The 57671-nt window shown below is 43.7% G+C and carries 63 protein-coding genes (1 of these 63 running past the window's edge); 41 read left to right on the forward strand and 22 right to left on the reverse strand.

From position 1 onward, the window contains the following. Positions 1-301 (forward strand): transposase (locus BO48_RS10265; protein ID WP_496367374.1); only part of this gene is annotated, 301 nt, incomplete at its 5' end. A gap of 133 nt (positions 302-434) precedes the next feature. On the opposite strand, the gene BO48_RS10270 is transcribed toward BO48_RS10265, so the two are convergent. Further along, the gene (locus BO48_RS10270) at positions 435-1343 is read right to left on the reverse strand and encodes an acetamidase/formamidase family protein (protein WP_496367375.1); all 909 of its coding nucleotides are present in this window, start codon (positions 1341-1343) and stop codon (positions 435-437) included. Between the two features lie 164 nt (positions 1344-1507). On the opposite strand from BO48_RS10270, the gene BO48_RS10275 reads away from it, so the two are divergent. The 4 genes from BO48_RS10275 to BO48_RS10290 all read left to right on the forward strand — a co-directional run bounded on the left by BO48_RS10275 (position 1508) and on the right by BO48_RS10290 (position 4188). Next, positions 1508-2227, forward strand: coding sequence for a DUF5694 domain-containing protein (locus tag BO48_RS10275; protein WP_496367376.1), 720 nt, complete (start codon positions 1508-1510; stop codon positions 2225-2227). An 83-nt stretch (positions 2228-2310) separates the two neighbouring features. Further along, a complete protein-coding gene (locus BO48_RS10280) occupies positions 2311-2775 on the forward strand; it encodes a small multi-drug export protein (protein ID WP_496367377.1) in 465 nt (154 codons plus the stop codon). Positions 2776-2847: 72 nt separating this feature from the next. Beyond that, complete coding sequence (locus BO48_RS10285; protein WP_496367378.1) at positions 2848-3708, forward strand: hypothetical protein; 861 nt, start codon at positions 2848-2850, stop codon at positions 3706-3708. Between the two features lie 15 nt (positions 3709-3723). Next, on the forward strand, positions 3724-4188 hold the full coding sequence (locus BO48_RS10290) for a small multi-drug export protein (protein WP_496367379.1): 465 nt from the start codon (positions 3724-3726) through the stop codon (positions 4186-4188). Positions 4189-4216: 28 nt separating this feature from the next. Here BO48_RS10290 and BO48_RS10295 read toward each other — a convergent pair whose 3' ends face one another. The 6 genes from BO48_RS10295 to BO48_RS10320 all read right to left on the reverse strand — a co-directional run bounded on the left by BO48_RS10295 (position 4217) and on the right by BO48_RS10320 (position 10864). Next, on the reverse strand, positions 4217-5902 hold the full coding sequence (locus tag BO48_RS10295; protein ID WP_496367380.1) for an ABC transporter substrate-binding protein: 1686 nt from the start codon (positions 5900-5902) through the stop codon (positions 4217-4219). Positions 5903-6029: 127 nt separating this feature from the next. Then, positions 6030-6686, reverse strand: a complete 657-nt coding sequence (rpiA, locus tag BO48_RS10300; RefSeq protein ID WP_496367381.1) for a ribose 5-phosphate isomerase A — start codon at positions 6684-6686, stop codon at positions 6030-6032. A gap of 32 nt (positions 6687-6718) precedes the next feature. After that, positions 6719-7423 carry a gamma-glutamyl-gamma-aminobutyrate hydrolase family protein gene (locus BO48_RS10305; RefSeq protein WP_496367382.1) on the reverse strand — a complete coding sequence of 235 codons (705 nt, stop codon included), beginning with the start codon at positions 7421-7423 and terminating at the stop codon, positions 6719-6721. A gap of 78 nt (positions 7424-7501) precedes the next feature. Then, positions 7502-8221 carry a gamma-glutamyl-gamma-aminobutyrate hydrolase family protein gene (locus BO48_RS10310; RefSeq protein WP_496367383.1) on the reverse strand — a complete coding sequence of 240 codons (720 nt, stop codon included), beginning with the start codon at positions 8219-8221 and terminating at the stop codon, positions 7502-7504. A 71-nt stretch (positions 8222-8292) separates the two neighbouring features. Beyond that, positions 8293-9144 (reverse strand): prephenate dehydratase, encoded by an 852-nt coding sequence (locus BO48_RS10315; RefSeq protein ID WP_496367384.1) that lies wholly within the window; start codon positions 9142-9144, stop codon positions 8293-8295. A gap of 40 nt (positions 9145-9184) precedes the next feature. Beyond that, positions 9185-10864 (reverse strand): ABC transporter ATP-binding protein, encoded by a 1680-nt coding sequence (locus tag BO48_RS10320; protein ID WP_496367385.1) that lies wholly within the window; start codon positions 10862-10864, stop codon positions 9185-9187. A gap of 224 nt (positions 10865-11088) precedes the next feature. Here BO48_RS10320 and BO48_RS10325 point away from each other — a divergent pair, with 224 nt between their 5' ends. Then, on the forward strand, positions 11089-11778 hold the full coding sequence (locus tag BO48_RS10325; protein WP_496367386.1) for a FadR/GntR family transcriptional regulator: 690 nt from the start codon (positions 11089-11091) through the stop codon (positions 11776-11778). A gap of 142 nt (positions 11779-11920) precedes the next feature. After that, positions 11921-13672: an L-lactate permease gene (locus BO48_RS10330; RefSeq protein ID WP_496367387.1), complete on the forward strand. Its 1752-nt coding sequence runs from the start codon at positions 11921-11923 to the stop codon at positions 13670-13672. 42 nt (positions 13673-13714) lie between these two features. Here the strand turns inward: BO48_RS10330 and surE are convergent, their stop codons facing one another. Continuing rightward, on the reverse strand, positions 13715-14497 hold the full coding sequence (surE, locus tag BO48_RS10335) for a 5'/3'-nucleotidase SurE (RefSeq protein WP_496367388.1): 783 nt from the start codon (positions 14495-14497) through the stop codon (positions 13715-13717). Positions 14498-14747: 250 nt separating this feature from the next. On the opposite strand from surE, the gene BO48_RS10340 reads away from it, so the two are divergent. Then, the gene (locus BO48_RS10340) at positions 14748-15809 is read left to right on the forward strand and encodes a D-alanine--D-alanine ligase family protein (RefSeq protein ID WP_496367389.1); all 1062 of its coding nucleotides are present in this window, start codon (positions 14748-14750) and stop codon (positions 15807-15809) included. Between the two features lie 131 nt (positions 15810-15940). Beyond that, positions 15941-16141, forward strand: coding sequence for a hypothetical protein (locus BO48_RS10345; protein WP_496367390.1), 201 nt, complete (start codon positions 15941-15943; stop codon positions 16139-16141). A gap of 79 nt (positions 16142-16220) precedes the next feature. Here the strand turns inward: BO48_RS10345 and BO48_RS10350 are convergent, their stop codons facing one another. Further along, the gene (locus tag BO48_RS10350) at positions 16221-17267 is read right to left on the reverse strand and encodes an LLM class flavin-dependent oxidoreductase (protein WP_496367391.1); all 1047 of its coding nucleotides are present in this window, start codon (positions 17265-17267) and stop codon (positions 16221-16223) included. A gap of 104 nt (positions 17268-17371) precedes the next feature. Here BO48_RS10350 and pepT point away from each other — a divergent pair, with 104 nt between their 5' ends. Next, the gene (gene pepT, locus BO48_RS10355) at positions 17372-18595 is read left to right on the forward strand and encodes a peptidase T (RefSeq protein ID WP_496367392.1); all 1224 of its coding nucleotides are present in this window, start codon (positions 17372-17374) and stop codon (positions 18593-18595) included. A 24-nt stretch (positions 18596-18619) separates the two neighbouring features. On the opposite strand, the gene BO48_RS10360 is transcribed toward pepT, so the two are convergent. Together BO48_RS10360 and BO48_RS10365 are read right to left on the reverse strand one after the other, a co-directional pair. After that, a complete protein-coding gene (locus BO48_RS10360) occupies positions 18620-20098 on the reverse strand; it encodes an MDR family MFS transporter (protein WP_496367393.1) in 1479 nt (492 codons plus the stop codon). Positions 20099-20171: 73 nt separating this feature from the next. After that, positions 20172-20342 carry a hypothetical protein gene (locus BO48_RS10365; protein WP_496367394.1) on the reverse strand — a complete coding sequence of 57 codons (171 nt, stop codon included), beginning with the start codon at positions 20340-20342 and terminating at the stop codon, positions 20172-20174. 83 nt (positions 20343-20425) lie between these two features. Between BO48_RS10365 and BO48_RS10370 the strand changes: the two genes are divergently transcribed. From BO48_RS10370 to BO48_RS10380, 3 genes are all read left to right on the forward strand, one after another. Beyond that, positions 20426-20890: a DinB family protein gene (locus BO48_RS10370; RefSeq protein WP_496367395.1), complete on the forward strand. Its 465-nt coding sequence runs from the start codon at positions 20426-20428 to the stop codon at positions 20888-20890. Positions 20891-20964: 74 nt separating this feature from the next. Beyond that, positions 20965-21753 (forward strand): class I SAM-dependent methyltransferase, encoded by a 789-nt coding sequence (locus BO48_RS10375; RefSeq protein WP_496367396.1) that lies wholly within the window; start codon positions 20965-20967, stop codon positions 21751-21753. 389 nt (positions 21754-22142) lie between these two features. Then, the gene (locus tag BO48_RS10380) at positions 22143-22283 is read left to right on the forward strand and encodes a hypothetical protein (RefSeq protein WP_496367397.1); all 141 of its coding nucleotides are present in this window, start codon (positions 22143-22145) and stop codon (positions 22281-22283) included. Positions 22284-22329: 46 nt separating this feature from the next. On the opposite strand, the gene BO48_RS10385 is transcribed toward BO48_RS10380, so the two are convergent. Continuing rightward, positions 22330-22725: a VOC family protein gene (locus BO48_RS10385; protein WP_496367398.1), complete on the reverse strand. Its 396-nt coding sequence runs from the start codon at positions 22723-22725 to the stop codon at positions 22330-22332. A 136-nt stretch (positions 22726-22861) separates the two neighbouring features. Here BO48_RS10385 and BO48_RS10390 point away from each other — a divergent pair, with 136 nt between their 5' ends. The 4 genes from BO48_RS10390 to BO48_RS10405 all read left to right on the forward strand — a co-directional run bounded on the left by BO48_RS10390 (position 22862) and on the right by BO48_RS10405 (position 26958). Next, positions 22862-23272, forward strand: coding sequence for a hypothetical protein (locus BO48_RS10390; RefSeq protein WP_496367399.1), 411 nt, complete (start codon positions 22862-22864; stop codon positions 23270-23272). Positions 23273-23327: 55 nt separating this feature from the next. After that, positions 23328-24827: a pyruvate kinase gene (locus BO48_RS10395; protein WP_496367400.1), complete on the forward strand. Its 1500-nt coding sequence runs from the start codon at positions 23328-23330 to the stop codon at positions 24825-24827. Between the two features lie 259 nt (positions 24828-25086). Continuing rightward, a complete protein-coding gene (locus tag BO48_RS10400) occupies positions 25087-25968 on the forward strand; it encodes a diacylglycerol/lipid kinase family protein (RefSeq protein WP_496367401.1) in 882 nt (293 codons plus the stop codon). Between the two features lie 93 nt (positions 25969-26061). Further along, complete coding sequence (locus BO48_RS10405; RefSeq protein WP_496367402.1) at positions 26062-26958, forward strand: YitT family protein; 897 nt, start codon at positions 26062-26064, stop codon at positions 26956-26958. A 42-nt stretch (positions 26959-27000) separates the two neighbouring features. Here BO48_RS10405 and BO48_RS10410 read toward each other — a convergent pair whose 3' ends face one another. Beyond that, positions 27001-27705: a YczE/YyaS/YitT family protein gene (locus tag BO48_RS10410; RefSeq protein WP_496367403.1), complete on the reverse strand. Its 705-nt coding sequence runs from the start codon at positions 27703-27705 to the stop codon at positions 27001-27003. Between the two features lie 134 nt (positions 27706-27839). Here BO48_RS10410 and BO48_RS10415 point away from each other — a divergent pair, with 134 nt between their 5' ends. Further along, a complete protein-coding gene (locus tag BO48_RS10415) occupies positions 27840-28712 on the forward strand; it encodes a LysR family transcriptional regulator (protein ID WP_496367404.1) in 873 nt (290 codons plus the stop codon). Between the two features lie 182 nt (positions 28713-28894). On the opposite strand, the gene BO48_RS10420 is transcribed toward BO48_RS10415, so the two are convergent. Then, positions 28895-29317, reverse strand: a complete 423-nt coding sequence (locus BO48_RS10420; protein ID WP_496367405.1) for a GNAT family N-acetyltransferase — start codon at positions 29315-29317, stop codon at positions 28895-28897. Positions 29318-29467: 150 nt separating this feature from the next. Between BO48_RS10420 and BO48_RS10425 the strand changes: the two genes are divergently transcribed. From BO48_RS10425 to nagB, 7 genes are all read left to right on the forward strand, one after another. After that, a complete protein-coding gene (locus tag BO48_RS10425; RefSeq protein ID WP_496367406.1) occupies positions 29468-30682 on the forward strand; it encodes a hypothetical protein in 1215 nt (404 codons plus the stop codon). Between the two features lies 1 nt (position 30683). Further along, the gene (locus BO48_RS10430) at positions 30684-31859 is read left to right on the forward strand and encodes a hypothetical protein (protein WP_496367407.1); all 1176 of its coding nucleotides are present in this window, start codon (positions 30684-30686) and stop codon (positions 31857-31859) included. Then, the gene (locus tag BO48_RS10435) at positions 31859-32767 is read left to right on the forward strand and encodes an ABC transporter ATP-binding protein (RefSeq protein ID WP_496367408.1); all 909 of its coding nucleotides are present in this window, start codon (positions 31859-31861) and stop codon (positions 32765-32767) included. Before BO48_RS10430 ends, BO48_RS10435 begins: the two co-directional genes overlap by 1 nt. Then, positions 32754-33497: a hypothetical protein gene (locus BO48_RS10440; protein ID WP_496367409.1), complete on the forward strand. Its 744-nt coding sequence runs from the start codon at positions 32754-32756 to the stop codon at positions 33495-33497. The genes BO48_RS10435 and BO48_RS10440 overlap by 14 nt, the downstream gene beginning before the upstream one ends. A gap of 7 nt (positions 33498-33504) precedes the next feature. Beyond that, a complete protein-coding gene (locus BO48_RS10445; RefSeq protein ID WP_496367410.1) occupies positions 33505-33942 on the forward strand; it encodes an SRPBCC family protein in 438 nt (145 codons plus the stop codon). Between the two features lie 122 nt (positions 33943-34064). Next, complete coding sequence (locus BO48_RS10450; RefSeq protein ID WP_496367411.1) at positions 34065-35642, forward strand: glutathione ABC transporter substrate-binding protein; 1578 nt, start codon at positions 34065-34067, stop codon at positions 35640-35642. 90 nt (positions 35643-35732) lie between these two features. Further along, entirely contained in the window at positions 35733-36455 is a 723-nt protein-coding gene (gene nagB, locus BO48_RS10455; protein WP_496367412.1) for a glucosamine-6-phosphate deaminase, read from the forward strand. A gap of 265 nt (positions 36456-36720) precedes the next feature. Here the strand turns inward: nagB and BO48_RS10460 are convergent, their stop codons facing one another. After that, positions 36721-37932 (reverse strand): ABC transporter permease, encoded by a 1212-nt coding sequence (locus BO48_RS10460; protein WP_496367413.1) that lies wholly within the window; start codon positions 37930-37932, stop codon positions 36721-36723. After that, positions 37925-38824, reverse strand: a complete 900-nt coding sequence (locus BO48_RS10465) for an ABC transporter ATP-binding protein (RefSeq protein WP_496367414.1) — start codon at positions 38822-38824, stop codon at positions 37925-37927. The genes BO48_RS10460 and BO48_RS10465 overlap by 8 nt, the downstream gene beginning before the upstream one ends. A 91-nt stretch (positions 38825-38915) precedes the next feature. Here BO48_RS10465 and BO48_RS10470 point away from each other — a divergent pair, with 91 nt between their 5' ends. The 6 genes from BO48_RS10470 to BO48_RS10495 all read left to right on the forward strand — a co-directional run bounded on the left by BO48_RS10470 (position 38916) and on the right by BO48_RS10495 (position 44440). Further along, on the forward strand, positions 38916-40667 hold the full coding sequence (locus tag BO48_RS10470; protein WP_496367415.1) for an ABC transporter ATP-binding protein: 1752 nt from the start codon (positions 38916-38918) through the stop codon (positions 40665-40667). A 5-nt stretch (positions 40668-40672) separates the two neighbouring features. Beyond that, entirely contained in the window at positions 40673-41236 is a 564-nt protein-coding gene (locus BO48_RS10475; RefSeq protein WP_496367416.1) for a VanZ family protein, read from the forward strand. A gap of 21 nt (positions 41237-41257) precedes the next feature. Continuing rightward, entirely contained in the window at positions 41258-41647 is a 390-nt protein-coding gene (locus BO48_RS10480; protein WP_496367417.1) for a hypothetical protein, read from the forward strand. A gap of 67 nt (positions 41648-41714) precedes the next feature. Further along, entirely contained in the window at positions 41715-42635 is a 921-nt protein-coding gene (locus BO48_RS10485) for an ABC transporter substrate-binding protein (protein WP_496367418.1), read from the forward strand. A 66-nt stretch (positions 42636-42701) separates the two neighbouring features. Next, positions 42702-43568: a M23 family metallopeptidase gene (locus BO48_RS10490; RefSeq protein ID WP_496367419.1), complete on the forward strand. Its 867-nt coding sequence runs from the start codon at positions 42702-42704 to the stop codon at positions 43566-43568. Beyond that, positions 43565-44440, forward strand: a complete 876-nt coding sequence (locus tag BO48_RS10495) for a DNA-3-methyladenine glycosylase family protein (protein ID WP_496367420.1) — start codon at positions 43565-43567, stop codon at positions 44438-44440. The genes BO48_RS10490 and BO48_RS10495 overlap by 4 nt, the downstream gene beginning before the upstream one ends. Before the next feature lie 229 nt (positions 44441-44669). Here the strand turns inward: BO48_RS10495 and BO48_RS10500 are convergent, their stop codons facing one another. The 3 genes from BO48_RS10500 to BO48_RS10510 form a co-directional block, all read right to left on the reverse strand. After that, on the reverse strand, positions 44670-45089 hold the full coding sequence (locus BO48_RS10500) for a hypothetical protein (RefSeq protein WP_496367421.1): 420 nt from the start codon (positions 45087-45089) through the stop codon (positions 44670-44672). A gap of 158 nt (positions 45090-45247) precedes the next feature. Continuing rightward, a complete protein-coding gene (locus BO48_RS10505) occupies positions 45248-45583 on the reverse strand; it encodes a hypothetical protein (protein ID WP_496367422.1) in 336 nt (111 codons plus the stop codon). Positions 45584-45673: 90 nt separating this feature from the next. Continuing rightward, positions 45674-45853 (reverse strand): PspC domain-containing protein, encoded by a 180-nt coding sequence (locus BO48_RS10510; RefSeq protein ID WP_496367423.1) that lies wholly within the window; start codon positions 45851-45853, stop codon positions 45674-45676. Positions 45854-46162: 309 nt separating this feature from the next. Between BO48_RS10510 and BO48_RS10515 the strand changes: the two genes are divergently transcribed. Beyond that, on the forward strand, positions 46163-47563 hold the full coding sequence (locus BO48_RS10515) for a PQQ-dependent sugar dehydrogenase (protein WP_496367424.1): 1401 nt from the start codon (positions 46163-46165) through the stop codon (positions 47561-47563). Positions 47564-47823: 260 nt separating this feature from the next. On the opposite strand, the gene BO48_RS10520 is transcribed toward BO48_RS10515, so the two are convergent. Then, positions 47824-48039, reverse strand: a complete 216-nt coding sequence (locus BO48_RS10520) for a hypothetical protein (protein ID WP_496367425.1) — start codon at positions 48037-48039, stop codon at positions 47824-47826. A 107-nt stretch (positions 48040-48146) separates the two neighbouring features. On the opposite strand from BO48_RS10520, the gene BO48_RS10525 reads away from it, so the two are divergent. Next, on the forward strand, positions 48147-48452 hold the full coding sequence (locus BO48_RS10525; RefSeq protein WP_496367426.1) for a thiamine-binding protein: 306 nt from the start codon (positions 48147-48149) through the stop codon (positions 48450-48452). Between the two features lie 30 nt (positions 48453-48482). Then, a complete protein-coding gene (locus tag BO48_RS10530; protein ID WP_496367427.1) occupies positions 48483-48800 on the forward strand; it encodes a TIGR04104 family putative zinc finger protein in 318 nt (105 codons plus the stop codon). Positions 48801-48815: 15 nt separating this feature from the next. Here the strand turns inward: BO48_RS10530 and nagA are convergent, their stop codons facing one another. Then, positions 48816-49964: an N-acetylglucosamine-6-phosphate deacetylase gene (gene nagA, locus BO48_RS10535; protein ID WP_496367428.1), complete on the reverse strand. Its 1149-nt coding sequence runs from the start codon at positions 49962-49964 to the stop codon at positions 48816-48818. A gap of 147 nt (positions 49965-50111) precedes the next feature. Here nagA and nagE point away from each other — a divergent pair, with 147 nt between their 5' ends. The 6 genes from nagE (at position 50112) to BO48_RS10565 (ending at position 56954) form a co-directional block, all read left to right on the forward strand. Continuing rightward, a complete protein-coding gene (nagE, locus tag BO48_RS10540) occupies positions 50112-51599 on the forward strand; it encodes an N-acetylglucosamine-specific PTS transporter subunit IIBC (protein ID WP_496367429.1) in 1488 nt (495 codons plus the stop codon). Positions 51600-51691: 92 nt separating this feature from the next. Further along, entirely contained in the window at positions 51692-52798 is a 1107-nt protein-coding gene (locus BO48_RS10545; RefSeq protein WP_496367430.1) for an iron-containing alcohol dehydrogenase family protein, read from the forward strand. Between the two features lie 41 nt (positions 52799-52839). After that, positions 52840-53253, forward strand: coding sequence for a (deoxy)nucleoside triphosphate pyrophosphohydrolase (locus BO48_RS10550; protein WP_496367431.1), 414 nt, complete (start codon positions 52840-52842; stop codon positions 53251-53253). Next, a complete protein-coding gene (locus BO48_RS10555; RefSeq protein WP_496367432.1) occupies positions 53254-54318 on the forward strand; it encodes an NAD/NADP octopine/nopaline dehydrogenase family protein in 1065 nt (354 codons plus the stop codon). It begins immediately after the preceding gene. A gap of 488 nt (positions 54319-54806) precedes the next feature. Next, positions 54807-55025, forward strand: coding sequence for a heavy-metal-associated domain-containing protein (locus BO48_RS10560; RefSeq protein WP_496367433.1), 219 nt, complete (start codon positions 54807-54809; stop codon positions 55023-55025). 27 nt (positions 55026-55052) lie between these two features. Next, the gene (locus tag BO48_RS10565; protein WP_496367434.1) at positions 55053-56954 is read left to right on the forward strand and encodes a heavy metal translocating P-type ATPase; all 1902 of its coding nucleotides are present in this window, start codon (positions 55053-55055) and stop codon (positions 56952-56954) included. Positions 56955-57017: 63 nt separating this feature from the next. On the opposite strand, the gene BO48_RS10570 is transcribed toward BO48_RS10565, so the two are convergent. Next, positions 57018-57434, reverse strand: a complete 417-nt coding sequence (locus tag BO48_RS10570; RefSeq protein WP_496367435.1) for a DUF2188 domain-containing protein — start codon at positions 57432-57434, stop codon at positions 57018-57020. Positions 57435-57506: 72 nt separating this feature from the next. Between BO48_RS10570 and BO48_RS10575 the strand changes: the two genes are divergently transcribed. Continuing rightward, positions 57507-57671 carry the start of a secondary thiamine-phosphate synthase enzyme YjbQ gene (locus BO48_RS10575; RefSeq protein WP_496367436.1) on the forward strand. It continues 234 nt past the right edge of the window, so only the first 165 of its 399 coding nucleotides appear in the window; the start codon lies at positions 57507-57509; the stop codon falls past the right edge of the window.

Genomic DNA, 57671 nt, shown 5'->3' on the forward strand with positions numbered 1-57671 from the left:
AACCGGCAATATGGAGCGATTTAATCACTTGATTCACACATCATCGGAACACCCACTGTCCTCGGGGATGCGCAGGGTGTTGCGTACGTTTAAAAAGTACAGTCCGTATATCCAGAACACACTGGCCTATCCAACACTCACAAATGGCCCGCTGGAAGGCATCAATAACAGTATCAAAACATTAAAACGCGTGGCTTTTGGCTATCGTAACTTTGCGCATTTCAGAGATCGTATATTATTAATGACCCGGTTATACCGACCACAAATAAAAAAAGAGTCTAGCTCGCATAAAGCGAGCTAGACTCAAGGATCTCAATGCCCATCAACCTGATTTGACGTAGAGCCTAGTTTTAACAGGCCGTCGCGGAGTTTACGAGTACTTATTAAACTTCACTAACAGGTCGTCGTCCGGCCCGCGAGAGCGCATTAACCACTTACTTATACAAAGGTACTTCGAAATGGTCGAGTACAAATTTAGGTACGAAGTATCTGCCTGTCTTCTTCGGGTCTACGACCTGGTTGACCTGGGTGTGGCCGGTGAGGCTCATCAGCTTGGCCATTTCATTCAATGATTTTTTAGTATATGGCTGAAGGAACTTGATCATTTCTTTAACGCTCTGATCGACAGCAATATTCAAGTCTTCATCGGAAACGTTCATGAATGCACCTTCATCATTGACGAGAAGCGGGTGAGCGATATCGATATCTTCCACAACTTCCAATTTAACTGTCACTTCTGCTTCAACTTCCAAGCCGGATACACCGATTTCGCCGTCCCCCATAGCACCGTGAACGTCACCGAGTCCGAATAATCCACCTTCATGGAAAGCAGGGAGATAAAGCGTACTTCCTTCAGTAATCTTGATGGAATCCATGTTTCCGCCGTGGGCATCGGGCGTGCCATTATTTACAGGGTCCCCTTCCGGCGCAACGCCGATGACGCCGATCATTTTATTGACAGGAATTTTAAAGCCATCAAAATCGACGGTATTATTCTTTTTATCAATCGGCAAAATTCTTCTTGTAAACTCTGTCACCTCATCGCCCATTACACCAGACTGGGGCCCTGTGACCACAATGCCCTGGTCGCCGATATCAATTTTCCCGATTGTCACCTTAAGGGCATTTCCGGGCTTCAGACCGTTTACATATACCGGACCTGTTGCCGGGTTGATCTCATCCCAGTTCAGCCCGCTCGAAGTATCTTCTTCAACGGTAATCTGGCCGGTAAAACAATCATGGGCTTCCAGTGTAACCGTATCTCCGGAATCCACGTAAATTGCAGGTGAGTTATTCTTGTCCATTGCATAAAATTTGTTGTCTCTGCTTAAATTATGATGCATGATACCCCTCCAATATGTATTTGAAAATTTAACATGATACCTCTAGAATACCTTTAAATTAAGAAGATTTGAAGTTTTTAGAATTAAACATGCGCTTATCATGGACTAATGACTTTAAACTAATATAAAATATATAAGTAGCTGATACATAACGGGGGAGCAAAATGAAGCCACAAATTTTATTGCTGGGTACGGATCATTTGAGTCACCGATTTGCAGATTCAGACCCGGATGAAGAGTATTTAACAGGCCTTTATAAATTAAGGCAAACTTTAATCGACTATCAACCGACAAGAGTCTGTATCGAAATGGAAGCAGATGACCAGAAGGAAATTAATGCTTCCTATGCAAGGTATAAAGATAAATCACATAGATTTTTTAAAAATGAATCATATGATTTAGGATTTTATATTGCGATGAAAAGTGGACTGAGTGAAGTGGTTGCGATGGACAGAATGTCGGATGACGGTAAAAACACGAGTGTCTTAGATGTGATTGAGTGGGCAAAGTCAAAGAATGATAATCATCCGTTTTTAAAAAAGCTGCAGGATTTTCAAAATGCATATGAAGAATACTTTAATATAAATGACCCTTATGAATTATTTTTAGAGTTAAATAAAGAGAGTCTGTACTCAAAGGATGAGTCATTATATAGTTCAATGGTATCATTAGGAGATGATATGGAAACTTCAATTCCATGGCTCAGCTGGTGGTATAAAAGAAATATGATCATGGCCCATCATATTTCAAAAGATTTAATAGAGAAGGACAAAGTTATTGTGATTGTCGGCCAATCTCATCTGTACATATTAAAACAGATGCTGGGAGGGTCAGATGATTACGATGTACTGACTTTTTATGACTACGTTCAAAAAGAAACATGACAATAACAGTATTCAACATGTATGCTGTGGTCAGGTAAATTTCAATAACACCGTATACCGGAGGAGCGGAGAAATTTATAACAATGTCAAGTTTAGTCATTTATTTGCTCGTATTCATATTGAGTGCAATACCAATTTTCGAAGCCATATACGTCATCCCCATCGCTATACTCGGCGGAACGAATTTCCTGCTGACTTTAATCATAGGGCTCGTGGGGAATGCTCTGACAATATTACTGGTCGTAGTGTTCAGTGAAAAAATCGGTCAATGGTTTATGAAAGATAAGGAATCGAAAAGAGGCAAGCGTGCGGAAGGTATTTGGAAAAAGTTCGGATTTTACGGTTTCATACTGGCTGGACCGACACTGATCGGTACACATCTCAGCGCCATCGCCGCATTATCTTTCGGCGCATCCAAAACGAAAACGATGACATATATCACTTTGAGCATGATCGTCTGGGCTGTTGCGCTGTCCATACTCGCGAATTACGGTATTGATTTCCTTAATCTTGAAGATATGCAGTTTCTGCAGAAATATTTAAATTAAAAAGGCCGTCGTGCCTTTTTTATTTAATCCGGGAATTATATAAAAATTATGATTCCAATGGAAGGTGACAACATGATAAAAATTATGCCGGAGGATGCAATACTCAATATGTGGATTAATGAATTCACATTCGATTTTGATGTATTTTATTTAACGGAAGACAGCACGCCAATCTTTCAGAACCATTTGGAAGACGCGGCCATACATACAAAAAAAGAATTTTTCAGACACACGCTCGGAAACGATATAAAGTATATCAATCACTATGAATTCTGGCTGATGCAACCGGAAGCGACCCATATCCTCACTGCACAGAGAGGGTGGTTCGAAAGTCTGTCAGCAGAACTGAAGTTCAAACTGCTGGCGATGCAGTCCGACTTGGGCCGGGGGTTTATTTACCCGAAGGAATTATTGCCGCATCCAAAATTCGATGACTACTCTTTGGAAAATAAAACCATCCTCACATCGAGTCTGGTGGATCAGATGTCACACCACGAAAAAGGAGAAATTCTCCGGTACGGCGTGGAAGCGGAGGCAGACAATATCGTTATCGGGGTAAGAAAGAATACACCGGATCATATAACAACTGTTGCCAATTCATTTTCCACCGTGAACGGCAGCAACTGTTTCGGTGCGACTTTGTTTGCGATTACTGGAGATGAGAAATATTTACCGGAATGGGTCCATCAGGAGTCGTTCAGTGAAGGTCTCAGAAAAAATGGATATAAACTGACTTCGGATGGAAATAGAAAAGGGGATGTCATCCTCTGGGCAGACGATAAAGGGACAGTCAGACATGCATGTTATTATTTGGGTGATGGTTTATATTTCAATAAAAGCGGACAGAAAATTTATAACCCCTGGAAGATTGCCGGCTGGCGGGAATTGAATGATGACTGGGATCATTATAAACATTTAATATACAGAAAGTAGGGGAAGTGTTCAGCAATGTTTAATTTTGCAGTTTACTTAGCGATATTGACAGCTGCCGCTATACCATTTTTTGAAGCGACGTTTGCGGTGCCTCTTGGCATTTTAGGCGGGGCAAACCTACTTCTGTCACTAATTGCCGGGGTTTTTGGGAATTTCCTGACAATCGTCGTTGTCGTCATCTTCAGCGAAAAGGTCAGGAACTGGTTTATAAGAAATAAAGAATCCAAAAGAAACAGACGTGCTGAAGGCATTTGGAAAAAGTTCGGGTTTTACGGATTTATATTACTGGGTCCGATATTGCTCAGCTCACACGTCACCGCAATTGCTGCAGTGTCATTCGGTGCGACGAAAATGAAGACTGTAGTGTATGTCACTATAAGTATAATTATATGGACAGCAACGCTTGCGGTATTGGCATATTTCGGCATGGACATGCTGGGTCTGGAAAATGTGCAGTTTCTGGATAAATATTTGAATTAAAAAAGGGCCGTCACGGCCCTTTTTCAATTTATTCCGGGAAGGATACATTTTCCAGTCTGATGATACCGACCGGGTCGATTTCAACACCTTCGACAAGCGAAGTGTTTACACCCGGGCCAAGCTCACCGTAGTAGAGCGGGGTGATCGGCAGGTCGTCCACCAGCATCTGCTGTGCTTCGGCATAATGTTCCGCGCGGGTGTCTTCATCACTTTCCTGTCTGCCGGCTTCAAGCACTTCGTCGAGTTCCGGGTTGGAATAGTTCCAGCGGTTACCGGAACCATCCTGACTTTCTGTATGGAACATCGGATAGAGGCCGTAGTCGGGGTCCCCGGTCACGGTAATCCACTGCAGCATGAACATATCATGGTCGCCCTGTTCCGCCATTTCCAGGAATGTACCGAATTCATACTGTTCGATTTCCAGGTTGATGTCGATTTCACCCAGTCTGTCCTGCATGAAGAGCGCGATATCTCTGTTCACTTCGTCATCTGAAATCCAGATTGTCGCATCAAAACCGTCTGGATGATTGGACTGTTCGAGATACTCGCGCGCCTGATCCAGGTCGTATGCCATCTCATCCTGAGACTCATCGTGTCCGATGACGGATGGTGAAATATGTGTCGAGGCGAGTACGCCGCGGCCATCCTGTATCTCATTGATGATGCTTTCACGGTCGATGGCGTGTGATATCGCCTGTCGTACATTTTCATCGTCGAAAGGCTCTTTTTCATAGTTGAATGCAACGTATGTCATGGACAGGCCCTGCTGATCGATGATATCCGTATCGTCGTGATCCCTGACACGCTGCATGTTTTCAGCATCGACACTGTCGTTGACAGCAATGCCGCCGGTTTCCAGTTCGGCTAGCCTTGCCTGATTTTCTGGAATGACTCTGTAAGTCACCGTTTCAAAATTGCGTTCTTCTCCGTGGAATTCATCGAACTTTTCAAGGACGACATTTTCCCCGGGATTTCTCTCCTGAAGCTGCAGATGGTTTGTACCATCCGGATTTTCAGCGATCACTTGTCCAAGATTTTCTGAAATTTCTTCCGAAAGATCTTCGAATTCATCTCCGCCTTCTTCTCTCATTTCATAATAGTCTTCCACTGATACATCCGATTCCGCACCGTCGAGTGCGTTCTGATAATCTTCATCAATGACTTCCTTGCTCATGATTCCCGCTGTGTTATGTGCCAAATGGCTGAGCAATGGTGCAAATGGATATTCAGTATGGAAATGGACTTCATGGTCATCCACAACTTCAATATCTTCGACCATTTCGAACATGAATGCCACCGATGACCCGACCGCAGGGTCGAGCAGCCGGTCGATGGTCGCTTTCACATCTTCCGCCGTAAATTCAGAGCCGTTATGGAAAGTGACATCTTCTTTTAAAGTGAAACTCCAGGTGTTGTCATCCACCTGTTCCCAATCCGTCGCAAGTCCTTCACCAATTTCCATATCGAGGTCCTGGGCGACAAGCGTATCGTAAATCTGTGTTCTCAGCTGAGCCGATGGTATGTCGTTTGAAGTATGCGGATCCATCGTGACCGGTTCGTTCGTCATGCCGATCGTCAAGTCTCCCCCTTGTCCGCCGTCCTCTGAAGCATTATCCCCTTCTGCCTGCTCATCCACATTGCCGTCATCGGTACAGGCTGCGATTACTAGCACCATGATGAGTATCAACGGGACAAGCCAAAACTTTTTGTCCATCCTTCTTCCCCCTTGTTTTAGTGTAATTTTATTGTACCGGAAATCGAAATAAATTACAAAATTTATTACGAATATTCAGTAAATTTAATGGGGGTAAAAAAAGAGGGCGGCCGGAGCCGTCCCTGTACTAGTTTTTATAAACGGTAAAATCCGTTTCGTTGAAAGAAACGATTTGATTGATGTAATGGTCGAATATGCCGGTCTCGATGACTCCGGGTATATTGATCAGTTTATTATGAAGTGATGAAATGTCCGGAATGGATGTGAACCGGCAGTCCGCAATGTAATTACCGTTATCGGTAATAAAGAGCGCCTCTCCGTCCAACCGGTCTGTTATCCCGGCTTCAGCAACCTCTTCAATCTGGGTCTTTGTCAGTTCAAATAAAAACGGATTGATCTCCACCGGGATTTTGAGACCTTCAAATGACTCGGTCAGTTTATTCTCTTTTGCGACGATGATGATGTCCTTTGAAAAGTAGCCGATCTGCTTTTCCCGGAGCAGGGCGCCGCCGAATCCTTTAATCGCTGCGTGCGATGGTGTGAAGTAATCTGCACCGTCAATCGTCAAATCAATCTTTTCTATATCGAGCGCAGTGCCGAGCCGGTATTCGTGCAGAAGATTCTCCGTCCGTTTGGAAGTGGGGACGAAAGTCACATCCAAATCATTTTGCCGGATGTATTGTGCAGCAGCGGGGATATACGCTTCAATCGTCGAACCGGATACCATACCGATGATCGACCGGTCAGTGATGTGCAGATTTAAATAATCATGAACCAATTTCATAAAATGACCTCTTTCTGCCAGTGGCGATGATTTTATTTCTGTGCAGCTTCAACAAGTGCATGAAAAATTTTCTTTGAAGGTCCGTCACTGAAGTAGGTGCCTTCCGGATGCCACTGAAGACCCATGACAAAGTCATGTGCCGTGCTTTCAACAGCCTCGACGACACCGTCGGGGGAGGTGGCGGAGATGATGAAATGATCCGGCACATCTTTGTTTGCCTGGTGATGGAAAGTATTCGTCTGGATTTTCGTTTCACCGACAATTCTATGTAATAAAGACCCGTCTTCAATGTTCACTGTATGCGCGAGGTAATCCCTCGACGCTTTCTGAGTATGCTGATTCACTCTGCCGTCAATCTGGTCATAAATATCCTGATACATAGTGCCGCCCTGCTGAATATTCAAAATCTGTGCACCGCGGCAAATTCCGAGTACGGGTATGCCTTTTGCCAGTGCATGTTCAATCAGGCCGCTTTCATATTCGTCTCTTCCGGGTTCTATTTCACCGAGCTGCTGATGGGGTTCTTCATTGAAGAGGGCAGGTTCGATATCATTCCCGCCGGTCAAAAGCAGTGCATCAATCTTTTCAATCTGGGCTTTTATTTTCTCCGTGTCCAATGTTTTGGCAAGCACCATCGGTACGCCGTCCGAATCGTTGATAGCATCGATATATGACGTAGGTAAAGTCAGTCCTTTGTCTGAGATAAACGTAGTGATTCCTATGATAGGTTGTGCCATACTGATTCCCCTTTATATATATTTACACTAAAGGGTAGCACAGACCCGGCAGGGCGACAAAACAAAAAGCAAGACTGATTACTCAGCCTTGCTTTTTTGAGCAGCATCGATGAATGCTTCCATAATTTTTCGTGAAGACTCGTCAAACTCAAATGCATCTTCCGGGTGGAACTGCAGTCCCATGACAAAGTCATGTTCCTTACTTTCAATGGCTTCGATGACCCCGTCCGGTGCGACGGCGGATACATCGAACGATGCGCCGATGTCGTGGTTGGCCTGATGATGGAAACTGTTGACAGACATTTCGGTTGTGCCGACAATGGCATGAAGCTTCGTGCCTTCCATGACTTCAATTTTATGATTCAGGAAATCACGATCTGAGGCCTGCTTGTGCTGAATGAGTGACTCTCCGTATTCAGATTCCAGATCCTGGTACATCGTACCGCCGGCAATACTGTTTAACAGCTGGCTGCCGCGACAGATGCCGAGTATTGGAATATCTTTTTCCATGGCCAGCCGGATCAGTTCCAGTTCGTACTTGTCACGGCCGGCCTCAACCTTTTCCAGCTTCGGATGCGGGTTTTCACCATAAGTGTCCGGGTCGATATCACTGCCGCCGGTCAGAAAAAGTGCATCGATATGTTCAAGTTGTCCTTTGATGACATCTTCATTTTCAACTTTTGGAAGCAGCAGCGGAATGCCGCCCAGCTTGGAAATGGAGTAGATGAAAGTCGAACGGAGCTCCAGATGATTTCCGCCGACAACTTCCGTAGTCAGTCCGATAATAGGTAATGTCATAATTAATCCCTCATTTTTAAAGTGGTCATTATAACAATAAATACCCATTACCGGATGATTTAATCTATCTGTCAGTTTTCCACGATACCGTCGTAAGAGGGGATGCTGCCCCGTTCAAAACTGCCGAGGACGTTTACATAGGCCCCTTTGGATGTAATCTTATCGAGTGCATTCGCAAGACCGGATTCCTGAATGCCGCTTTCGACATCGATGAAGAATCCGTAGGAAAACGGCTTGTTCTGAATCGGTCTCGACATCAGATACACCAGGTTCACATCATTTTCTTTGAATATGCTCAACAGTTCGTTCAGGGACCCCGTACTGTGGTCCGTTTCAATGTACAGCGATGTTTTATTTTTAAAGTCGGATGAAGTGCCGTTCCGGTTCTTGAAAAATAAAAACCGTGTCGTATTGAGCGGGTTGTCACTGATGTTTTCCCTGATGACAGACATGTCATACAGCTTTGCCGCATGGCTGCCTGCGATGCTTGCGATCGTTTCATCCGGTGATTCTTTGACCATCTGTACGGCCCCTGCAGTATCCTGGAACTCGAGCACTTCAATATTTGGATACTGGCTCAAGTACGTATAGCACTGTTCGAGTGCCTCCGGATGCGAATAGACCTTCGTAATTTCCGATAATTCAATTGGATTTTTAGTGATTAAAGCGTGATCGATTTTTACGTAGATTTCACTGATTGCCTCAACTTCCAAATATTTCATCAAGTCGATCGTTCGTGTGATGGGTCCGCTTGTGGAATTTTCTACAGGCAGGGCGATGTAATCCACCTCGTTATTTTGCAGCGCTTCGACCAACAGTTTAAATGTAAGATACCCTCTGGTCTCATAATTTTCCCCATCTGCGAAGTTTTTGCAGGCAACTGTGGAATAGCTGCCTTCAACACCTTGATAGCCGATAATCATATAATTCTCTCCTTTAATCACAAAATCTGACGGTTTTATTTTATGAAAACCTGTATTGAGCTTCGTGTAACGCTCTGTATTCACCGTTATCTATATTTAACAGTTCATCATGTGTACCACTTTCTACAATACCATCATTTGTCACAACCATAATACGATTTGCATTTTTAATCGTTGCGAGCCTGTGTGCAATGACCAATGTTGTACGACCTTCCGACAGAAGGTTGAGCGCTTTTTGGATTTCGAGTTCAGTTGCGGTATCGAGTGCACTTGTCGCCTCATCCAAAATGAGAATCGGCGGATTTTTAAGGAACATACGTGCAATGGAAATACGCTGTTTCTGACCGCCTGACAACTTGACGCCGCGTTCACCGACGACTGTATCGAGACCTCTCGGATAACCGTCCACGAGTGATTTCAGCTGCGCTTTTTCTATCGCATCGTAAACTTCTTCGTCTGTCGCGTCCGGCTTGCCGTATGCAACATTATCTCTCAATGTGCCTGAGAATAAAAACACGTCCTGTTGGACGGTACCGATATTTTCCCTCAGGGTCGGCAATGTGTAATCACGGATATCCGTGCCGTCAATTTTGATCTGACCGGCGGAGACATCATAAAATCTCGGGAGCAGTGCAGCGAGTGTCGTCTTTCCGGCACCGCTCGGACCGACGAATGCAATCGTCTCGCCCGGATGAATCGTAAGGGAAATGTTATTCAGCACTTTCTTTTCTTCATAGCCGAATGTCACATCGTCATATTCGATATGACCTCTGACGTCGGTTAACGGCACTGCATTTTCCTTTTCCTGGACATCAGGCACTTCCCGTAATATTTCAGTGAAATGCTTGAAGCCGGCGATACCGTTCGGATAAAGTTCAATCACAGCATTGATTTTCTCAAGCGGTTTGAACAAAATATTTGATATCAGTATGAAAGCTGCAAACTCACCGAATGTGAGCTCTCCCTGCATCGTGTAATAGGCGCCGGCAATGAGTATGAAGACCGTCACAAGACGCATCAGCATGTATGTGGATGAAGTGTTCAGCGCCATAATTTTATAAGCTTTCAGCTTCGTTGCCCGGAACGCATCATTCAGCTTTCTGAAGTTGTCCATTTCACGGTCTTCATTCGCATATGCCTGAACCAGGCGGATACCGCCGATCTTGTCTTCGATCATATGGTTGAAGTCTGAAACGCGTGAGAATAATTCCCTGAAAGCCACCGTCATTTTTTTATTGAAGTAAATCGCGATGATCAAAATGAACGGTACGATAATGAATGAAATTACAGCAAGCTCAGCATGTATGGATAACATGATACCAAAAGCGCCGAGCAGAGTCATTACAGCGATGAATAAATCTTCCGGACCGTGATGGGCCATCTCTCCGACATTCATCAGGTCATTTGTCAGACGCGTCAGCAGTTTCCCGGTTTTCGTATTATCGAAAAAGCTGTGGGACAGGCGCTGGATATGGCCGTAAAGATCATTACGTATATCCCGCTCGATATTCGTCCCGAGCATGTGGCCCCAATATGTAACGATAAACTGCATGAAAGTATTGAAAGCATAGATCAGCAGCAGTCCTGCGGATGCAAAAATAATCCACTGCCAATTTCCGGAAGGCAGCAGCTCATCTATGAACAGATTGACGATTAGTGGAAAGGCGAGTTCCAGAAGACCGACCAGAACTGCACAGAAAAAATCGACAAAAAATAACATCTTATATGGAACATAATAAGAAAAGAATTTCCGCACTGAAATAACCTCTTTTACATTATAATTGTGGATATTATTATAGCATGGACAGGGAATTTTTAAGATATCCCGGAGAAAAATCATGAGATTATAAAGTCCTGAACACTTTTGTGAAAATTTGCTTATAAAATGATCAGATAATATATGCTATTATTGAATTCAAAATAACACTATCGGATGTGATTTAAGTGAGTATTGCAAGGAAAAAAATATATGAAGAAATATCCGATATCATTCTGTCGGACATAAAGTCGGGAAAACTACAGCCTGGAGATAAACTTCCGGCAATTACAAAAATGGCAGATTCCTACGGGGTCTCACAGGCGTCTATCCGAGAAGCGCTGAACAGGCTTAAAGTGTTGGATGTCATCCATGTAAAACATGGTCATGGCTCATTCGTCAACCGGCAGATGCCGCTCGGTTTTGAGCAGAATTTTGAAATCATAACAAAATCGGATATCGCTAATCTGCTCGATCTGAGAAAAATCATTGAAGTCGGCTGTGCGAGGAATGCATGTGAAACCGCAGATGCGGACGACCTGATAAAAATCGAAGATGCACTTCAGAAAATGCGGACGGCAGTCGAGAATAATGAACTCGGTGAACAGGCGGATTATGATTTTCATATGGCAATCGCAGCAGCCACAGGCAACCCGCTGCTGATCGATCTTATGGAAGATGTTTCGGATACGATGATCCGTACGATGAAAGAGACGAGAAGAATATGGTTGTATGAAACAAAAAAATCGATTCAGAAGATTTACGATGAACATAAACTGATTTTAAAAGCGATAAAAGATAAAGATGGAGAAGCAGCGGCGAGAAATATGTACAGACACCTGAAAGAAGTGGAGGACCTGCTGTTGACACATTATTAGGGAATCCCGCTCAGGGATTCTTTTTTATAGTTTTAAAAAACAATTGACATTCAGAAAGCGATTACATAAAATAGCTACATATCATAAAGTCATCTAGTCATCTGATGACTAAAGCTCGTATTTTATAAAAAGGGGCCACATCATGTTAGTATTTTTAAGTATTTTACCAGTCTTATCCATCTTCTTCTTCCTTGTTATTATGAGATGGTCTGCTAAAAAAGGTATGTTATACAGCTTTATCATTACTGTTCTGATCGCGTTTTTTGGCTGGCAGATGGGCGTTGTAGAAATTACAGCCGCATCAATCAAAGGGGTCATGACCGCTTTGGAAGTGGGTGTTATCGTATTCGGGGCAGTGCTTCTGCTTAACGTTTTAAAAGAGAGCGGGGCAGTGGCTACGATACGTGCATCATTTACAAGCATTTCTCCTGACAGACGTGTACAGGCGATTATTGTCGCATGGTTATTCGGTACATTTCTTGAAGGGGCTGCAGGCTGGGGCGCACCGGCCACAGTCGTCGGCCCGCTGCTTATTGCACTCGGCTTTCCGGCACTGGCTGCTGTAATGATTGCATTGATGCTTCAGTCCGCACCGGTTTCATATGGTGCAGTCGGTACACCGATACTTGTCGGTGTGAACACCAGTCTTGAAAACCAGCCGGTAGTGAATTCTTTCTTAGACGGACAAGGTATGGAACTTTCATCATTCATATTCAATGTCGGAGGACAGGTTTCTATCTTCCATGCCATGGTGGGGCTTTTTATCCCGCTGTTCATGTCCGCGATGCTGACCAGATTTTTCGGAAAGAACAAAAGTTTTCTTGAAGGTTTGAAAGTATGGCCGTTTGCGATTTTTGCAGGATTGGCTTTTGTCATTCCATTTTCTCTGACTGCAAATTTCCTCGGACCTGAGTTTCCGTCACTTATCGGTGGACTTGTCGGTTTGGCGATCGTCATCCCGCTGGCAAGAAAAGGGTTCTTGATGCCGAAGGATACTTTCGATTTTGAACCGCATGAAAGCTGGGATAAATCATGGATCAGCAATATGAAGAGTGAACCAAGAGCGCCAAAAGATATTTCAATGTTCAAAGCATGGCTGCCGTATATACTTGTTGCACTGCTTCTTGTCGTGACAAGAATCGAGGCACTGGGTCTTAATGCATTATTGTCAAAATGGTCTGTCGCGTTCGATGACATTCTTGGCACGGGGATTGAACACAGTTTCACACCGCTGATGATTCCGGGTGTTGTATTTATCGTCGTTGCAATATTGACAGGGTGGATACATAAGCTCAATATGGCAGGAATGGGCGATGCATTTAAAGTTTCAGGAAAAACAATCTTGTCTGCGATGGCTGCATTGATTGTATCTGTACCGCTTGTACAGGTGTTCATCAATTCAGGCATCAATGATGCCGGGCTTGAATCGATGCCGCTTGTGCTCGCTCAGGCTGCAGCCGGATTGTTCGGTGACAGCTGGCCGCTGATTTCTCCGACTATCGGTGCGCTGGGGGCTTTCGCAGCAGGAAGCAACACAGTCAGTAACATGATGTTCGGACTGTTCCAGTTCGGTGTTGCAGATGAAATCAGTGCGAACCCGCTTATCATTGTCTCACTTCAGGCTGTCGGCGGTGCCGCAGGTAACATGATCTGTGTGCACAACGTCGTTGCTGCAAGTGCAGCTGTCGGCATGATCGGTAAAGAGGGAACGATTATTGCCAAGCTTCTGATTCCGACCGCATTTTATCTTGTATTTGCCGGTGGACTCGGCTTTGTCTGGATCAATGGATTCGGACTCAACGCCGGCTCAATCATTGTTTTAATTGTTCTGGTTGTGATAGTAGGATTCATACTGCGTTCTTATAAGAAAATCGGTGTGAATACAAACGAATAATATAATAAAAATAAGGTGACCGGCAGCTGCCGGTCACCTTATTTAATGTGTGGATTCATGCTGGATCTCTGAGAACCAGTTCTGGTAATTTTCAATGTCAATGTCGCATGTGTTCCTCACTACAATCGGGGACACTGTAATGTAATTCTGCTGTATGTAGAAAACATCGGAGCGTTTATTATACTGGAAGCTGTCTTTAGTATCTTCAAGGAAATAATAAATGTCCGAATCGAGAGATATCAGTTTTTTAAACTTGTATTTTGAGACATTTGTATCCATCGGCAAGACTTTGAATCCTTTTATATTGGACTTTGTCTCGTTTGGTATATTGATATTAAAGACGGGCCGGCCCGGCAGAGTTTTAGTCATGATGTATGACAATAGTTCATATATGGTGTCTTTTATTTTGGAAAAGTTGATATTGCATGCATTGAATTCGTCAATGGCGATGGAAGCCGACGGTATGTCATGCAGGAATGCTTCTTCTATCGCTCTTGTGGAAGGTGATTTAAAAGCATCACGACCGACATTTGCACCGAGGTTGATGCCCGAGAATACGAAGTCGGGATAGCCGTCGGTAATCTCCTCAATGCCGAGTTTGACACATTCCGAAGGCGCGGCATCTACAGTATAAGCATCAATGGCATCCGAGTACTCCACTTTTTTCAGGCTGAGCGGCCTGTTGAGCGAAGATTTCACATTGTTGATGTAGTCATTGTTCTGAGGACAGATGACCGTAACTTTACCGAAGTGGCTGAGCAGTTCGCTTAAAGCGATGACGCCGGCTGAAAATATGCCATCTTCATTGGTGACAAGTATTTTCAAAATAAATAACACCCTCCCTGGAAAACAATAATTGATGTGTAATTCATATACCGTATCGATCATTGTAAAGGAAGATTATTAATTTAATATGAAGTTGAAATTACATATTGTAAAATTGAATGTGATTGGGTGTTTATTTTACGGGGGAATGATAGAATTCGGCGACTGTAAACGGGTAATGTGATAATATAATTGAGAAAAGTTTTGTGTGAGATGGAATAGAGATTCTTAACAATCTGGAGTGGTTCAAATGACAAAATTAAATATCGGCCTGCTATATGGCGGGAAATCGACGGAGCACGAAGTTTCAATGCGCTCTGCTGAAAGTATTTTAACAGTGCTGGATAAAGATAAATATAATATAACCCTGATTCATATATCAAAGGACGGGGAGTGGCTGCATGTCCCCGGCAATGATCAGATTGCGGACCTGAGCGTAGATGAGACTGCCAATAAACTGACGGTGCGTCCGTCAGGACAGCTGGCCGAGCTTCCGGCAGACGTGAAACTGGACGTTATCATGCCCGTCCTTCATGGTACATTCGGAGAGGACGGCACGGTGCAGGGACTGCTTGAGATTGCAGAAATTCCGTATGTCGGATGCAACGTCAGAAGTTCCGCGGTATGCATGGACAAAGATATGACAAAGCGTCTGTTGAAGCTGGAAGGCATCGGTGTGGCGGAATCCGTCCTGTTCAAATATCATGAAAAGGACGATGTGAACTTTTCAGAAGTTGAAAAGGGACTGGGCCTGCCGATGTTTGTGAAACCCGTCAACCAGGGGTCGTCCGTCGGCGTTTCCAAAGTGACGGATGAGAATAGTTTCAAAGAGGCGCTTACACTCGCATTCAAGTACGATACAAAAGTGATTGTGGAAAGTGCGCTCGTGGGACGCGAAGTCGAAGTGTCCGTACTCGGCAACTCAAACCCGTTCGTATCCGTTCCGGGTGAAATCATTCCGGATGACGGGTTTTATTCCTATGAATCCAAGTATATGGATGAAAACGGTGCAGCCCTTGAAATCCCGGCGAAGGTGGATGCCGAAACGGTAAAAAACCTGCAGGACGTTGCGTTGAAAACGTTCGAAACACTCGATTGTGAAGGCATGGCGAGAGTGGATATGTTCCTGTGTGAAGACGGGCGTATTTTTGTCAATGAAGTGAACACATTCCCGGGCTTCACGAGCATCAGCATGTATCCAAAGCTGCTTGAAGTATCAGGCGTGGGCTATGCAGAGCTCGTTGACCGTCTGATCACTCTTGCAGTTGAACGCCATGAACTGGAAGCGAGCCTGACAACAGATTTTACTTAAAATAAAAATCGCACGGCTCTGAATTATAATGAGCGTGCGATTTTTCATTGAAATGGAAGATTGTATACTGACTGTATGTTAAAATGGACAAAAGTATGAAAGCGCTTCATTTAAATCGGAAAGGGGATATTATGGCAAAGAAAATACACGTTTATGATATTACGGTTTCGACCGGTGAAGTATTTAAAAATGTGGAGATGAAGGGACCGATCAGCAGTATATATTCAGGTATTGCGAATGATTTCATCCCTGTTGAAAATGAAGACGGCCAGACGGTTGAATTGACGAAGTATCAGGTGGTCAAAGCGGTATTGGTCAAGGTTGAAGAATAGATACAAATCAAAAAAGCACCGCGCGAAGCGGTGCAGATCAAAGTTTTATGGGCGCCCGCGATTCAAGTGCGGGTGCCTTTTATTTTTCTTCCATTTCCTTTACGGCTTCTCTGACAATCGGTGCAACTTTTGTGCCGAACAGTTCGATGGTTCTTAAAACCTGGTCATGCGGCATTGTGCCGACAGGGGTCTGGAGCGTGAAGCGGTCGATGCCCATGCGCTTTTTCAAATCGATGATTTTGGCAGCGACTGTTTCAGGGCTGCCGATATATAGCGCACCGTCAGGCTCGATCATGCGTTCATAGTTTTCTCTTGAATAGGCACCCCAGCCGCGTTCACGGCCGATATTTGTCATCGACTGTGAGATTGCCGGGAAGAACATATCTTTTGCTTCCTGGTCCGTGTCCCAGACGAATCCGTGGCTGTTCGTCGCGACTTTCAATTGATCTTCTGAATGGCCGGCCTGTGCGCCCATCTGTCTGTAAAAATCGACGACTCTTGAAAATTGGAACGGGCTGCCGCCGATGATTGCGAGCACTAAAGGCAGGCCGAGCTGTGCGGCTCTCGCTGCCGACTGCGGCGTACCGCCGCTCGCGATCCAAATCGGTATCTCATCCTGGACGGGCTTCGGAAAAATCTCGGCATCCTGGAGAGCCGCTCTCATATTACCGTTCCAATTGATTTTTCCGCCTTTTTGGAGGGTTAATAAAAGATCCAGTTTCTCGTCGAATAATTCATTATAGTCATTTAGATCATAACCGAACAAAGGGAAGGATTCGATAAATGAACCCCCTCCGGCCATGATTTCAGCCCGTCCCCCGGAAAGGCCGTCCAATGTGGAAAAGCGTTCGTAAATTCTGACCGGGTCATCAGATGATAATACTGTGACGCCGCTGGATAACCGTATATTTTTCGTGCGGGAAGCGGCTGCCGCCAGTACTACATCCGGCGAAGTGACCGCGTAATCTTCCCTGTGGTGTTCACCAACTGTAAAAATATCCAAGCCGACTTTATCTGCCAGTTCAATTTCTTCAACCAGGTTTCTCAGTCTTTCGCCATGGCTGATCGTCTGACCTGTCTGTGGGTCAAATATTGCATCACCAAAAGTGTTGATTCCAAGTTCCATAACTTACCTCCACTGTTTTACCTTATTTTAACATGTGTATATTTAAATGAGAGTGTTACTGCTTATGATAAAATAAAAGAAAAGATAATTGGAGTGAAAGTTGAATGAAAGATAAACTGATTGAAAGACTCACACGGTATGCAAAAATTGATACACAGTCGGATGCATCCAGTGAAACGACACCGTCTACTGCTAAACAGTGGGATTTACTGAAAGAGTTAAAAGATGAACTTGCTGAAATCGGCCTGGAGGAAATCACACTTGACGATGAAGGGTACCTGTTTGCATCATTGCCTGCAAATACAGAAAATGCACCGGTCATCGGCTTTTTGGCCCATGTGGACACCGCAACTGATTTCACGGGAACGGATGTGAAGCCGCAAATCGTTGAATATGAAGGCGGGGACATTGTTTTAAATGATTCTGAAAACATTATCCTGTCACCGGATGAATATCCCGAATTGAAAAGATACATCGGGCACACGCTGATTACAACTGACGGGACAACACTGCTCGGTGCGGATAATAAGGCGGGTATCGCTGAAATCATTACAGCAGTGGAACATTTAAAGAACAATCCAGATATCAGACACGGTAAAATCCGAGTGGCATTTACTCCTGATGAAGAAATCGGCAGGGGGCCGCATAAGTTTGATGTGGAAGCTTTCGGCGCGGAATATGCCTACACGGTCGACGGCGGACCAATCGGCGAGCTGCAGTATGAGAGTTTCAATGCAGCAGGTGCTGAAGTGACATTTACAGGTAACAGCGTCCATCCGGGCACTGCGAAAGGTAAAATGGTTAACGCGGGCAGAATGGCTGCAGAATTCATCGGCAAATTCGATGGACTCGACACACCTGAACATACATCCGGATATGAGGGCTTTATTCACCTGATCAGTGTAAACGGCGATGTTGAAAAATCACGGGCACAGTTCATCATCCGTGATTTCGACAATGAAAATTTTGAAGCGAGAAAGACATTGATGGAAACGAATGTGAAGATGCTGCAGGATAAGTACGGCACAGACCGTGTGGATCTATATATGGAAGATCAGTACTACAATATGAGAGATAAGATCGAACCGATGATGCACATCGTGGAAAATGCGAGCCGTGCGATGGAGTCTCTGAATATTACGCCGGATATTAAACCGGTGAGGGGCGGAACGGATGGTTCCCAGCTGTCATATAAAGGGCTGCCGACACCGAACCTGTTTACAGGCGGAGAGAACTTCCATGGTAAATTTGAATATGCTTCGGCGGATGATATGGAAAAATCCGCACAGGTCATCGTTAAAATCGCTGAACTGGTCTCAGGCAAATAAAAAAAGTAGAATCCATTTTGGATTCTACTTTTTGTTGTTGAGTGTATCGGGTTCGACGATTCTCCCCCGCGCGAGACCCGGCTGGATTGTCTGTTTTGCCGTCACGCGTTTTAACATGAACGACAGCAGCATTGAGATGAACAGTAGGACCGACGCGATAAAGAATGACAGGTTGATGCCGTCGAGCATTGCCTGGTTCGTCTGTGCCGATGTCGGGTCGGCGACGCCGCTCAGTCTGAAATTCGTCCAGTTCTGCATGATGGTGATCAACAGTGCCGTGCCGACTGCACCGCTGACCTGCTGGAGCATACTGTTTAGTGACGAACCGTGCGGCGTCAGTGTCGCCGGCAAATCGTTCATGCCGTTGGTCATGACCGGTGTGTTGACGAGTGTCAGACCGACTGCACGTATCGCATAGATGGTGAGCAAATATCCGAATCCGGTATCGATTTCCAAGCGGCTGAAGAAAAATGTCGTCGCAGCAGCCATTGCGAGCCCGATGACCGCAAGTCTTCTCGGACCGAATATATCAAACAGTTTTCCGGATACAGGACTGAGCAGACCCATGATAAGTGCGCCCGGCAGCAATAAAAGCCCCGTTTCAAGCGGTGAAACGCCCTGAATTTCCTGCAGGAAAATGGGCATCAGTATCATACCTGAGAAAAGTGCCATATTATTCACACCGATGATGATGGCGGACAGTCTGTACATCGGAAAAGTGTACACTTTGAAATCGAGCATCGGACTTTGCATTTTCGTCTGTCGCATGACGTAAATATAGACGGCAATGATACCGATAAGTAATGTCAGCATGACATCAAAGGAGACCCAGCCGCTGTTTCCGGCGGCACTGAATCCGTAAAGGATACCCCCGAAACCGATCGTTGAAAGTATGACTGACGGAATGTCGAGCTTGGCATTATATTTGTTGCCGACTTCAGGCAGCTGGAAATATCCGACCGCAAGCACAATAAGTAAGACGGGAATCATCATATAAAAGAGCCAGTGCCATGATAATGTCTGAACGACAAAACCTGAAAGCGTCGGACCGATTGCCGGAGCAAAGAACATGACGAGACTGAATACACCCATCGCTGTTCCGCGTTTCTCCGGTGCAAAGCTCGTGATCATTACATTCATGAGCAGCGGCATTAAAATTGCGGATCCGGATGCCTGCAGCATACGTCCTAAAATTAAAATCGTAAAGGTGGGGGAAAAGCCGGCAACTGCCGTACCCGCGAGGAACAGCAGTAAGGCAGTCAGAAATAATTTCCGTGCACTGAATTTCTGCATTAAAAATGCGGTCGTCGGGACGACAATGCCCGAGACCAGCATATATGCAGTTGTCACCCACTGCACGGTGGCAGTGGTGACACCGAACTCATCTTTGATCGACGGCAGGGCAACGTTTAAAAATGTATTGGATAAAAAAGCGACAAAAGCACCGGAAAGCAGAATGATTATTAATCTGTAATCCGGTCTCTGTTCATTTTGTGATGACATAGATACCTATCCCCTAATTAAATAGAATATCTACAATTATATTCCGATTGCCGAAATAATCAAGCATTTTCACCTAGCCGATTCTGTTGTCTATCAATGTATAAATGAAAAATCCCAAAGTGATTCCGCCGAGTAATGAAAGCGGCAGACTATATCCTGCAATCATCGGGATCATTCCAAAAACAAAATTGAGTACAAAAACCAATATGGCCATCAGTATTAAAACCAGTAAAGTTTTAGTCATAAAATCAACCTCCTCGCTTCATGCTTAAAAAAGGTATAATATATAGAAATACTGTTACTTATAATAAAGAAAGAGGGATTATTATGCAAAAAGAGTTACTTACATTTCAATTGAAGACGGTCAGAGGATGGATTAAATATCACCTGGAAGATACAGATGATGATCTGATGGATATTGTACCTGCAGGTTTCAATAATAACCTTCACTGGCAGTTCGGCCATGTCATTGCGAATATGGAGAGTGAACTCGTACGTTTACTGGGTAAAAATGATGATGTTGAACAGCGTTTCAAAAAGTATTTCGGCACAGGCACAAGTCCGGATGACTTCGATGATGAAACACCGTCAACGGATGAAATCAAAACACTCCTTGACCAGCAGCAGAAAGAATACGGCGGACTGACTGAAGAGAGTCTGAAAGAAACACTGCCTGAGCCATTCATGGGCATGAAAACAAGCTATGAGCTGGCGGGCTTTATTATATTACATGAAAGCCTTCATGCCGGAAAAATACAGGAAATGAAGCGTCTGCTTGAAAATCAGTATTAATTTACAAATTTAATGAAACACTTACATTATGATAACAATATTAATGGTGCTATTATAATGTAGAGGTGAAAAGTATGAGTGCAATATATGATGGTGTTGCGGCGGAATATATTAACAATCGTGAACGTATCCCGGATGCGCTTCTTTCAAGCCTGAAAATCAGAGGGATTGATTTTGAAGGTGCTAAAATCGCCGACTTCGGCGCCGGTCCGGGATTTTTAAGTGATCTCTTGAGTGCAGAAGGCGGCATCGTCGATGCAGTCGAGCCGGTCGAGGCATTTATCAATCACGGCAAAGAGAGATTTAAAGATAATAATAAAGTGAATTTCAATTTAAGATATGCCGAAGATTCCGGCCTGCCTTCCCAAACATACGATATTGTGTTTGTGCTTAATGCATGGCACTGGTTTAATCGGTCAGAGGCGATTGAAGAAGCGGTGAGAATATTGAAACCGGATGGTCACCTGATCATCGCAGATATCAATATCGAAAGAAAAGCCGGCGCGGTCAAAGATACGATGAAAATTATAAAGCATAACAGAAAAAAGTATAAAGTGGAGACCCGGTTACATAAAGATAGAAAAGGTCATCTGATCAACAATTTCCCTGTCGGCTGGATAAAGGAATGGCAGGATTATAATTTTGACATCCGGGATTTGTACAAGAAGAATTACAAAATTGAATTTGATCGGAAAGAATGGGTTCAGAGACTCGGTACATACCGCAGTCTTGTGGAATTTAAAGAGAAGCACCGGCGGAAAACACTGAAAAAAATCAATCGTCATCTGAAGGAACACTATAAGGACGAAAAATGCAAAGTGCGGCATGAACTGAGTATCGTCATTTTAAAAAATAAAAATTAGAGATTGTGTAAGGGGCAGATCATGCCTCTTTTTTTTGTGAAATAAAGACATGGAAACGGTTTTAATTGTCTACTTATTTTAATATAAATTATAAGATGAATACAGAGCAGGATGAGTAAAACAAGAAAATAATACATGAAAACGATAACAACATGCATATATATCCATATTTAAGCAATACATTTAATATAACGGATATCGGATGAAATTTATATATCTTAATTTCATTGTAATATTGAATTATCTAAAAATTATAAATAGAATTACTATAGGAAATAAATCACATAAATCTTGAAAAGCATCGGTATTACTGTTATTATAATAAGTGAAGATAAGTCGTTAAGATATCTATGGATGAAATAAATTTCAAAATGAGGAGTGTTGGTTAAATGTTCGCATCAGATCGTTATTCAGCAGATTTAAAAATTAAAGAGTACAAGACAATCGCTATGAACAATGCAAAGCTGGACAATAAGAAGAAGGCTAAAAAGTCTTTCGCAAGCAGACTGGTAAGCATCATCAACCTGTAATGATTAAATGAAGAAACCGCCCCTGAAAAAGAAGAGGGGCGGTTTTTTATTTGCTGAAATTGAGCTGCCAGGATAATCCGAACTGGTCCTGGATATGGGCAAACTGACGGCCGGGGCCGTATTCATCAAGCGGTACGAGTATTGCGGCATTTCTTTTTAATTTTCTATAGTACAGCTCGATCTCATTCAAATCCCTGCACTCTACATATAAAGACATGCTCGGAGTGAAATTGAACTCTTTTGGCAGGCTGCTGTCGCTCAACATGATCTGCTGTCCGGTTATGGATATGACAGCCTGCATTATTTTTCCGGTCAATTCCGGTGTTTCCGGACCATACTCATGTAAATATTCCACTTCTAAATCATAGAAGACATCCTTATAGAAATTCAGTGCTTCCATCGCATTGCCGTTAAATGTCAGGAAGGGTAAAAGTGACTTCATGCTATCATTCCAATCTGGTTATTTCACCGTGTTACAGTGACATATACTGCATGTATATATGGTATACTACAAATGAAGTTTATGTAAAATCGTTGAAGTTTTTACGTCATAAATTGTAAAGAATTGGGACATGAAAATGAACAAAATTATAATTTCAGGTGTCATTACAGGTATGATAACAGGATTGCTGCTTTTACTGATGTTTGCATATATCCAGATTCAGTCAGGCATCCCCCTGATGGATTTACTATTGAATGTGGATTTCATCTATTCAGGGCCATTGAATATATTGACTGAAATCGGGCTGCATCTGATCGTCTCGATTGTCATCGCGATATTTTTAAAAGCGGCCTTTGTCTATAAACGATCGTGGTATATATTAATTACGGTAGTCACTTTTCTGATTACGGTGGCATTGTATTTTATACTGCAGGCAATCGGACACAGTGTCACAATATTCGATAACAGGATCGGGCTGACTTTATGGACGATATTTCACATCGGTTATTTTCAGTTAATCTACTATATGTATAAAATCGGCTATTGATTACCTGCTCAAATTTGAGCAGGTATTTTTGAAATTTTAAACAGGAGGCTAGATTATGCAGGACAGGGCAATGAAAATGTTAAACGAAATATTACAGGTCAGGGCGGATGTTTTTTCAGATGGAGAAAAGCTCTATAATTCCTGGCTTAAATATAATATTCGTGAACCCTATCAGAACAGTGCGAAGAACTTGGCAAACTACATGGCTTTCAGACAAAAGGACATGAGACACCTGCAGGAGGAGCTGATTCCGTGGGGCGTATCATCACTCGGACGTCTGGAAGTGGATGTGATGGGCACTTTGAATGCTGTAAGTAAAACATTGAGTCTTGTTGCCGGAAGCGAGCTTGAAGATGAAACGATTGATTACCGTTCAATGAGAACATTTGAAAACCGTTATAACCTGCTCAATAAACATACGGATGAAATATTCGGTTCAGGCAGTGACGACCGCAATACACATATATTGGTGACGATGCCCTCGGAAGCGGCGACGGACAAAGAGATGGTCGGGAATCTGATGGAAGCTGGCATGGATATGGCCCGCATCAATTGTGCACACGATGATGAGAGTGTATGGGAGAAAATGATTGATAATATAAAAGAGGCGTCGGATAAGAGTGGACGTGACTGTCAAATACTGATGGATATCAGTGGTCCGAAAATCCGTATAAAGAATTTGCTCACATCCAGACGAAACCCTAAACTGCTCGTCGGAGATAAATTCCTCTTGTCGAATCAAGAAGCGATGACATTGTCGAACGGTATAGAAATTGCCATTAATACGACAGTGCCTGAAGTACTTTCCAATGTGGATAAAGGTCAGCTTGTGAAGCTGGACGACGGACATATTGAAGCGGAAGTCATTGGAGTCAGAGACGGCGGTTTGATTTGTGAAACAGTGAAGACCGTCAAAGAGAATGGTGTCAAAGTGAAGACCGAGAAGGGCATCAATTTCCCTGATCTCGATATCAAATTGTCTGTGCTGACGGAAAAAGATTACAAAGATTTAAAATTCTCAGCTGCACATGCAGATGTGATTGCCTTTTCATTCATCAAATCGGCAGACGATATTAAAACGATAGAGGATGCGCTCGGGGAAGAATTGACTGAAGAGAAAGCGGGTCTGCCTGTTGTTGCAAAAATTGAGACGGCCGAAGCGATTGATAATATCCCAAGTATTATAGCGAGCGGCAGTGCGAGAAGACCGTTCGGTATCATGGTCGCACGCGGTGATCTGGCTGTCGAAATCGGTTATGAAAGATTGAGTGAAATTCAGGAAGAACTGCTGTGGATATGCGAAGCGGCACACGTGCCGGTCATTTGGGCGACACAGGTGCTTGAGTCACTTGTTAAAAGTGGTATACCGACCCGCTCTGAAATTTCGGATGTGGTTGCAGGTTCAAGAGCAGAATGCATCATGCTGAATAAGGGCGACTATATTGTGAGCGGCGTCAACGCTGTCGATGACATTTTAAAGAAATTTGAAAATCATCACCATAAGAAGACTTCCATGCTGCGGGCGCTGAATATTGCAGAACAGCAGTTTCAATAGTATTCAGACACAGTCCCGGACAGGACTGTGTCTTTTTTGGAGTGTGGTCATGGAGTCGCGGCGAGCAAATCGGTGTCGATTTGTGATGTGCCCGGAATTTGTGGTGTGAAAACGAGTAAGCCACTGGAAATCTGCCGTATGATCGAAAACGTCAGGGAAAACAAGCAAGTCATTTAATAATGACCGCTTACCAGGATATCAATGCGGCTCACAAACGTATCGGAGATCTTTATTTTCCAAAGTATAAAGGAGTGATTTTATGAAAAAAGCTTTGGCGATCATCAATAAAAAGGCAGGGCAGCGGCGGAATGGTTCTCTTGAGGAAGAGTTGATACATCAGTTGAATGGACAAAATTATGAAGTGATGATCAAGCATACACCGGAAAGCGGAGCTGAGGGGCTCACCAGGCAGTATGCGCATGGTAAAGATCTTATAGTAACAGTCGGCGGTGACGGGACGATCGGCGAAGTGATCAAAGGTCTTGGTCTGGAAAATCTTCAAATTCCGCTGGGGATCATTCCAACGGGGACCGTCAATGATTTTGCGCGTGTGCATAAAATTCCTCTGGATGCTTCGAAGGCGATCAACCGGCTGAATGCTGATAATAAAATTTCTTCGGATACGATTAAGTTGAATGATACATATGCGGGTTACTTGTTCGCACTCGGTTCTTTTATGACGGCATTCGCAAAGGTCGGTTCGGGTACAAAAAGTAAGATTGGACGGCTGTCCTACCTCTTTGCAGGCATGAATATGCTGCTTCAATTGAAGAAATATAAAGTGAAAATCAAAACGGATAATGAGGCATTTGAAACTGATGCCCACCTGACAATCGTGACGACGATGGCATCTGTCGGCAGTGTGACCCGGCTGATAGAGCATGCAGAGCCGGATGACGGTCTGCTGCATATTCTTAATATAGAGCCTGTCAATATTATTGAAGCGGGCCATATCATATTTCTGGCTGTGACCGGTAAAATTACGGGGCATCCCAAAGTGAGGTATTTAACATCCGAGAAGGCGGAAGTGACTGCGATCGGTTTAAACGATATGAATATAGACGGCGATCTTCATGATTATACTGATGCGGAACTGACGGTCATGAAAGGGAGACTCACTTTATTGGACCAGAGCAAGTAGTAAGAATAATTAAACATATACTCACCGTGTTGAAATATTATACTAAAGGCTATATGCTATACCGGTGATTAATAATTATGAGGAGGCATAGCGATGAAGATCAGAAAAAAACTCAAGAAAACCAACTTTGAAAAAAGAAAGTTATCTTGGAATCCAAAGATAACGATGCAGACTTTAATTAACTTTGTGACCATTATTGTCGGATCATTTTTATTTGCAATAGGGGTCAACTCATTCATGATTGCCGGCAACCTTGGTGAGGGTGGCTTCATCGGTATATCCATCATCCTCTACTATGCATTCGGAATCTCGACAGCAGCGAGTAACCTTGTGCTCAACTTCTTCATACTGATTGTCGGTTTTAAATTTTTAGGCAAACGTGCGATGTACTATACGATACTTACAATTCCGATGACTTCGCTGATGTTATGGATAACGGAAGACTGGCAGGTCCAGTCGGGTGAGATTCTTGTTAACACCGTATTCGGAGGTCTGTTCATCGGGCTCGGAATCGGGCTGATCATCCGTATCGGTGCGACAACTGCAGGGACAACAATTTTAGCCCGCATGGCGAATAAATTTCTCGATGTCAACGTCTCGTATGCACTGTTATTCTTCGACGTCATCGTCGTGACCATCGGTGTGCTGACGGTGCTGACATTGGAGCAGGGTCTGCTTACAATCATCGCGCTGTATGTGGCGACCAAGGTGATGGACTTTATTATAGAAGGTATGAATCCAAAAAAGGCGATCACCATCATTTCGGAGAAACCGGAAGTGCTGGGTAAGATGGTCAATACGGAAATCAGGCGCGGCGTGACGATCATGGACGGCAGAGGGTTTTATTCCAAACGGGATAAAGATATTTTATATGTCGTCATCAATAAATCTCAGCTGACACGGTTGAAGCGGCTGATCAAGAAATACGATGAAAATGCCTTTGTCGTCGTCCACGATGTGAACAGTGTACTCGGAAATTACTTTATATAAAATGGAAAAAGACAGGCGCTGCCTGTCTTTTTTGTTCCCGATTTAATTATTATTATCTTCTTCAAATAATTTTTGTTCGAGCATGTCTTTTTTAGCAATTTCCTCCTGATCTTTGTTGATCCATTCGATCAAGTATTTCTGATAATGCTTCATCAGCCATCCGACGATTTTACCGACGAAATATGCCGCGGCCAATGTACCGATACCGATGGAGCCCAATGATTGGACGAAAATGATGCTGATTATTCCTGCGATGATGATATTCAGCATATCACTGGTGATTTTTGCGTTACTGAACTGCATGTTGAACGTTTCACTGATGACATGGGTTAATTCATCATATGGCATCAAAGGGAATTTCGCATTGAAGTATCCAAGCAGGCCGAGGGAAATGACAAAAAGGCTGATGAGTAAAAACATCCATCGCATCACCATTGTTTCAGGGGCAGGCAAGAGCTGTACGAGGAACAAAGTCAAATCCATAAAGAAACCGAAAAAGAATGTAATCAATAATTGTACGGCTGCTTCTCTTAAATTGAATTTTCTGCTTAAAACAATCTGAATGATAATGAATAGTATATTGGCGATTATTGTCGTCATCCCGATGGATATGCCGAACGATAATGTAAATGCATAGGCCAATGAGGAAACAGGTGAGACACCGAGGTTTGCTTCTATTGAAAAACTGACACCTAGTGACAGTACGAATAAACCAATTAAATATAAAGAAAGACGTTTTATAGTCATTTTAATGTGATCGATAGCTATTCTCCTTCGGATTAAAAACTCATAGATGTAATTTTATCATAGTAACTGTTATATTAATAATATATGTTTTTAATGATAATCATATACTAATACATATGATGGAGGGGTATAAAATGGATATCCGGCAGTTATACTATTATAAAGAAATCGTTGATCAGGGAAATATTTCAAAGGCGGCTGAAGTATTGCACATTGGGCAACCGCCGCTGAGTCAGTTATTAAAAAAACTGGAGACGGAATTGAATACGACTTTAATCCACAGATACAGACAGGAATGGAAAGTTACCGAATCGGGCAATTTATTATATCGATACGCAGAACAGATGATCAGCCAGATGGAAGAAGTGAAAAATCGGATTCATGAAATTGAGGAAGGTGTCGGAGGGACGATACATATAGGTATTTCCACTGCGTGCTCCAATATGCTGATGGATTATATTGTACTTTTCAGGGCACAATATTCCGAAATTAAAATCAATATCATTACCGGTGATTCTGAAGGGTTGCTGAAAAAACTGGAGAACAAGGAAATTGATATTGCTTTACTGTTAAAACCGAATAAGACAGAACAATACGAAATGAAAAATTTGAAAAAGGAACATGCGGTCCTCATCGTTCCTGACCAGTGGGCCGCTTCGCTGTCTGCACAGCCAACATTGAAGGAAATTTCCGAGCTTCCGTTTATCATGCTCGGGGCAATGGAAGGCCATTCATTTCACGGCAGTCTATTGAAGGCTTTTGAAGCATATGAAGTAAAACCGAATACTGTTGTTGAATGTAAAGACATCCCGATGGTCGTTTCCCTGGTCAATCGGGGGCTCGGGGTGTCCATCATGCCGCGTATGCATTACAAGTCTTCATTGTATGAACATTTGACAATCTACGAACTGGAGCAGTTCGATTTCAGTGTGGAGCCTGTCATGATGAAAATGAAGGATGCACCCATCTCAAAAGCGGCATCGCAATTTTGGGAAATCGTCAAATAGGCGGATTTGACGAAGGGATTAAATAAGGTTGTGCTGATGGTATTTTGCAGTTCATCTGGATTTCGTTTCCTCTGTCACTTGAACAGCTGCATCGTTTCTGGGATGCAAAACCATATAGACATGGTCTATCCAAAAAACCTGCTCATTTATCATCGATTGAATCGGTGATAAATGAGCAGGTTTTATTTGTTACTTCTTCGAAATACGTGGAAATCCTCCATGGAGGTGATCTGTTCAAAACCTTTATGATGAAACCAGTTGATTGTGAAGGACTGGGTCACTTTTCTGCCGGATATGATGTAAATATCATCGACATCTGCCGTTTCCTGCAAATATAGATCCAGCACTTTGGAGGCGATGCCTCTGGAAACATAATCATCATGGATTAAAAAATTATTGACATATTGAGTGAAAGTATGATCGCCTGAGGAGCGGAGGAGGCCGATCAGTCTGCCGTCTTCCCATGCTGTGACGACATAATCTGAATGTTTAATGGCATAATGTAATTCATCATACCGGTCTTCATACTTTTTAATTTGTTTTGGCTCGAAAAATTCTATTAAAGACGCTTTGGAAATATATTTATCTGTCGATAACTGAACCATCGCAATCACCCCTCTGTTAACACTATCTTAATTGAATACTTCGAAAATTGAAAGAAATAATTGTCTTTTTGGAAAACGTTTTCTATAATTGATGTGATATGTGTAATTATGATTGAAAATTGAAAATTTATATTTACTTGGGGGATGCTGATGTTTTTAGCAATATTCAAGGAGACTGTGAAAAAGATTGTTCGCAATAAAAAGAACAGGCTGATGCTTATATTGTCTGTAATCGGCATTGTACTTTATGCATTGTTGGCAGTTTCCAATAATGAAAATATCCTGACCGTCTACAAGGATCAGATTGAGCTTGAGACTTATGCTGAATATGGCCAAAAGGAGTCACGGCTGGACGCGGGGGATATCGCAATCAATTCTTTTACAGGTGTGGATACATACTCTTTGGCCAAACGGAATTATGAATTGAATTATTCTTTTTTGAAAACGATCAATGAAGGGGACATCAACCGGCTGGTGGAGCTGCAGACATCACAGATGCCATCGTATCAGATGGAAGATATCAATGAATATCTGGATGAAAAATATACCGGTGATTTTCAGATGAAGGAATTTGAACGGGTGGCGATTTTTCAGCAGATGGATGCACTGGGCGAACTGGATGATGTGACCAGTCATATTTATAACAATAAAAGTGCGTTCCAGCAGCTGCATTCGTTTTTTACCGGTTTCGGACCGTTGATTATTTTATTTCTGACTGTTTTTGTAGCGAGTGAAATTTTGACCGACGACAGAAAGCACAGGACAATAAAGGCCGGGCAGCCGGTGGGTTTCAGAAAATACATATTTTATCAGTCGGTCACGGTATTCACGATTATGACAGCGGCGACGGCTGCTTTAATTACATTATTCATATTGGTGACAGGGCTGCTGTATGGTTTCGGACCGCTGTCATTGGATGTCACTCAGTATATGTACCAAGATGGATACCGGGGAGAGGAAACGAACTTCTTTAATATTCCTTTAAGCACATTTTTAATCCAGTCATGTGTGCTGACAGTCGTCTTAATCTATTTATTCGTCCGTATCAACGCAGTGCTTTCACTCGTGTTCAGGCATGACATCATTGTTATGATCATCGGATTTTTACTGGTGGCGTTCAACAGGATATATTCAGGCGGCAGTGAAGAAACTGTACTGGGACTGCCTGCACATATATTTCCGCAGAACTATTTTGAATTTGGAACGGTTTTGAACGGCGTTCAAAACTACTTGACGATGTCGGATCAGTTTACTTTCATGAATGGATTGATCGTACTGGCAGTGACGATTGTCGTCATAGAAACCATTTTATACGTGATTGTCTTCTGGATGGACCGTCAGAAATTTGAAAGGGCGGTGGGCTGATATGCGTATGTTCAAATGGGATTTATTGAAAATACTGCGTGACTGGAAAGTCCGCATCATTTTAATTGCATTGTTTCTATTTATAGCGAGTTTTTCTATGCTATATCAAAATCGTTCGATTGAGCTGCCGCTCGAAGAGACAAGGGACCAGTATGAGCAGACGGTCGGGATTTTCAATGTCATACCGGATGAAGATTTCGAAACGGAAACAGGACAGGAAATTTACGATAAGCTTGCCGAGCAGCAGGAGATTCTCGGCAACCAGCGTTATATATTGAATCAGAAAGAAGGCAATACAGTCGAAGGGTTGGAAGATATTGTCGCCGACTATGTCGAGCAGGGCATTATCATGACTGAGAACCAGCTGTCGTTTTATGAAGCGGATGACTTTGAATCGCAGGAACTGCTGCTCACTTTCATCCCGCCTGAAGAAGCGCTTGAAGAGGATTTGAGGTTTTTAAATTATCTGCAGGAAGAAAATGTGGAAATCGACTGGAATCCGATGTCGCCGTCACTTGTATTGTTTAATCTGGTGAATCTGATTTCCGGTGTCGTGATATTTATCATTGCAGCAATACTCGGCGCCGACCGGTTTTCAAGAGACCAGGAATATAACTGGAGTATCACTCAGGGGATACCGCTCTCCTGGGCCGCCCAGTGGCGGATAAGAACACTCATTTCCTGGGTTCTCATATGGCTTGCGGTCATGGCAGGGGTCTTTATTTCCTACTGGCTCAATACACTGTCCACGGATTCAGGAACGATCCGTTATCCTGTGTCGATTCTTGGCGGTGACAATGCGGAGTACATCAGCATATTGGAATATTCGCTGCTTGTCATCGGGCTGTCGATGATATTGAGTTATATCATCGTCAAACTGTCCACGGGGCTGAGTTTCGTATTCAGGAATATTTATCTGACGATCACTCTGGTCATTGTAGTATTTTATGTACCGGTCATATTGCTTCAGTTTCCGGCGATGGCGGAGTGGAATCCGCTGACGTATCTGCAGATTCAGCCGCTTATCAGCGGAGAATATGCTATTTCGGAAAACATCAGTGTGCCGAGAATCATGATAAACTTCATCATCTTATATATCATTTTGGAAATCATCTTTCATTTCATATTCAAATTGATACCGACACGTACAGGCAAGCTTGAAAGGAGGAAAAACTGATGGCACTCGATGTCAGAAATTTAACGATCAAGTATGGCGACCATACAGTTTTAAACGAGGTGAACTTTAATATCGAAGACGGGTCGATCATCGGTCTGGTTGCGCCGAACAGGACCGGAAAGACGACGTTGTTCAACGCAATCATCCGTTTCATCCCGATCCATGAGGGCAGTATTACGATAGACGGCAGGGAGTATAAAAACACTTCGCAAGATATTAAGGCACTGCATAAAATTGTAACGTTTTTCCCGGACCAGGCTGAACTTTATGAAGATTTCAACGGCTATGAGCATATTCAGATGTACCGTGATATTTGGAATAAAGATAAGAAGAACATTGATGATATCATCAGGAGACTGAACATGGAGAGTTACGTCAAAAATAAAGTGAAGACTTATTCTCTCGGTATGAGGCAGAGACTGTGTTTTGCGATGATGATTGCAGCGAACACGAAAGTGATGTTCATGGATGAAATCATGAACGGGCTGGATCCGGTGAACGTCGAACTCGTGAGCAACGTCTTAAGGGAGATCAAGGAAGACGGCAAGATTATCATCGTTGCGAGCCACCTGCTGGACAACCTTGATGAATATGCGGATGAGATTTTCTTTTTAAATCAGAAAGATGTCTATTATACTTACAACCGTGAGAAGGAAACCGATGAATATATCAAGGGGTTTATTCACAAAGAAAAGCTTGAGAAACTGGGGGCTCTTCCCGAAGGGACAATCTACCTGAACAATGACCGTATCTGTATACCGACTGCAGAACTCGCGAGAGAGGCTGTCAATGCCGTCATCAATACGCTCCGTGACATGAGCAGCCGGTCGGTCAGTCTCAGGCCGCTCGGTACGAATGAGCATTACCTGCGGATTTATAAAGGGGAGCAGTCCTATGAAACAGATTAGTGTACTGCTTATGACTTTGTTTCTCGCAGGGTGCGGGTTTTCGGGCATCATGACTGAGAAATACGACGGTGAAACTATGGAAGTCAATGAAGAAGCGGCTGAGCTTTATAAAAATGAGAATAAACTTCTGAACGCAGGAATGGAGAACCGGTTTCATTTTCTGAATACGACCGTAGAAAGAACCGCTGAAAGCACCGGAGAAGCGGTAACGATTTCCGCCGGCAGTTATGACATCGGGGAAGATATCGAAGAAGGCAGGTATCAAATCGGCGGGGGTGACACCAGTGCCGGAGCACTCGTCACATACGACTCGGAAGGGACACGTCTCGTGGAAGTCACTTTGGGTTATTTTTCAGATCAGATGGTTTTGGATTTGACGGACGGTATGCAGCTCGACTATAAAGTGAGGGACGGAGAAATCGAGCTCACACCGGTTGAGGACATCATACTGAGTGAAATAGAAAATGGAAATATCATTATCCCTTCCGGTGTTCATGAAATCGGCAGACATCTGGAGGCGGGGGAATATTCGCTTGTCACCGATGAACTGCCAGTGCAGCGTGCTGACGGTGAAAAAGACGTTTACGTCAATTATTTGTCGACATATTCTTATATCGCTAATGAGCCGCTGCTTGAAGAAGAGGGCATGGATACTGAAGAATTGCTTGTCACTTTGAATGAAGGTGATATGATTATTACAGAGTATCCAATAACAATCAGGAAAGAGTGAATCGGTAATGGAATTTTATAATTATCAGAAAGAAAATGTTGAGGCAACACCTGAAAGAGTGTTTGAATTCGTCAACGATGATGTAAAACTGCAGGAGATTTTCAGCATAGTGGATAATATTGAATATAATACAACTGAAAAAAGAAATGAAGGTACAAAATTCCGGACGACTTTGAATGTTAAAGGGAAAACGTATCGTTTCCGCAGTGAAATCATTGAATATCAGGCAGACAGAAAGATCACGGTCCGTTCAAGGTTGAAGCAGGGGGACGTGCTGACACACTTCACTGTCGTTCCGAATAACGGCGGCGTGGATATTTCAGTCCGCTCGGAACTCCGCAACGGCAAGATGGGTGCAAAAGTGCTTGTCACAACGATGAAGCCGGTCGTAAATATCGTTATGAACCGCGAGCTGAACAAATTTATCGGTCATATAGAAAAATAAATGATTGCATGAAAACAAGTCTTTTTACTGGCTTGTTTTTTTATTTTAACGACAATAGAAAAATTTTATCTTTATTCCTAGTATATTACTATGTATAATGTTAATCGAAAGGGATGATAATTATGAAAAGATTACATATTTTGTTATTTGGGATGTTGCTGCTGCTCTCAGCCTGTGCAGATGACAGCGATGTTGAAGAATCGGCTGAAGAAGATACGGCAATCGAAGAAACGACTGACGAGGAGATCACTTTCAGTCTGCAGGCATTGCCGAGCTCACTCGACCCGCATGCAGCGAATGACGGCTATTCCTTATATGTCATGACGAACATTTATGAAACACTTGTAAAGCTGAATCAGGACCTTGAGCTGGAACCGGGTCTTGCCGAGTCTTATGAACAGGTCGATGATACGACTTGGGAATTTGTTCTGCGTGAAGGTGTCACGTTCCATGACGGCAGCGAATTCAACGCTGAAGTGGTCAAGGCCAATCTGGACCGTGTCCGGGATGAGGCAGTCGGTGCGCCTTTGGAATTTTTATTTACAGAGATTTCGGAAGTGGAAATCATCGATGACTACACCGTTCAAATACATACGGATGAACCGTTTGCGGCACTGCCGGCGCACCTGGCGCATCCCGGCGGACATATGATCAGTAAAGAAGTCATCGACGCGGATTATGCGCAGATGGAAGAGGGCGGCGACCCGCTGACAGAAGTGCACAAAAATCCTGTAGGTACAGGTTTTTTCGAATTTGAAGAAGTTGTTGAAGGGGATCACGTCACACTCGTCAGAAATGATGACTACTGGGGAGAGGCGGCAAGCCCATCAGAAGTGACGTTCAAAGCGGTACCGGAAGATGCGACAAGAATCGCTGAATTATCAACGGCAGATGCAGATCTGATCTACCCGGTGAATCCGAGTGACGTCGAACAGATTGACAGTACGGACGGCACTTATGTTGAACAGAACCAAAGTGCAAATATGACTTATATGGGCTTCAACACTGAAGTCGAGCCGTTTGATAATGCGGATGTCAGACGTGCGATTGCGATGGCGATCAACAAAGAAGACATCATCAATGAAATGCTTGAAGGGATACCTGAAGTGGCGACGACACCGCTGAACCCGACAGTGAACGGCTACAGTGAAAATATCGAGCCGGTCGAGTATGATGTCGAAGGTGCGAAAGAATTGATCGAAGAAGCGGGATACGGCGACGGCTTTACTGCTGAAATTCTTGTCAGAGACAGAACGACTGCAGATATCGCGACGTTTATCCAGGGGGAGCTTGAAGCATTGAACATCGATATTGAAATCAATCAGATGGAGTCCGGTGCGTATCAGGAATATACAGCCGACGGCAACCACGATATATTCATGGGTGCTTGGGGAACTGTGACACTGGATGCAGACTATGGCCTGTACCCGATGTTCCACTCGGATAATATCGGTGCACCGGGCAACAGAACCCGCTATGTCAACGAAGAGGTGGACACACTGCTGGATGATGCGAGAACGGAAACGGATGAAGAGATGAGAATGCAGCTGTATGAAGATGCCCAGCAGATCATAGTGGACGAAGCACCGCTTGTGCCGATTTATCATTCCGTGCTCCTTGCGGGACTGCAGGAAGATTTATCCGGCTATTATCAGTATCCGAGCAGCTTCCCTTATTTAAAAGATTTGACGAGAGAATAAAAAATACCCAAAACATGAAAATTTTTATGGCTGTCTATTCATCTTATTGGTATAGTAATAATATAGAAAAAGATTGAATGGAGGTTTACCATGGAAGTCGTTACAGCTGAAGATTATGATGGTATGAGCAAAGAAGCAGCAAAATTTATATATGAGGCAATTGTAGAAAATCCAAACATCACACTCGGTTTGGCAACGGGATCGACACCACAAAAAATGTATCAATACCTGGCGGATATGCTGAATGAAAACAATATAGATCTCTCGAATGTGCACACAGTGAATCTCGATGAATATGTCGGGCTTGATGACGACAACGCACAGAGTTATCATTACTTCATGCTTGAGGAATTTTTCAATAAAGTGAATATTCCTTTGGAGAACACACATATACCGGATGGTAAAAGTGAAGATCTGGAAGCGGAAGTCGCAAATTTCGAGAAAATAATCGAAGACCTCGGCGGCATCGACCTGCAGTTACTCGGCGTCGGCCGTAACGGTCACATCGGCTTTAACGAACCAGGTACTCCGTTCGATAGCAGAACTCAGGTCGTCAGCCTCACGGATGTGACGATCAAAGACAACTCAAGATTCTTCGACAAGATTGAAGACGTGCCGACACGCGCACTCTCCATGGGACTTGAGACGATCATGGATGCCAAATCCATCCTGTTCCTCGCTTCCGGAGAAGCGAAAAGGGATGCGGTCAATTCACTGATCAACGGTGAAATCACTGAAGAAATTCCGGTGACAATTTTACAGAAGCACGATGATCTGACAGTAATGCTCGACAAAGATGTCCTGGGCGAATAAAGATCATCAGCTTATTAAGAACGCGGGCTCAATATGAGTCTGCGTTCTTTTTGTTGGTTTTTTGGGCGGTGCCCGACATCTTTTTTGCACCATGTCGGGGCCGGCTCGTGCCATCGTTATTCTGCCATGGCACGAGAAGCTGTGTGCCGCGCCATCGTTATTCCGCCATGGCACGAGCCACCACGGGTCCCCGGCCCCCGTCCTTAATCCCACTAAAAACCAAAAAGAACCGGCCCCGCACGAGGGGCCGGCTATACTCAAAAAGCTACTCGCCTTTATTAAATTTTTTAATGTTTTTGATGATGCCTTTATCCGTCGACAGGATGCTGCCTTTATAAATCCTTGCTGCAAAGTAGACGGCGATGGCGACGGTAACGATGACAATTACGATACCGATCCATACAGTCAAATGTGATGTGCCTTCATCCAGCACTCTGAGCGGCATAACAAATGGTGTAAAGAACGGAAAGTAGCTGGTGATTTTTACAAGCATGTTATCCGGATTGAATAAGTTGAACATCCCGAGATACATCCCCCCGATCGACATCAGTGTGATTGGCAGCAGTGCCTGCTGCAGGTCTTCCATCCGGCTTACGAATGAACCGAGCAGGGCGGATACTGATAAATAAAGGACCAGTCCCAGCAGTAAAAATACCAGGCTGTAAATGATCATCGGCAGTGTACGGTCGTCTGATTCCAGACCGAACTCTGAAATGATTGCACCGATATCGACCAGGTAAATCACCGCAATAATTGTCAGTACAAAGAAAAATAACTGGGTCAGACTGACGCACATGATGGCGAGAATTTTCGCAAACAGATGATTGACCGGTGATACGCTTGAGACAATCATTTCAATCACCCGGGATGATTTTTCCATCGCGATTTCAGTACCAATCTGGCTTGCGTAGTTGATGACGACAAAGAACATGACAAACACAGTGATATAAAAAATAACAATGTTCAAATAGTTCGGTTCGTCCATTTCGCCTGCGCCGCCGGCTTCTTCATCCGCCATCGATTCAGCAGTTTGGAAATCGACATCGATTTCAGCTGCCATCAATCCGGCTTCTTCTTCGGTCAGATCCAGTGAATTGACTACCATCTGACGGTTGACCGAATCGAGGGCCATTTCAATTTCTGTCTGCTGCCCGCTGCTGATTTCACTGTCGCTTTCGACTGTCGCAGTAATCGGCACGGTATCCTCAACTGTCAGGAGAATGTCACCGTCACTGTCCGTCACACTGATTTCTTCACTGATTTCTGACATGACGGCTGAAAACTGCACCGTAAATTCCTCGGAGGCTTCGAGTTCGATCGTACTTATTTCTTCTGATGAATCGAACAAATTCATGATCTTATCGAAATTCCCTGCCAGTATGATCAGCAGCATCACAATGAGTGTCGTGATGATGAACGACTTCGCTTTGACTTTGGATAAATACGTATGCCAAAAAGTAGTCTTGAATTTATTCATATTGACGACCCACCTTCGCAATGAAGATATCGTTCAGTGAAGGTTCCAACACCTGGAATCGTTTGAAGTAGCCGATCTTGATGATTTCATTGTAAATATCTTCGGCATATTTCTCTTCTTCTATTTTAATGACATTTTTATTTCTCTTCTGCTTCATCTCGAGCACGCCCGGAAAATCTTTTAAAAATGAAATGTCATGTCTGCCTTCGATGATCAGTTCCTTTTGACCGAAGTCGGATTTGATATCATCGATGTTTCCGCTGACGACCTGCCGGCCTTTATTTAAAATACATAACTCTTCGCACAGTTCTTCCACATGGTCCATGCGGTGTGTACTGAAAAGAATCGTTGCGCCGTTGTCATTCAGGTTTTTAACCGCTTTTTTCAAAATCTCCACGTTGACGGGATCGAGTCCGCTGAATGGCTCATCGAGGATGATGAGTTCTGGTTCATGAATGATCGAAGCGATCAGCTGGATCTTCTGCTGGTTACCCTTTGACAGCTTCTCTATTTTCTTCTGTTTATTTTCTGGGACTTCAAATTCTTCCAGCCAAAAATCAAGCTGCTTGTCGATATCCGATTTCTTCATGCCTTTAAGCTTCGCAAGATACTGAATCTGTTCGTCGACCTGGAGCTTCGGATGCAGCCCCCGCTCTTCAGGGAGATAACCGATTTTATCAGTCATCGAATAATCGATTTTCTTATCATTATATGTAATATTTCCGGCAGTCGGTGTGAGCAGACCTAAAAGCATTCTGAAAGTGGTCGTCTTTCCTGCGCCGTTGCCACCAAGAAAACCGTACATGCTGCCGTTTGGTACTTCAATATTTATATCATCTACAGCTGTAAAATCATCAAACGTTTTTGTTAAATTTGAAAGTACAAGACTCATTTTTATTCCCCCCTTGGTAGAAATTAGTTTATCATATTAGGGTAGGCTCTAAACAGTCATAACGAAAATATATATGATAGAGGAATATATTATGGAAAATAAAGAACGCACAGCTTCTTTCAAAGATTTCATGGCACTGCTGAAAGAAACTAAAGTAAATAAAGGGATGTTCATCGCTGGTATCGTGCTGTCATTTTTCGGTATGATCGGCTCATTGATTGTACCGCTGTTGACCCAGTCGTTCATCGACGGATTCAATACCGAAATGTTCACTGCAGGCATCGCAGCCGTTATCATCGCACTGTTTCTCGTCAGTGCCGTACTCGATGGTTTCGCATATTACATACTGGCGAAAGTCGGTCAAAAGATTATTATGCGTCTCCGGGAACTCGTATGGGATAAATTTTTAAAGCTGCCGGTAAAATATTTCGATGCTACAAAGAGTGGCGAGTCGGTCAGCCGTCTCGTAAACGACACTGCAATCATCAAAAATCTGATCACCTCCCACTTTCCGCAGGTGATCAACGGTACGCTGTCGATCGTCGGTGCGGTCATCATTTTATTCATACTGGACTGGAAGATGTCGCTCATCATGTTCATCGCGGTGCCGATCTCAATCGTCATCATTTTGCCGCTCGGCCGCCGCATGGGTAAAATCTCAAAACAGCTGCAGGACGAAACAGCTGCATTTACCGGCACATCACAGGAAACGCTGAGTGAAGTCCGTCTGATGAAATCGTTCAACGGCGAGGCGTATGAACGGGAAACAGGACAAAAAGGTATTAATAAACTGTACGGATACGGCATGAAAGAAGCGGTGATCAACGCGCTCCTTTCACCGGTCATGTCGACAGTGATGATGCTGGTCATCATTCTGATCATTGCCTACGGCGGACTGCGTGTGGCCGACGGCACGATGACAATCGGTACGATGGTCGCCTTTTTGCTGTATCTCTTCCAGATCATCATGCCGATGACGATGTTCGCGATGTTTTTTACCGAGATGAATAAAGCCCTCGGTGCCACTGAAAGAATCATTAAAATACTCGACATGGAAGATGAACCGGATGCGGGCACGCGCTCTGAAAATAGTGTGCACTTCAACAGCCTCGAGTTTGAAAATGTGAGCTTCGGCTATATTGAAGATGCATCGGTCCTTCAGAACATTTCATTCAGGGCGGAACCGAATCAGAAAGTCGCCTTCGTGGGCCCGAGCGGCAGTGGCAAGTCGACAATATTTTCACTCATTGAAAGATATTATGAAATAGATTCAGGACGCATATTAATCGACGGCAGCGATATAACAAGTATCCCGCTGTATGATCTGCGTAAAAATATCGGCTATGTCGCACAGGAAAGTGCGATCGTCTCCGGCACGATCCGTGATAATATTACTTACGGGCTGAATCCAGAAGAGTACACGGAAGCAGGCATCCAACATGCGATTGAAAGTTCATACGCTGCTGAGTTCATACAGGAACTGGACGACGGCATGGAGACTGAAGTGGGTGAAAGGGGCATCAAGCTGTCCGGCGGCCAGCGCCAGAGAATCGGCATCGCACGGGCATTTTTAAAAGACCCTGAAATATTGATGCTGGACGAGGCGACTGCAAGCCTTGATTCACGCTCTGAACGGTTTGTCCAGGAAGCGCTGGATGAGCTGATGGAAGGACGCACGGTACTGGTCATTGCACACCGTCTCAGCACGATCATCAATTCAGACAATATATTCTTCATTGAAAACGGTCATTTAACCGGCAGCGGTAGCCACGCTGAGTTGATGAAGACACATGCCATGTATAAAACATTTACCGACCAGCAATTTACACAGGATAAGAGGTAATTATTGTGATAGAACTGTATCATGCATTTGCACCGATCATACCGATCTTTATAGTATTACTGATCGGTATCGTCATCGTGTTTTTAACTTTAAATAAATCTTCAGGACGTGAAGCGGACAACTTCAAAAGGAAAGTCACCCTGCTAATATATATCGGGTTTACGGGCACAATAGTCGGCATGATACTTGTCACATTGATGCCGACGGATTATCCGAATCAGCTCATCCAGCTGATCCCTTTTTTAAGTATTATGGAAACTCTGCAGTTTGCAACGCTGAGAGGAATCGTGAATTCACTCGTAATGAACATCATTTTATTTGTCCCGTTCGGTTTCTTTTTATATATAATGACAAGAAGAGCACTGCTTACAACAGTCTTCGCATGTCTGATGTCTATATCGATTGAAGTGCTGCAGTATGTACTGCCGATCGGCCGGATTTCCAACGTTGACGACGTCATTTTAAACACCCTGGGCGGAATTATAGGAATGTTGTGCGGAGTACTTGTTTTAAAGTTACAGATTGTTTATAATATTCTCACAACGGGAAAAGGCAGAATAACTAAATAATACAAAAAGGGGTTGTGCAATGTGTATGCAAATCTAACAAATGTTGCACTCTTAGAAAATGAACGGATTGGACCCGGCTTAATCGGAACGATTGAATTTGAAAGCGACGGACAATATATTTTCCAGGGTGCACTGATACCGACAACTGAACGATTATTCGTAAATCTGGAGAGAGGCGATGAAGGGGTGACCCGCCACCAGATTGATTATACGGAGATATCGATTGTCACTGTAGAGCAAAGAGCGTTATCAGGCAAAATTTTAAATTTTTGGATTGATGACAAAGTGGAAGTTTCCATGAATGTATCTTCAGAAAAGAATTTGAAAAAATTTATGGAGTTCTACAGAAAACACAGAGCACGTGCATTGAAGTTTGAAAAAATGCGTTATGAAAAAACACATCAAATATAGAAAAGGCCGGTTATCAACCGGTCTTTTTATTGTATAATGGAGGGGATATTTTTTAGGAGTAGTGGATATGAAAATTAAAGGTTTACTGATAATCGTCCTTGTCCTTGTTTTTACCGGCTGCAGCAATTTCAGGGAAGTCAGCGTTTCTGAAGACGGGGAAGACCGTCGTATAAAAGTCGATAACACAGGTGAGGTGGAAATCCCTGCAGAACCGGAGCGTCTGGTTTTACTCAGACCGGTGGATGTTTTGAATGCGGATCTTCTGGATGCTAATATCTCTGCGGTGACGGCGAGCGTTGAAAACAACACTTTTGTAAATGAACATCTTGATGATGTGGAATACATAGAATATGAGGATTTTGAAGCGGTCAGCAATGTCAATCCAGACGTCATCGTCACAAGCAGTCAGGACGTGCACAGCACCGATTATGAGGACATCGCCCCGACACTCCCCTTGAACTACAGCGGTGAACTGATGAGTGCATACAGAGACCGGATCTACCTGATCCAACTGAACAAGATGGGTGTCATTTTAGGTGAACAGGAAAAGGCAGAGGCGCTTGCCGATGACTGGATGGAAAGGATGACCGAGCACCGGCAGAAACTGACCTTCAATCCTGCCGCTTTAGAAGCGGCAGTGCTCGTTCAGGGAGAAGATGGTTTTTATTTATATAATGAATATTCCGCCTACGGCACGGAAGTGATGTACGATGTTTTAAATTTCAATGTGGCTGAAGATGTGCAGGATACAATCGGCGAGGCGCCTTTCAAACAGTTTGAAGTGTCTGAACTAAAAGGCATCGAGACCGATTATGTTTTGGTAAATAAAAAACCGGAAACCGATGCGGAGGCGCTGCGAGAGGAATTGTCCGGCGCTTTGAATCTGGAAGGTGAGCGCGTACTGATCGTTTCTGCGGATGATTTTATAACGAATGATCTGATCTCGCTCGAAGGACAGACAAACATCATATTGGAACAGCTTGAGTAAAGTGGATGCCGTGACGGGCCCGCTTTTTATATGTATGATAAAACTATTAAGGACGGTGATATGATAATGAATCAGAATATATATCCTGAAGAATTCGGTTATCATTTCTCTTTTAAAAACTTTGAGCAGATTTACAGGCAGACAATTTCTGCGTTTAAAAAGCAGATGTCGATGGATGATTTCGTCGAAGCCGCTGCAGATTTTGAAGAGGGTACTGATAAATTCAATTTAAAGCATCAATCACAGCTGGAGCCCGGAGTGAAGCGGTATTGCTGGGTGGATGATAAGACCGAGCGGATGATCGTGACCGCTTTTAACAATGAAGGTGAAATCATCGGTGTCCAATTTGATATTTATGAGAAGTTCAAGACGGACCGGGAGCTGACAATCAACAGGTATCAGCTGCCGTTTACCGAAGAATGGTTTGTTCTGTGGGGCGGCACGAACAATTTTGTCAATTATCATTATCCGCACAGACACCAACGTTATGCGTATGACTTCATCCGGAAAATAGGCGGCAGGGCGCATGACGGCAACCCGGATGAACTCACGTCCTATTATGCTTTCAACCGGCCCGTGGCAGCGCCGCGGGCGGGGAAGATCGTCAGAATATTGGACGGGATCCCTGACAATGAACCGCTGAAGATGAACCTTGATGCGCCGGAAGGCAATGCAATCATCATCGAACATGATAATAATGAGTATTCACTGCTTGCTCATCTCAGAAAAAATTCGATTCTTGTTGAAGTGGGAGATGCGGTCGAAACGGGCGAAATGATTGCCCAGTGCGGCAACAGCGGTGCGTCTGATATGCCGCACCTTCATTTCCATGTGATGAACGGTATAGAGCCGCATGAATCCGACGCCATCAGAATCCAGTTCGCATCCGGCCGTGAACCTGTGCAGGGTGACACTGTGAGAGGGAGAAAATGATGGAAATAACAGTGAACGGTCCTTACCGTTTTAGTGAAACACTTGATTATATGAAGAAGCAGGATGACTGTCTGTATAAAGTCATCGATGATGAAATTTATAAGGCGGAGTGGTTTAGCGGTAAAAAGGTGCTGATGAGGCTCTGTGCATCTGACGGCGGTGTGAATATCGAGACGCTTGTCAATGATGGCGCGGGAGCTGAGGAGATTGAGAAATACTGCGAAGAATGGCTGGATCTCGATTATGATCTGGATGAATTTTATCAATTTGCGAAGGGCGATAAACGCCTCAGCGGTCTGATTGATGCTCACTATGGATACCGCATGGTCGGAAAAGTGGATATTACCGATGCCTTTCTGTGGTCCATACTCGGCCAGCAGATTACGAAAAGTTTTGCCTACGTATTGAAAAGAAGGGTAATCGAGTACTGCGGTCATTATATTGAATATGAAGGTGAGAAGTTTTATCTGATGCCGGATGCAGGCGAGATTGCTGCGATCGACAGTGAAGTGCTGCGGGAGATGCAGATATCCACACGGAAGACTGAATACATTAAAGGTGTACTCGCGAGTGTGGCGTCCGGGGAGTTATCGAAATCATATTTGGAATCATTCGGGGATTACGATGAAGTATTCAAACATCTGACTTCGTTCCGCGGCATCGGACCGTGGAGCGCCAACACGGTTTTGATGCGCGCGCTGAGATTCAGAAACGCCGTCCCCATCGGAGACGCGGGCATAAAAAATGCCATCAAACACGTTGATGATCTGGACGCCGCCCCGTCAAAAGAATATATCAATGAAATTACCGACGAGTGGGGCCGGTTCGGCATGTATGGCACACTTTATATGTGGAGCGCGCTGGGAGGTTGATGGGGTGGCCATTACGTTATCCCTTTGTTCAGCTTTTCTAATAGCTGATCCGTTTTTTATTCTGCTCCAGAAGATGACGAATAGTTGCCATCCAATCCACATCATGCGGACTCGCAACGCATGAAAAGAGCCCATCAGTATTCGCTGTACTGGTGGGCTTTGTGCTGTCATCAAACAATTCTTTACGTTACGCAAATTAATTATGACACATCATCACTTTTACAATGAACTACCGGTTCACCAATACTAACTTATACCTTTTTAAAAAGAATGCAATTAATGCAACGACTAAGATGACTCCAAAAACAATTTGTTCTGATAGAATTAATGCTTCGTAGTTGGCGAAGGACGTAAAATCCAGAATACCAAGCGCTTTCGTCAGCAGATAAATCATCAGAGCAACAAACAGGACACTTAGTATTTTACCGGGAATTGTCTCTTCCACTTCGATAACATCCCCCTTTTCAACTCTTATCTGATTATTACGCCCAACCGGTTGAAAGTATTTTAACTTTCCTTCACTCTCTGTTATTGGGATTGTCATTTCCTGTGAACCGTATAGTGATCCAACAGATTTTCCGTTGAATTTTAATCGTACCGGCATAAAGGCACTGAAAATCCAAAGTTTTCTTTTAACAGTAATCTGCATAACTCCTCCTCCTAAAAGTGATATATATTGATTCTCTTTTTCACTTATATTTCTAAATCAATAACAATAAAATTATCATACTTATTGAAAACAGGGATATAGTCCAGAGAGGTATATTAAAAATTTTATCCAGCAAATATGCGCCTCCTTAATGTTCTTTATTCATAGATAATGGATTCCAAGGGTGCTTCATCATCGTTTATATAAAAATTCAGCGTATCGATTGCCGGACTCTGATTGAGCTCAATCGTCTGTACAGCAATATCTTCACTTTCACCAGGTTCATAAAAATGTATATTCAATACATTCCCTTCTTCATTTACAGTAACCTCACTGTCTTGTTCAATATAGGCATATATAACATTTTCTGATGAATCACTATCCACCATGAATATATCGCCCTGTTCAGGTTTTCCTGTAATTGCCGGATCCAATTCACCTTCGTAGCTCTTATTAACCGTAGAAACTTCGCTCGTGCTGCTGCATGCTGACATTAGGCATAACGATAAAAATAGTATTGAAAAATATTTAATAATATATTCACCCTTATATTTTTAATTAATCTGTAACTCAACGTAAACGCTTTACAGTAAAGACTCTTCCAAGTGCCCGTAAAGAATTATATAAATCCAAAACGACACAGAGGCTGTAAAAAAGAATATTATTCTTACTAAAAGTGAAGAAATATTAAAGTATTCCGCAATACCGCCGCATACTCCAAACAAAGCTTTATCAGTGGATGATTTTCTTAACTTTTTCGACATGAAGTATATCCTCCGTTTTTAATTAAATACTACCATATACAGTAAGCGTTTACAAAATGAGTTAAAAAGGTATACTTAAGTTATTAAATGTTTCATCTCCAATCTCCTAATAGGAAAATGATAAATTAAACCATATTATTAATTTTCATCAGATTATAACATTCTGAATTGTAGTATATAATGATTTTATTAATCCGTTAATCAAACGACTGATGTGTATCGATTTAGAAATTAGTATTCTGACTATTGACAATTTTATGAACAAAAGGATGAAATTTAACTAATAATGTAAATATAAGGAGGGGTAACGTGAAACTAAACAAGCTTTTGTTTTTAACCACTGTTTTTGTATTTGCGTTAGTTTTAGCAGCATGTGGTAACGGAGGCGGTACTTCTGATGAAAGCCCAGAAGAAAGCTCAGAAACTACAGAAGAAAGTACCGAAAGTACTGAAGAAGGAACTGGTAGTGAAGGCGAAGATGCTGAAGCAGAAGAAAGTACTGACTCGGGCGCGGATGAAAGTACAGATACAAGTGCAGATTCTGAACCAGCAGAATCTGAACCAAAAGTGACTGAGTTTGAACCAGCATTTCCAGAACAGACAAGAGCACCTGAAGTAGAGACTGAAGCAGAACTTGATGTGGAAGTTGTTGCTGAGGGTCTTGGCGTGTCCTGGGGTATGGAAGAGTTTGATACAAACCGCTTACTTGTTACACAAAGAGATTCAGCAGAACTTCTTATTATAAACCTTGAAGATGGTTCTGTTTCAGATCCAATCGAAGGCACACCGGAAGTAAACAACGAAGATCAAGGTGGTTTACTTGATGTAACCATTGCACCTGATTTTGACGAATCCAGATTAGTATTTATGACGTTTGCCGAAGATATTGAAGGTGGCACTGTAACTGCTGTTGGTAAAGGTATTTTATCAGAAGATGAAGCCTCACTTGAAGATTTTGAAGTGATCTTCCAGGCAGTACCGGCATATGATGGTACCCTACACTATGGTGGACGTATCATCTTTGATGATGATGGCAACCTATTCTTAACGACCGGTGAGCGTTCAGATGATCCAATTCGCGAACGTGCCCAAGATTTGGAGGCTTACCTGGGTAAAGTGATTCACATTACACAGGGTGGAGAACCGGTGGATACGAATCCATTTATTGAAGATGAAGACGCACTGGATGGTATTTACAGCTACGGTCACCGTAATATTCAAGGTGTGGACTACCACCCTGAAACAGGAGACTTATGGATTGTTGAGTTCGGTCCACAAGCCGGGGATGAACTGAATATTATTGAGCCAGGTAATAACTATGGATGGCCAATTGTTTCTTATGGTATCGAGTACACTGGTGAATTAATCAATGAGGGTATTTCTGAACATGATGCACAGGGCTTTGTTGAACCAGTATATTATTGGGATCCAACAAGTGCACCAAGTGGTATGTCATTCTATGATAACGACGCAATTCCTGAATGGGAGAACAACTTGTTCATCGGTGGTTTAGCACCGAACTATATTGTACGTGTCGTTATAGAAGATGACATCATCGTGGGAGAAGAACGTCTATTAACTGAAGAAGGCGAACGTTTCCGTGATATTCTTGTAACTGAGGATGGCTCGCTTATTGCAGCCACTGATGGCGGTCTGATTTATGAGATTACTGCAGCAGGTGAAGGCACAGAAGAAGACGACGCTGAATAATTTATTATTCTCTAAAAGCACCCAACCTTATGTCAATGTCATTAAATTAAAGGGCTTGACAGTATTAAAGAAGCACGCATTCATGGAAATCCATGAATGCGTGCTTCTTCTGTGCAGATTGGCAATATAAAGGGGATATTATTGAAATGACTCGAGGGATGCACAGAACTAAGGAACCCCCCTACAAGCGCATGCTTCAAATGTTTGCCCAGAAAGGGCACTCCCAATTTTTCGGGCTTGCGCGGCAATTCCCATGGTTTTTATTTCCCCTGATCATCCTTATCTTTATCCTTGCTGTTCTGCGGTACTTCCCGTTTGAAAGCAACGGTGAGGCTGACGACGACAATGACGACGAGCCCAATCATGAGCGGGATTCTGAATTGTTCTGAGATACTGTCATGCAGGAAATAGTAAATTGCGATTGCTGCGATAAAAGTGAGTAGGAAATTGAGCCATTTATAAGCTTTAGTGTTCATAAAGCCCTCCAATGTAATTATTTATACATAATGATTATTAGTCATCCATTTTTAATAATGTTATCATAAAAGTAAGTCATAAAATTATTAATTAGGAGGATTTAATCATGAATTATATTATGAGCGTTCAACTGCTCCCGCAGCATCCAAGTCAAAGTAAATCTTACTCTTATATTGACAGCTCAATCGATATCATTGAAAACAGCGGTCTGACTCACTTTGTCGGCCCGATGGAAACGACAATCGAAGGCAGTATAGATGAATTGCTGAACCTGGTGAAAAAATTGAACAGCCATCTTAATGAAGAAGGCTGCGACAGTGTCATCACCAACATCAAGCTGGTTCAGTCCAACGAAAAAGTAGAAATCAAAGATATTTTACAAGACTATTATGAGTTTGATGAAGAAGAATAAAACCGATTAAACATGTAACGGGGTGGAAGTGTGGCAAAATGTCCGATGTGCGGCCATCAGTGGACGTATAAACAAAAATTGCTGGGATATGCATTAAAACCCAGGACGCGGATAAAATGTCCGGACTGTAAAGAATATATAGAGCCTGCCACCATATCGGTCATTTTCGACTATTTGGCGGTCATCGTACTGGCGGCACTCGTCTTTTTAGTCGTCCCGTTCATGCATCTGCCGGTAAACACTTCAGTGTTGATTACCGGCATACTGATTACAGTATATATATTCCTGTTTATACCACTCACAGTAAAATTCAAAAAATACGATTATAATGTAAAGACACCCGAATGACGGGTGTCTTTATTTTTAAGTATTTTCATAATAAACTTCGCCTTTTACGATGGTCATCATGAGTGACTGATTTTCGTCATATATAACCAGATCCGCAGGGTAGCCCGCTTTGATGAGTCCTCTGGAATCCAGCATATCGAGTGATTTCAGTGCATTATAAGAAGTCATTTTTACAATATCCGTCCAGCCGCAATCCGTAAATTCGAACATATTTTTAACGGCCTGTTCCATCGTCAGAACGCTGCCTGCCAAAGCACCGCTCTCAAGGCGGGCTTCATTGCCGGTGACATGAACGTTCTGGCCGCCGAGGTCGTACTCACCGTCCGGCAGTCCCTGAGCGCGCATGGCGTCAGTAATCATGATCATTCTTGAAGAAGTGATATTGTCATAGGCGAGACGCACCATTTCAGGATTCGAATGCACACCATCGGCAATGATTTCTACATAGGCACCACCCAAATAACTGTAGCCGACGACACCGGGCTCTCTGTGATGGAGGCCACGCATGCCGTTATAAAGATGGGTGATATGTCTGAGGCCGTGACTGTAAGCCGCTTCCAGCTGCTGATAAGTCGCATCAGTGTGTCCGGCAGACGGGAGGATGTTCAAGTCATCCAGGGCATTCAAAAACTCAAAATCCGGATCTTCTTCCGGCGCATAGGTGATCAGACGGATCTGATGATTCGACAACTCCTGCAGTCTGCGCATCTCATCCGCATCCGGGGAGAGTATGAATTTCGGATCCTGGGCACCGGGATGTTTGGTGGATATGAACGGGCCCTCCTGATGAATGCCGAGCATTTCAGCGCCGCCGCGGTATTTATAATCCGATAAATTTTTAAGAGATGCCCTGACATTTTCGAATGTGGCAGTCATCGTCGTAGCCAGAAAAGAAGTCGTCCCTGTTGTCGGCAGGTGACTGCTGATCTTTTTAATGAAATGCTCGTCCGCGTCCATTGCATCGACGCCGTCCGCCCCGTGAATATGAATTTCAAATGCTCCCGGCAGAAGGTATTTTCCGCCGCCGTCGATGATTTTATCCGCTGCGGGCACGTCCGGCATCCGTCCGGCAGAAGAAATCCTTTCCCCCTCGATTAGCAGCCATTTATTTTCAAATTCAGCTTCATGTGTAACGAGTGTTATATTTTCTATTAGTAAAGACATTACAGACTCCTTTTGAAATAAATTTCACAAAATAAATTATGGTAAATGAAATGTGTGTATTTATACATTTTATTCTATGTGGTATATTTATGTGAGAAATATTGTATTACATAGTAGTTTATCATTAAACAATTTAGGGGGAAAACAATGTTACGTTACATTCAAAACATGGGCCGTGCCTTCATGTTTCCAGTGTCAGTTTTGCCGGCAGCGGCTTTGCTTGTAGGTCTTGGTTTTATCATAATTGCCATCAATGATGCCTTTATCGGGTGGGAATATTTAAATGTCATCGTTGAATTTGTCCAGTCCGGAGGAACTGCGGTGCTTGATGCGCTGGCGATTCTATTTGCCGTAGGTCTGGCGTTTGGGATGACAAAAGACAAAAGTGGTGCCGCAGCAGTTACCGGACTCGTATCATTTACGGTTGTAACGCAAATGCTGCAGCCTGAAAGTGTCGCTGCTATACAGGGCATTGAAGTCACAGAAGTGGGCGCAGCATTTGATGTGATTGAAAATAACGTGTTGATCGGTATTGTGACCGGGTTGATTTCTGCAGGGTTGTACAATAGATTCAGTGATGTCAAGCTGCCTGATTACTTAGCTTTTTTCAGCGGGAGAAGGGCAGTGCCGATCATTGCCGCTTTTACGATGGTTCTGGTTACCGGAGTACTGCTTTTCGTGTGGCCGTTCCTTTATGATCTCCTATTCAATTTTGGCCAGTGGATCAGTGGGCTGGGCAGCATTGGTGCGGGCTTATATGGATTCTTTAACAGGTTGCTCATTCCGACAGGTCTTCATCACGCACTGAATTCAGTATTCTGGTTTGACACAGTCGGTATTAACGACATCGGTAATTTCCTCGCTTCGGAAGGTGAACAGGGAATCACCGGACGTTATCAGGCCGGGTTCTTCCCGACTATGATGTTCGGTCTGCCTGGTGCGGCTCTCGCGATGTATCACACTGCTAAGACCGAGTACAGGAAAGCTGCAGCTTCAGTTTTACTTGCAACAGCGTTCACTGCATTCTTAACAGGTGTCACGGAGCCTTTGGAATTCTCATTCATGTTCCTTGCGCCATTGCTCTATATCGTACATGCATTACTTACAGGCTTCTCCATGTTTGTCGCTGCATCGTTTGAGTGGACCGCCGGGTTTTCATTCAGTGCAGGCGCGATTGATTACGTACTCAGTTATTTCAATCCGATTGCGAGTCAGCCATATATGCTCATTGTTCAGGGACTGGTATTCTTTGCAATCTATTATTTCCTGTTCAGAATAATCATTTCAAAATTTGACCTGCTTACACCGGGCCGTGATGCATCCATCATCAGCGCGGAAGAGGAGAGGGATGAAGCATCGGATGATGCTGCTGACGCCGGGCGTGTGGCACCGAGCAAATACACTGATAAAGCTGATAAACTATTAATCGGTCTCGGCGGCAAAGAAAATATCGACACGATCGACTACTGTACGACGCGCCTCCGCATCAACGTCAATGATAATTCAAAAGTTGACGAAGGGGAACTGAAATCAGCGGGCGCCCACGGTGTCGTCAGACCGGGTAAAAATAATATCCAGGTGGTCGTTGGTACAGAAGTGGAACACGTCGCCGAAGAAATGAAGAAACTTGTATAGATTTTAATTTAAGCACCTCATCCGAGGTGCTTTTTTTATTACGTATGGGTTAAAAGTGATACTATGATATTTAAGAAAAGGGGGGAGCGACTATGTTTTCATTTCAGCATCCGGTCCAGATTCATTTCGGACAGGGCATATTTTCAGAATTGAATAATACTTTATCGTCTTATGATTTTTCTTCTTATGTGATTGTGATGTCGAATTCCCAGATTAAAAATGGCCTGCACCGGTTGGTCGAGTCCCAATTGGGTGAAAAGATAAAAGATGTTGTCACAAATATCGAACCGAATCCGACGCTCGACAATGTACAGAGAATCGTTAATGTCATGGAACAGCACGAAGCGGACTGTGTCATAGCAATCGGCGGGGGCTCGACGATGGATGCTGCCAAGGCGGCATGCGCAGTTTATTTGCAGAGCATAGATATCAATCATCTGCTTGAACATGAAGATTTCTCACACGCCCTGCCGCTGATTGCGATACCGACGACGAGCGGATCGGCTTCTGAAGTGACACCGGTGAGCGTGCTCAGCGATAAATCGAACGGTTTGAAAGTGCCGCTGACCGGCCCGGGCCTTTATCCGACAGCCGCAATCGTCGACCCTGAACTGACTTTGACGTGCCCTCCCGGCATTACGGCGACGTCAGGCATCGACGTTTTGTGCCACGCGCTCGACTGTCTCGGTTCGGTGAATAAAAACCCGATATCCGATGCGATTGCAATTTCTGCGGCAAAACTGGCATTTGAAAATTTGGAGCATGCTTATCACGAACCGATGAATATTGAAGCGCGTGAAAACATGGCACTCGCCAGCATGATGGCAGGCGTGGCATTTTCCCAGACGGGAACGTCAGCGGCACATGCGTTCAGCTATTATCTCACTTCGAATTACGATGTGCCGCACGGAGAAGCGTGTGCATTCACAATGGATGCATGGTATGTCGTCAATGCGAACCTTGATTCAAGGCTGGATGAACATGCTAAAATGATCGGTTTTTCTGACGCCGAAGCACTGAGCGAACGGTTCAACAATATAAAAAAAGAACTCGGACTTGCGCTCACATTTGATGACCTCGGCATCGACCGCGCAGATGTGGAAACGATTGTCGGACGGGGGTTGGAAGCTCAGAACATGAAAAACAACATCGCGCAGCCGAATAAGGAAGAGGTCTTACAATTTTTAAGTGGAAAGTAATTTTGGTATAATAATTTGAAAAATAGAAAAGGGATTGAAAAATGACGGACAAAAAGTACATTAGAGTCGTTGGGGCGGTCATCGTGAATGACGAGGATGAAATATTATGTGCCCAGCGTCCCGAAGGTAAAAACCTCGCATTGAAATGGGAGTTCCCGGGAGGGAAGATTGAAAAGGGTGAAACTGAAACAGAGGCGCTGGTGCGCGAGCTGGATGAGGAGATGGAATGCCGGATCGACGTACTGGATAAAATAACGACAACGGTTTACGAATATGATTTCGGCATCGTTGAACTGACGACGTATTACGCAAATATACTTTCCGGTGAAATCAAAATGCTGGAACATGTGGATATGAAATGGATGAGCCGGGAAAATATCGGCGCACTTGACTGGGCGCCGGCAGATATACCTGCAATAGAACTGATTCAAAACTACAAGGGAGCTATAAAATAAATGAAGGTCGCAATTATAGGCGCAGGCAATGGTGGTATTGTCGCAGCAGCAGATTTAACTGAAAAAGGACATGAAGTCACTTTATACCACTCGAAAAGTGCACTGAAAGATCCGCATCCGAATATTATAGACGGGAATGTGAGTTTCAAGGGCAAGCTGATACATTTCGAACAATATACACAGGACCCGAAACTTGCTGTAGCAGAAGCAGATGTCATCATGACATGTCTGCCTACGAATATACTGCTCGAGATATTCAAAGAAATCGGTCCGCATTTAAAAGACGGACAGATGATCTACATCAATGGCGCAAGCTCGATGTTCAGCATCTTGATCCATCAGTATTTAAAGGAAACAAGACCGGAACTTGAAGTGTACATCGGGGAATCGATGTCACTGACGTATGCTGCAAGATATGACTATACGGCAAATGAAGCGGAAGTCATTTTGTACAGTGAACATAACCTGTTCAGTGCATACCCGGCGGCAAATACGGAAATCATGCTTGAGAAATTGAATACGATGTATGACTGTTTCGTGCCGGCAAAAAACATCATGGAACCGGCACTGAATAACGGCAACCCGGAAAGCCATCCGGCACCAGCGATATTGAATACAGGATTTATCGATAACCATGGCGATGAATTTTATTTGTATAAAGACGGTGTGACGGAACATACAATCAAAGTCATCGAGGAAATCGACGTTGAACGACAGAACATATGTAAGGTGCTGGGCTTCGATGCGGTGGATAAATCCGAGCGCTCCATCCGGAGCAAATACTTTAAGGAAGGTGCGTCGCTGCAGGAGCAGTATAATACGAGCCCGATCTTAAAAGATCTGCTCGGACCGACACATCTTGAAAACCGTTATATCGTTGAAGATGTGACGAACGGTCTGATGCTCTGGAAGAGTATCGCTGAAGCGGTCGATGTGAGAACGCCGACAATCGATTCAATCGTTCATCTGACACGTCTCATGCTGGAAGAAGAATACTTTAAAAATCCATTAACGCTCGAAAGGCTCGGCCTCGATGCAGGTAGGAATCTGAACGAGCAGGTTTAAAATTATATTGATTGAACAGCCGACCTCGGACTGAGGTTGGTTTTTTTTATGGGTTTTGTAAGTGGCCGTGCCATGGCGGCAAAACGACGGCACGAGATGCGATGGCCAGTGCCATGGCGGCAAAACGATGGCACGAGATGAGGTGGCCCGTGCCATGGCAGCAAAACGACGGCACGAGATGCGGCGGCCCGTGCCATGGCGGCAAAACGATGGCACGAGATGCGGTGGCCCGTGCCATGGCGGCAAAACGATGGCACGAGCTCCCACGATCACCACTGAATTTCAACTTTCGCCGCTTTCTTGACCTGCATCAATTTTTAATTCACCAAAACACTCTATAGTTATAAGTAACAGAGGAAACAGCTGACAGATCAACGTTTAAGAGAGATAAATAAAAAATCTTGACCTGGGTCAATTTAATAAAACAGCAAGCGGCTTATAATTAAGTTAATAAAGAAATACAAAAACTATTTGGAGGTCATTTATTTATGAAAACAAATTTAAGAACTGAAGATTTAACGTGTCCGAGCTGCATTAAGAAGATAGAATCAGGCATTGGAAAAACGGAAGGTGTCAGTGATGTCAGCGTCAAATTCAATTTGAACAAAGTCACTGTCGAGCATGATGACACGGTCTCAGGTGATGAGTTGAAATCAACGATTGAAAAACTCGGCTACCCGGTAAAATCAGTTAAAACATCTGCATAAACGTAAAATATGGAGGAGGGGCTAATAATGGCTTTATGGTTTAATAAACATTTGAATAAATTGATGTACACATCTGGTGCACTTTTACTGATCGGTCTTGTATTCTTAATACTCGGCTACTCGGCCATCAGAGATATCACATTCATTTTAGCGACACTGGTTGCAATCGGTCCAATACTGCAGCGTGCATGGAGTGCGCTCACAGTAAAAAGTTTCAGCATTGAGCTGTTGATTACCATCGCAGTCATCGGTGCGCTGATCATCCAGGAATATACCGAAGCGGGTATTGTCACATTCCTGTTCCTGTTCGGTGCATACCTTGAAAAAAGAACTTTGGCCAAAACGCGTAACTCAATCCAGTCGCTGCTTGACATGGCGCCGAACGTTGCAAAAGTCATCCGCGACGGCGAAATAGTCGAAGTGGATATTGATGACGTCGAAGTCGGGGAGACGGTCGTCGTCCAGCCCGGCGGTAAAATTCCGGTTGACGGCAAAATCGTCAAAGGTAAAGCGCAGATCAACGAATCCGCGATTTCTGGGGAATCTGTCCTGCAGAATAAAACCCTTGAAGACGAAGTGTTCAGTGGCAGCGTCATCGACACCGGATACATTGAACTGGAAGCGACGAAAGTCGGAGAGGATACAACATTCTCGAAAATTATCGAATTGGTCGAGGAAGCGTCGGAACGTAAGAGCGGTACCGAAAAATTCCTTAATCGTTTTGCACAGTACTATACACCGGGGATTGTCGTTCTCGCAATAGCGGTGGGCTTTATTACGCAGAACGTCCACCTGGCAATCACATTCCTTGTGATCGCATGTCCGGGTGCTCTGATCATCGGTGCGCCGGTGGCGTATGTTGCAGGAATCGGGAACAGCGCGAAAAAAGGTGTGCTGGTCAAAGGCGGAGACACGGTCGACAGATTTGCGAAAATCGATACGGTCATCTTTGATAAGACGGGTACTTTGACTGAAGGCCGTCCGAGCGTGACAAACATTTCAGTCTATAACGATATGGCAGAAGACGAAATTTTGGCATTATCGGCATCACTTGAACAGGTGAGTGAACATCACCTCGGCCGGACGATCGTCAAAGAAGCTGAAGACAGAAAGCTTAAAGGCAAGTATTCAGAAGTGGTGGACGCTGAAGCGATCAAAGCACGCGGCGTGAGTGGCATCATCAATGAAGCTCAGTATTACATCGGCAATAAAAAGCTGATTGACGAACAGAATATCACAATCTCAGAAGATATCCTCAATCACTACATCAGAGAACAGAAAGAGGGACAGACAGCGATGTTCATCACTAAAAATGATGAAGTTATCGGCCTGATATCCATCATGGACAGAATTAAGGAAGACGCACTTGAAGCGGTCAAAACATTGAGAGAACGCGGTGCGAAGAAGCTCGTTATGCTGACGGGTGATAACCGTTACGCAGCAGAGAAAGTGGCGAACATCCTCGGTCTGGATGAATTCCACGCGGAATTGCTGCCGGATGAGAAGATGGCGTATATTGAAAATGAACAGAAGCAAAAACGTAAAGTCATGATGGTCGGTGACGGCATCAATGATGCACCGGCTCTGGCACTGAGTGATGTAGGTGTTGCAATCGGTCACGGCGGTACAGATATCGCGATGGAAACGGCGGATGTCGTACTGATGAGCGAGAAGCTCAAGAAACTTGCGATCGGTTACACAATGTCGAAATCAACATTCAACATCATGATGCAGAATACAGGCATCGCACTGATTACAGTGGTCCTATTGCTCCTCGGCGTCGTTTACGGATATATCCACCTCGCTTCGGGCATGCTGATTCACCAGGCAAGCGTACTCGCGGTTATCGTGAACGCCATGAGATTAATGCCGATGAACAGAAAAGACAATGAGGAAGAAGAAGTGGCGGCAGAAGAAGCAACAGCATAATTGAATCTATAAAGTTATTACCCCTCACAAAGAAAAGCACTCAGAAACTGAGTGCTTTTTTTACTAATCATTTTTATTATGAACTTTTACGTTTGTACCGCGGTTGTCAGTAATTTCTTTCGCTCTCTTCTCCGCATCTGTCTTTTTATCATAAGTGGCGCTCGCCTGTTTGGCACCGACGGTTTTCACTTTCCATTCGTCTTCTTCAAAGTATACCTCGACATCATTATCTATCAGTTCCGGCCCGCGGCTGTCGTCATCGTCGTCATGCTTTTGGAGATCTTTATTCTCCAACTTCTTCAGGTCGTCATCTGATGCGTTTTTGTACCACTCCTGTGCCTGTTCAGTGCCGATCGGAATCGCACGGTTCTCATCGTAGCCGTCTTCGAGCATCGCATTGATGATATCAATCGCTTTTCTGCGTTCCAAACGTTCCAGATTTTTCAGTGAATCCGGATAATCATTCATAGTATAAGCCAAGTTAGTACACTCCTTTTGAATATTCTAGTATTATTATACCCGAATAGATAAGTTCTAATTGAGGAGGCCGACATGCTTTTTACTTTCAATGTTGAAACAGCCGCAAGGAACACTTACGTCAATATTGACCACCTGGCATCGGAAGCATTGCAGAAAAGCGGAATGACGGATGGCATCATCACAGTTTTTACGCCGCACACCACTGCTGGGATTACGATTAATGAAAATGCAGATCCG

It is taken from the genome of Lacicoccus kunmingensis DSM 17847 (assembly GCF_059568765.1).

Bases quoted from the DNA above. Each gene is read 5' to 3' on its own strand.
- BO48_RS10270 (WP_496367375.1), bottom strand. From the start codon at position 1,343: ATGCATCATAATTTAAGCAGAGACAACAAATTTTATGCAATGGACAAG.
- BO48_RS10275 (WP_496367376.1), top strand. From the start codon at position 1,508: ATGAAGCCACAAATTTTATTGCTGGGTACGGATCATTTGAGTCACCGA.
- BO48_RS10280 (WP_496367377.1), top strand. From the start codon at position 2,311: ATGTCAAGTTTAGTCATTTATTTGCTCGTATTCATATTGAGTGCAATA.
- BO48_RS10285 (WP_496367378.1), top strand. From the start codon at position 2,848: ATGATAAAAATTATGCCGGAGGATGCAATACTCAATATGTGGATTAAT.
- BO48_RS10290 (WP_496367379.1), top strand. From the start codon at position 3,724: ATGTTTAATTTTGCAGTTTACTTAGCGATATTGACAGCTGCCGCTATA.
- BO48_RS10295 (WP_496367380.1), bottom strand. From the start codon at position 5,902: ATGGACAAAAAGTTTTGGCTTGTCCCGTTGATACTCATCATGGTGCTA.
- rpiA (WP_496367381.1), bottom strand. From the start codon at position 6,686: ATGAAATTGGTTCATGATTATTTAAATCTGCACATCACTGACCGGTCG.
- BO48_RS10305 (WP_496367382.1), bottom strand. From the start codon at position 7,423: ATGGCACAACCTATCATAGGAATCACTACGTTTATCTCAGACAAAGGA.
- BO48_RS10310 (WP_496367383.1), bottom strand. From the start codon at position 8,221: ATGACATTACCTATTATCGGACTGACTACGGAAGTTGTCGGCGGAAAT.
- BO48_RS10315 (WP_496367384.1), bottom strand. From the start codon at position 9,144: ATGATTATCGGCTATCAAGGTGTTGAAGGCAGCTATTCCACAGTTGCC.
- BO48_RS10320 (WP_496367385.1), bottom strand. From the start codon at position 10,864: ATGTTATTTTTTGTCGATTTTTTCTGTGCAGTTCTGGTCGGTCTTCTG.
- BO48_RS10330 (WP_496367387.1), top strand. From the start codon at position 11,921: ATGTTAGTATTTTTAAGTATTTTACCAGTCTTATCCATCTTCTTCTTC.
- BO48_RS10340 (WP_496367389.1), top strand. From the start codon at position 14,748: ATGACAAAATTAAATATCGGCCTGCTATATGGCGGGAAATCGACGGAG.
- BO48_RS10345 (WP_496367390.1), top strand. From the start codon at position 15,941: ATGGCAAAGAAAATACACGTTTATGATATTACGGTTTCGACCGGTGAA.
- BO48_RS10350 (WP_496367391.1), bottom strand. From the start codon at position 17,267: ATGGAACTTGGAATCAACACTTTTGGTGATGCAATATTTGACCCACAG.
- pepT (WP_496367392.1), top strand. From the start codon at position 17,372: ATGAAAGATAAACTGATTGAAAGACTCACACGGTATGCAAAAATTGAT.
- BO48_RS10360 (WP_496367393.1), bottom strand. From the start codon at position 20,098: ATGTCATCACAAAATGAACAGAGACCGGATTACAGATTAATAATCATT.
- BO48_RS10365 (WP_496367394.1), bottom strand. From the start codon at position 20,342: ATGACTAAAACTTTACTGGTTTTAATACTGATGGCCATATTGGTTTTT.
- BO48_RS10370 (WP_496367395.1), top strand. From the start codon at position 20,426: ATGCAAAAAGAGTTACTTACATTTCAATTGAAGACGGTCAGAGGATGG.
- BO48_RS10375 (WP_496367396.1), top strand. From the start codon at position 20,965: ATGAGTGCAATATATGATGGTGTTGCGGCGGAATATATTAACAATCGT.
- BO48_RS10380 (WP_496367397.1), top strand. From the start codon at position 22,143: ATGTTCGCATCAGATCGTTATTCAGCAGATTTAAAAATTAAAGAGTAC.
- BO48_RS10385 (WP_496367398.1), bottom strand. From the start codon at position 22,725: ATGAAGTCACTTTTACCCTTCCTGACATTTAACGGCAATGCGATGGAA.
- BO48_RS10390 (WP_496367399.1), top strand. From the start codon at position 22,862: ATGAACAAAATTATAATTTCAGGTGTCATTACAGGTATGATAACAGGA.
- BO48_RS10395 (WP_496367400.1), top strand. From the start codon at position 23,328: ATGCAGGACAGGGCAATGAAAATGTTAAACGAAATATTACAGGTCAGG.
- BO48_RS10400 (WP_496367401.1), top strand. From the start codon at position 25,087: ATGAAAAAAGCTTTGGCGATCATCAATAAAAAGGCAGGGCAGCGGCGG.
- BO48_RS10405 (WP_496367402.1), top strand. From the start codon at position 26,062: ATGAAGATCAGAAAAAAACTCAAGAAAACCAACTTTGAAAAAAGAAAG.
- BO48_RS10410 (WP_496367403.1), bottom strand. From the start codon at position 27,705: ATGACTATAAAACGTCTTTCTTTATATTTAATTGGTTTATTCGTACTG.
- BO48_RS10415 (WP_496367404.1), top strand. From the start codon at position 27,840: ATGGATATCCGGCAGTTATACTATTATAAAGAAATCGTTGATCAGGGA.
- BO48_RS10420 (WP_496367405.1), bottom strand. From the start codon at position 29,317: ATGGTTCAGTTATCGACAGATAAATATATTTCCAAAGCGTCTTTAATA.
- BO48_RS10425 (WP_496367406.1), top strand. From the start codon at position 29,468: ATGTTTTTAGCAATATTCAAGGAGACTGTGAAAAAGATTGTTCGCAAT.
- BO48_RS10430 (WP_496367407.1), top strand. From the start codon at position 30,684: ATGCGTATGTTCAAATGGGATTTATTGAAAATACTGCGTGACTGGAAA.
- BO48_RS10435 (WP_496367408.1), top strand. From the start codon at position 31,859: ATGGCACTCGATGTCAGAAATTTAACGATCAAGTATGGCGACCATACA.
- BO48_RS10440 (WP_496367409.1), top strand. From the start codon at position 32,754: ATGAAACAGATTAGTGTACTGCTTATGACTTTGTTTCTCGCAGGGTGC.
- BO48_RS10445 (WP_496367410.1), top strand. From the start codon at position 33,505: ATGGAATTTTATAATTATCAGAAAGAAAATGTTGAGGCAACACCTGAA.
- BO48_RS10450 (WP_496367411.1), top strand. From the start codon at position 34,065: ATGAAAAGATTACATATTTTGTTATTTGGGATGTTGCTGCTGCTCTCA.
- nagB (WP_496367412.1), top strand. From the start codon at position 35,733: ATGGAAGTCGTTACAGCTGAAGATTATGATGGTATGAGCAAAGAAGCA.
- BO48_RS10460 (WP_496367413.1), bottom strand. From the start codon at position 37,932: ATGAATAAATTCAAGACTACTTTTTGGCATACGTATTTATCCAAAGTC.
- BO48_RS10465 (WP_496367414.1), bottom strand. From the start codon at position 38,824: ATGAGTCTTGTACTTTCAAATTTAACAAAAACGTTTGATGATTTTACA.
- BO48_RS10470 (WP_496367415.1), top strand. From the start codon at position 38,916: ATGGAAAATAAAGAACGCACAGCTTCTTTCAAAGATTTCATGGCACTG.
- BO48_RS10485 (WP_496367418.1), top strand. From the start codon at position 41,715: ATGAAAATTAAAGGTTTACTGATAATCGTCCTTGTCCTTGTTTTTACC.
- BO48_RS10490 (WP_496367419.1), top strand. From the start codon at position 42,702: ATGAATCAGAATATATATCCTGAAGAATTCGGTTATCATTTCTCTTTT.
- BO48_RS10495 (WP_496367420.1), top strand. From the start codon at position 43,565: ATGATGGAAATAACAGTGAACGGTCCTTACCGTTTTAGTGAAACACTT.
- BO48_RS10500 (WP_496367421.1), bottom strand. From the start codon at position 45,089: ATGCAGATTACTGTTAAAAGAAAACTTTGGATTTTCAGTGCCTTTATG.
- BO48_RS10505 (WP_496367422.1), bottom strand. From the start codon at position 45,583: ATGTCAGCATGCAGCAGCACGAGCGAAGTTTCTACGGTTAATAAGAGC.
- BO48_RS10510 (WP_496367423.1), bottom strand. From the start codon at position 45,853: ATGTCGAAAAAGTTAAGAAAATCATCCACTGATAAAGCTTTGTTTGGA.
- BO48_RS10520 (WP_496367425.1), bottom strand. From the start codon at position 48,039: ATGAACACTAAAGCTTATAAATGGCTCAATTTCCTACTCACTTTTATC.
- BO48_RS10525 (WP_496367426.1), top strand. From the start codon at position 48,147: ATGAATTATATTATGAGCGTTCAACTGCTCCCGCAGCATCCAAGTCAA.
- nagA (WP_496367428.1), bottom strand. From the start codon at position 49,964: ATGTCTTTACTAATAGAAAATATAACACTCGTTACACATGAAGCTGAA.
- nagE (WP_496367429.1), top strand. From the start codon at position 50,112: ATGTTACGTTACATTCAAAACATGGGCCGTGCCTTCATGTTTCCAGTG.
- BO48_RS10545 (WP_496367430.1), top strand. From the start codon at position 51,692: ATGTTTTCATTTCAGCATCCGGTCCAGATTCATTTCGGACAGGGCATA.
- BO48_RS10550 (WP_496367431.1), top strand. From the start codon at position 52,840: ATGACGGACAAAAAGTACATTAGAGTCGTTGGGGCGGTCATCGTGAAT.
- BO48_RS10555 (WP_496367432.1), top strand. From the start codon at position 53,254: ATGAAGGTCGCAATTATAGGCGCAGGCAATGGTGGTATTGTCGCAGCA.
- BO48_RS10560 (WP_496367433.1), top strand. From the start codon at position 54,807: ATGAAAACAAATTTAAGAACTGAAGATTTAACGTGTCCGAGCTGCATT.
- BO48_RS10565 (WP_496367434.1), top strand. From the start codon at position 55,053: ATGGCTTTATGGTTTAATAAACATTTGAATAAATTGATGTACACATCT.